Raw genomic sequence first — 57,671 nt, forward strand, 5'->3', positions numbered from 1 at the left:
GCGACGCGCACCGTCACATCGCCTTCGGGCAACTGCTGCTCGTCGATTTTCTGCAGGCTGGCGCGATAACCGCTGTCGTCTTTGTCGATCAGAATGCCGTTGAACATGATTGCCTCTCAGGGAATGAATTCAGGGTCTCGTGGCATTCAAATAGCACATCGCAACATTTTGCCCCACTCGACCTTCCGCCAATCGCTGAAACCGCCGGATGATTCCGGATCGGCCGGCTATGCTCTTTCGACGGCTTCCACTTATCCCCGAGAAGCCCTTGTCGATGGAGCTGACAATGTCCCGCGCCCGCCCTTTTCTTGCCTGGCTGATGCTCTGTCTGTTGGCATTCAATACCGCTTGGGCGGCGCCAGCGGCCAAGACGGCAGACGCCACTGCCGTTGAGCCAACATGGCCGCAAGTCATCACCAGCGGCAAGTCAAAACTCACCGTGTATCAGCCACAGCTCGACAGCTGGGACGGCTACACCTTGCAGGCCCGCGCCGCCGTAGAAGCAACCGATGCTGCCGGCAAGTCGACTTATGGCATCGTCCAGTTCAGCGCTCACACGCTGGTCGACAAGGCCACTCGCTGGGTCATGCTCGACCAGTACAAAATCATCAAAGCCGATTTCCCCGCAGACGCCAGCCAGGCAGAGATGTGGATCACGACACTGCAAAACGATGCGGCCAAGCGCAAGAAAACCATTTCACTCGATCAATTGGAGGCCGCCGTTGGCGTACTGACCGCCGAACAGAAAGCCGACACCGCGCCCCTGGAAAACACGCCACCGACCATCCTCAGCTCGGACGTGCCGGCCTTGCTTGTCTATATCGACGGTGAGGCTGCGTATCGCCAGGTCGACGGCACCGGATTGCAACGGGTGATCAACACCCGCCCTCTGCTGCTCAAGGACGCCCAGGGCAAACATTATCTGCATGTGTTCGATGGCTGGATGGTTGCCGATCAATTGTCGGGGCCCTACGCCCTGCTCTCATCGCCTCCAGCGGATCTGGAGAAAGCCAAGAAAGCGGCGATCGAGAGCCGGCAGGTGGATCTGCTCACCGGGCAAAGCGATCCGAAGGACAAAGTACCGAGCCTGGCCAAACCGCCACAGGCAAAGATCTTCATCGCCACGACACCGACCGAACTGATCGTCACCGACGGTGCACCACAGTGGCAGCCGATCCAGGGCACGCAATTGCTGTATGTCAGCAACACCACCGGGCACATTTTCAAGGAAATCGGCGATCAGAACAGTTATGTGCTGATCTCCGGCCGCTGGTTCCGCGCCGGCGACATGAACGGCCCGTGGACATTTACCCCGGCGGACAAACTGCCAGCAGACTTCGCCAACATCCCCGACGACAGTCCGAAAGAAAACGTAAAAGCCTCGGTCGCCGGGACGCCACAGGCCAAGGAAGCAGCCATTGCCGCCACCATTCCGCAGACGTCAGCGATCAAGAAAAGCGCAGTGAAAATGACGGCGCCACAATTTGACGGGGAACCTCAACTCAAAGCCATCAGCGGGACCCCGCTTCAATATGTGATCAACAGCGCCACGCCGATCATCCGGGTCGACAACAACAGTTGGTACGCCGTGGAGAACGGCATCTGGTTCGTCGCCACGGCAGTGACCGGGCCATGGACCGTCGCCAGCTCAGTGCCAGCGGTGATTTATTCGATTCCGCCGAACTCGCCGATGCACTACCTCACTTACGTCAAAGTCTATGAATCCAGTGGTGACACGGTCGTCGTCGGTTACACCCCGGGCTATCAGGGATCGACGCTGGATCCGGCGACCGGCGTTGTGGTCTACGGCACCGGCTATCCGTACACACCATGGGTCGGTAGCGTCTGGTACGGACCTCCGGTGACTTACGGCTTTGGTGTCGCCATCCGCTACACGCCGTGGACTGGCTGGACCTTCGGCTTCGGGTTCGGCTGGAGCTGGGGCGGCAGCACTGCCGCCATGGGCTGGGGCTGGGGCGCCTATCCATGGTGGGGCAATTACGGATGGGGTTACGCGTGGGGACCGCACCTGTATCCCGCGCCATTGGCCTGGGGCGGCGCAGCCTACGGTTATCACGGTGGCGCCGTGGCCTGGGGCCCGGGCGGCTGGGCCGGTACTACCGGCAACATTTACCGGCAATGGGGTGATCGGGCGACCGTCAGCCGCTATGGCGCAGGCTACAACGCCTGGACCGGCAACCGCTGGGCTGGCCAGGTTGGTTCCTCCTACAACTCACGGACCGGGATTGCGACCGCCGGCCAGCGTGGGGCGGTACACAATGTCTACACCGGCAACTATGCAGCCGGCCGCAGCGGTGAAGTGGTCGGACCGAACGGAGGTGCAATCGCCGGGGGCCGGGTGACGGCAGGCAACGCTCGCAATGGCACTCAGGTAACGGCCAATCGTGGCGCCGTTTACAACCCGAACACCGGCAATACCACGCAATACGGCGGAATTCACGGACGCAACAGCGGCGCCGCACGGGTTGGCGACAATGTTTACGCCGGGCATGACGGCAACGTCTACAAGAAAACCGATGACGGCTGGCAGTCGATGGTCAAGGGGGGCGCAACTCGCGCACCGGCCAACAACAATGCTCAGTTACAGAACCTCAATCGCGACTCCGCGGCGCGTAACGTTGGCAATCAGCGTCTGAACAACTTCCACAACTCTTCGCAGTTCATGAACCATTCATTCGGCGGAGGGGGCGGTGGACTTCATCGACGCTGACCTGAATCCCGCGAGGCTACAAATCTCGGCTGGCCCTGCACCCGGTTTTGCTGGTAAAAAAACCGGCTTCAGCTTCCCTGCCCTGCTTTGTCCTTCGGAGTCTTTTCCATGAACCAATGGCCAGATACCCGCATTCTTGACCTGCTCGGCATCGAACTGCCGATCATCCAGGGCCCGATGGCCGGCGCCACCAACTCGTCGATGGTCATTGCCGTGTGCAACGCGGGCGGTTTGGGATCAATGCCGGCAGCGATGTTGAGCATCGAGCAATTGCGCGAAGAACTGAAAGCCATCCGCCAGGGCACTGACAAACCTTTCAACGTCAACTTCTTCTGCCACCAGCCACCGGCCGCCGATGAACAGCGGGCGCGGGACTGGAAGAATCTGCTGGAGCCCTACTACCGCGAACTGGGTGCCGACTTCGATGCGCCGACGCCGGTATCCAACCGAGCGCCGTTTGATGGGGCGGCTTGCGAAGTGCTGGAAGAGTTTCGCCCTGAGGTGGTGAGTTTCCACTTCGGCCTGCCGGAAAAGTCCCTGCTGAACCGGGTCAAGGCCACCGGTGCGAAAATCCTGTCTTCGGCCACCAACGTCGATGAAGCCATCTGGCTGGAACAGAACGGTTGCGATGCAATCATCGCCATGGGCTACGAAGCCGGAGGCCATCGGGGCATGTTCCTCAGCGATGACCTGAGCAGCCAGGTCGGAACCTTTGCCCTCGTTCCGCAAATCGTCGACGCGGTCAAAGTGCCGGTGATTGCTGCCGGTGCGATCGCCGATGCGCGAGGCGTTGCAGCGGCGTTCATGCTCGGTGCATCTGCTGCTCAGGTCGGAACGGCTTATCTGTTTACACCAGAGGCCAAAGTCAGTGCCTCTCATCACAAGGCGCTGCGCACGGCGAAAGACAGTGAGACCGCTATCACCAACCTGTTCACCGGACGTCCGGCACGGGGAATTCTGAATCGAGTGATGCGTGAAGTGGGACCGATGTCGGACAAAGCGCCGGCGTTTCCCTTGGCCGGCGGTGCCCTGATGCCATTGCGCGCCAAGGATGAGGCCGACTTCAGCAATCTCTGGGCCGGTCAGGCGTTTACGTTGGGCAAGGAGTTGAGCAGTGCCGAACTGACTCGCCAACTCGCCGAAGGAGCGCTCGCGAAACTGGCTCGGTAAAAAAGCACGGCAGACTGAGGGATTTCATGCCCTCACCTGCCTGCCTGAAACCAGCACTTTCCGTTTAGAGGCATTTCGCTATATATTCATCTATATAGCGATTCACCCCCTCGCATCGGCGCAGTCTACCCCTCCAACAATAACTGCCCACTGCACTTGCCAACAACGGAGCTGTTACATGACCATTCGTGCCTCACGTTTTGCCCCTGCCCTGCTCGCGGTATTCGCCATCGGCGCCGCTCAGGCCGACGAAGTGCAAGTCGCCGTCGCGGCCAACTTCACTGCACCGATCCAGGCGATCGCCGCCGATTTCGAAAAAGACACCGGGCACAAACTGGTCGCGGCCTATGGCGCCACCGGACAGTTCTACACCCAGATCAAGAACGGCGCGCCGTTCGAAGTGTTCCTCTCGGCTGACGACACCACCCCTGAGAAACTGGAAAAAGAAGGCGACACCGTCAAGGGCTCGCGCTTCACCTACGCCATCGGCACGCTGGCGCTATGGTCGGCCAAAGAAGGTTACGTCGACGCCAAAGGCGACGTTCTGAAGAAAAACGAATACCAACACCTTTCCATCGCCAACCCGAAAGCTGCGCCTTACGGCCTGGCTGCCACCCAGGTGCTGGAAAAGCTGAAATTGACTGATGCAACCAAAGCCAAAATCGTCGAAGGCCAGAACATCACTCAGGCTTATCAGTTCGTGTCCACCGGCAACGCTGAACTGGGCTTCGTTGCCCTGTCGCAGATCTACAAGGACGGCAAGGTCAGCAGCGGCTCGGCGTGGATCGTTCCGGCGAGCATGCACGACCCGATCAAACAGGACGCCGTCATCCTGAACAAAGGCAAGGACAACGCCGCTGCCAAGGCGCTGGTTGAATACCTCAAAGGCCCAAAAGCCGCTGCGGTGATCAAGTCCTACGGTTATCAGCTGTAAATGTCGCTGACGAGTGCCGATTTCGCGGCGATCTGGCTGACCCTGAAACTGGCGTCCCTGACCACCGCGATCCTGCTGGTCATCGGCACTCCGATTGCCCTGTGGTTGTCGCGCAGCCAATCCTGGTTGCGTGGCCCCATCGGGGCAATTGTCGCCCTGCCTCTGGTACTGCCGCCGACCGTCATCGGTTTTTATCTGTTGCTCGCGCTCGGACCCAATGGCTTTCTTGGGCATTTCACCCAGTGGCTGGGGCTCGGCACACTGACGTTCAGTTTCACCGGACTGGTCATCGGTTCGGTGCTCTATTCCATGCCCTTTGTGGTGCAGCCGTTGCAAAACGCCTTCTCCGCCATCGGCACTCGCCCCCTGGAAGTGGCGGCCACCTTGCGCGCCAATCCATGGGACACTTTTTTCAGCGTCATCCTGCCGCTCGCACGTCCCGGTTTCATTACGGCGGCGATCCTGGGTTTCGCCCATACCGTCGGCGAATTCGGCGTTGTACTGATGATCGGCGGCAATATTCCCGACAAGACCCGGGTGGTCTCGGTACAAATCTACGACCACGTCGAAGCCATGGAATACTCACAAGCACATTGGCTCGCCGGTGCGATGCTGGTGTTTTCGTTTCTGGTGTTGCTGGCGCTCTATTCCAGCCGCAAGTCGCGCGCAGGCTGGAGTTGATCGATGATTGAAGCACGCTTGAAACTCGCTTACTCCGGCTTCGGCCTGGATGTCGACCTGCACTTGCCCGGTCGTGGCGTGACCGCATTGTTCGGACAATCGGGCTCAGGCAAGACCACCTGCCTGCGTTGCATTGCCGGACTGGAACGGGCTCCGTACGCCTTTGTGCAAATCAACGACGAAATCTGGCAGGACAGCGAGAAAGGCATTTTCGTACCGCCGCACAAACGTGCGCTCGGCTATGTGTTTCAGGAGGCGAGCCTGTTTCCGCACCTCTCGGTGCTGGCCAACCTGCAATTCGGCCTCAAACGGATTGCCAGGAGTCAACGCCGGGTCGACATGGCACAGGCCACCGAACTGCTGGGAATCGGCCATTTGCTGGAGCGTCATCCGCAGCATTTATCCGGCGGCGAACGTCAGCGTGTCGGCATCGCTCGGGCGCTCTTGACCAGTCCGAAACTGTTGCTGTTGGACGAGCCGCTCGCGGCCCTCGACAGTCAGCGCAAAAGCGAAATCCTGCCTTACCTGCAACGGCTGCACGACGAACTCGATATCCCGGTTCTGTATGTCAGTCACGCCCAGGACGAAGTCGCGCGCCTGGCCGATCACCTGGTGCTGCTCGACAACGGCAAAGCGCTGGCCAGCGGTCCGATCGGCGAAACACTCGCTCGCCTGGATCTGCCACTGGCAATGGGCGATGACGCCGGAGTGGTGATCGAGGGGCAGGTTATCTCCTACGATCACAACTACCAATTGCTCTGCCTGCAATTGCCCGACACGTTACTGAGCATTCGCGTGACCCACTCCCCCATGGAAGTCGGTCAGACGCTGCGCTGCAAAGTGCAGGCTCGCGATATCAGCCTGACCCTGCAAAACACTGAGCACAGCAGCATCCTCAATCGCCTGCCGGTCACGGTGGCCAGCGAAATGCCTGCCGACAATGCCGCTCATGTGCTGATCCGCCTTGATGCGGGCGGCACGCCTCTGCTGGCAAGAATCACCCGGTATTCGCGGGATCAGTTGGGCGTGCATGCGGGTCAACAATTGTGGGCGCAGATCAAGGCTGTCGCGGTTCTGGCTTGAATCGGTCGGCACGACTGTCATGGCATGCGGTCAATCGCTGTAACAGCCTGATTGCCGCCAAGGATTCCCGCCATGCCCGATACCGCGCTGACCGATGTGTTGCCTTCGGACCTGCATTACGTCGATGACACCCAGCCCGGGCTCACCCGCAAAAAGCTGCGCGGCAAGTTCTGCTACTTCGACACAGCTGGTCAGCGCATCAGTGATCCTGACGAAATCAAACGCATCAACGCGCTGGCCGTGCCTCCGGCTTACACCGATGTCTGGATCTGCGCAGACCCTCGCGGCCACCTGCAAGCCACCGGTCGCGATGCTCGCGGGCGCAAACAGTACCGTTATCACCCGCGCTGGCGCGAGGTCCGTGATGCCGACAAATACTCGCGACTGCGCGAGTTCGGCATCGCGCTGCCGAAGTTGCGCAAACAACTGGAAACACTGTTGGCGGCGCCAGGGTTCAGTCGCGACAAAGTCATGGCCACGGTGATCACTTTGCTCGATGCCACGCTGATCCGCGTCGGCAATACCCAATACGCGCGGGACAACCGGTCGTACGGACTGACCACCCTGCGCAGCCGACATGTCGAGGTCAACGGCAGCGCGATCCTGTTCCAGTTTCGCGGCAAAAGCGGTGTCGAACATCAGATCACGGTGAAGGACCGACGCCTGGCGCGGATCATCAAGCGCTGCCTGGAAATCCCGGGGCAGAATCTGTTCCAGTATCTGGATGAACATGGCGAGCGGCACACCGTCAGCTCTTCAGACGTCAACACCTACCTGCAAACCCTGACCGGTGCGGACTTCACCGCCAAGGACTACCGAACCTGGGCCGGCAGCGCCCTCGCCCTGGCAGTGTTGCGGGAGTTGCAATGGGAATCGGAAACCGAAGCCAGGCGGCATGTGGTGGAGATGGTCAAGGGTGTGGCGCGGCAACTGGGGAACACGCCGGCGGTGTGCCGTAAATGTTATATCCACCCGGCCGTGGTGGAGCATTTCATGCTGGGCGCGCTGGCCGAGCTACCACGACCTCGGGTGCGCAAGGGGCTGCGCGCCGAGGAGGTTGCACTGGCCATGTTCCTGGAACGGATGACCACCCTGACCTGAGCGTCTGCAACCGACGAACTGACCTGCCTATTTTTTGCACGATTTGTCAGGGCTTCTATAGTTGATCTGACACGAATCAACTGCGGTGACGCCATGGAAGACATATTCGTCGTGAAGCGTTGCAACAAGATCATCATTCACGGTCGCCGCGCCGGAGAAAGTCTCCATGAACCTGCCGAAGCCACCGGTTGGTACCGCATCAGTGACACGCGTACCGGCGGCTTCATCGGGGATGGCTACGATCTGGAAGAGGACGCCCGGCGAGAATGCCTGCGGCTTAACGCCGCCAGCTCGCGGGTGACGGTCAGCGAGTCTTCGGGCTGATAGCTGTCATTTACGGGTCTATACTCAAACCAGCTGAAGGAGCAGCGCCCCAACGGCAGAGAGCTCGCGCTTCGCGGGCTTTTTGCTGCCTCAGAGCGGTTTCCTGAACGGAGGTGTTCCATGTCCGAAAGAGAGTCCATCACCACTCTCCTCACCTTGCTCGATGCCCGGGAGGCACGCCTCGCCGCGGCCTGCAAAGAGATCGCCGACTGGGTCGATCATCAAGGCGGGCACCCGACCGCCCTGCGCATTCGCGATCGTTTGAACGACATCGAAAAAGATGCTCCGCTGATTCGCAGCACCCTGTCGTCGCTCAAACCTGTCGACCGGCCGCTGCCACGCTTCAGGTGATCCGCTGATTGGCGCAATGCTGCAAAAAAGAACGTCCTTGGTGGTGAGAGGTCAAACCCTCTACACGTCACCAAGGAGGCGTCTCATGGTCATTCACTTCAAAGTCGACGGGCATCTGGCCTGTGGTCACAAGGGTAACAACCTCAGTGCCAGCCCCGAGCTCAATCGCGTCAAATGCCGCAGCTGCCGCAATACAGATGCTTATAAAAACGCACGCAAAGACCAGCGAAATGCAGCCCGTCGGCTCGCTCGCCATGCAAAAGCCACGCACCATGCATCCGGTTGGCGCTCGGAGTGGATCGAGCGTCTGACAGCGATGACTGGTCTCCAGCGCTTGCCAAGGGGCTTTACCGGGCAGGCCTTCGTCTAGACCGGTAACACAATGGGCCGTCTGTTCGGCCCATTCCTGTTGATGTGTTTATTACTGTGTAGCTCTGCCGATGCTATGGTGAGTCCTGTCGGTTCCAGTTTCGGTAACTCAGAGTGCAAGCATCCATTGATCCTGAAGAAAGCGTCGGGGCCTCCCCCTCACCTCGCCGCAATCCGTCGCAAAAACGCAGCCGTGAACGGCAGGAACGAATTCTCGGTGTGGCTACCCGGCTGATTGCCAGCAAGGGCAGCGATCAACTGAAGATGAGCGAAATCGCTGCACTCTGCGAGATATCCATTGGCTCTCTCTACCAGTATTTTCCTGACAAGAGTTCGATCATCCTCAGCCTCGCGCAGCGTTACAACGCCGAAAGCCGTCGCTGCATTCAGGTTGCTCTGGAGGCGGTCCACGATGCGCAATCGCTGGAAGTCGCTTATTCGGAACTGCTGGATCTGTACTACCAGATCATCACGGCAGAACCGGTCATGCGCGATATCTGGTCAGGTATGCAGGCTGACAAACAGCTGCTGGATCTGGAACTGCAGGAAAGTCGCATCGCGGCGCAAATGTTGACCCACGCGGTGCTGCGCGCCTTCCCTGATGCCAATGAACAACAAGTGAGCGATGGGGCTTTTCTGGTCTGGCAACTGGGTGAATCGACGATGCGCCTGGCCATTTCCTGCTCTGAGGCAGAAGGTAAGCGACTGGTCGAAACCTTCAAGCGCATGTCGCTTCGGGAAATACTGCATCCGGCCCTCGCCGACTCTCTCAATTCTTCGATCTAAATCCGTGACGTTCAACAAATGACCTGTCGTCGGCTGAGAGCAGGCGTTTCTTGACGGCATAACGTGAGCATCTATCGTATTTTTTGTGAGAGATGCTCACGTTAACAGAGAGATGATCATGACAAGCTCAGAAGCCCAACCCTTTCTGATACTCGGCGCTACCGGAAAAACCGGAAGCCGCATCAGCAAACGACTGATCGAAGAAGGACATCCGGTTCGACCAGGGTCGCGCAATGCACCCATCCCGTTCGATTGGGAGAATCCTTCAACCTGGAGCGCTGCTCTCACGGGTGTGCGCGCAGTCTATATCTCCTATCAGCCCGATCTCGCCATGCCCGGCGCCTTGGAAACCCTGCAGGCGTTCGTTTCGCTCGCCGTCAAGCACCACATCAAACACTTGGTACTGCTTTCAGGACGCGGAGAAATTGAAGCGCAAGAAGCTGAACGGATTGTGCAGAACAGCGGCATCGACTGGACAATTCTGCGAGCCAGTTGGTTTTTCCAGAACTTCAGCGAGGCACATTTCCTCGATCCGATCATCGAAGGTCAGCTCGTGCTTCCAGTCGGCAATGTCGCTGAGCCGTTTGTCGATGCGGAAGATATTGCCGAAGTCGCCGTGCAGGCACTCACCAAACCGGGTCATGCTGGAAAACTCTATGAACTGACCGGGCCACAAGCACTGACCTTCACTGAGGCAATACGGGAAATCAGCTCGGCAACAGGGCGCGATATCCAGTTCATACAAGTGCCGGCGGAGAGTTACCGCAAAGAACTTGAAAATGCGCAACTACCTGCGCCGTGGGTCGACCTGGTGCTTTATCTCTTCACCACTGTACTGGACGGGCGCAATACCGCTGTTGCCAATGGTGTGACGCAAGCGTTGGGACGGCCGGCGGCAGACTTCAGTGCTTATGCCAGACGTACGGCTTCGACTGGGGTCTGGAATGCTCGACCGTGAATGAAGGGCGGATGTTTTTGTGGCACAAAAAAAGGCTTGCATGAAGAACTTCATACAAGCCTTTATATTCGATGTGACAGAAGCCGGGTCAGAACCAGCGACTCTCAAGAGAGCTCAATCGGTTCGTATGCCACACCGTCCAGTGATTGACATCCAGGTCGAAACCTCATCCCGATACGGAGGCATTCCAGCAAATCAGAGGTTACAGCTGTACTGATACTCAAAGGGGAAAAATACCGTATCGACCACTAATGAAAACGGTGCGTCTATGAGTAAAAACGGAATCAACTTTCCTTTGGATGCACCCACCGCCCACCAATCAAACCGCACTCCGATATAGGGGCATCGATGCTCGTCGTAATCCATCCGCATGGCGGTTGCTGCACAACCACTCAGACTGGCGATCAACACCAGTAAAACTGCTTTGCGAAACACGTAACGTCCTTATTACATCATCGATGGAGACTGAATGCTCCTGCCCCACCTCTCAGTTGACCGCGATAGCGACGAGGTTGAACAGCACGATCCGAATGGCAGGGAAAAGGTCATGACAACAAGATCAATCAGGGTTGAGATCAAAATTGCGACCCAGAAACAAACAAGGGTTTGCATCAGCTTTCGCCCGCAAACCCTTGATTCAAGATGGTGCCCGAAGCCGGAATCGAACCGGCACGCCCTTACGAGCGGGGGATTTTAAGTCCCATGCGTCTACCAGTTTCGCCATTCGGGCGGTAGCGCGATACTGCGTTGCCCTGATGTCGGTTCACAATCCTGACAGATTGCTGCCCGTACAGCAGAGGGGGAAATATATACATCACTCCCCCGTGAAGCAAGTTGGCAAAGGCCGTTTTAAAGACTAAATCTTTCAGCACGATGCAATAAAAAAAGCTCCGTAAATCATGGATCTACGGAGCTTATTTATAGTGGAGGCCGAGGTCGGAATCGAACCGGCGTAGGTGGATTTGCAATCCACTGCATAACCATTTTGCTACTCGGCCTCAAAAACATTTGCTGTCAGTAGCGCAACAACAAACGCTGTAAAACTTGGAGCGGGAAACGAGACTCGAACTCGCGACCCCGACCTTGGCAAGGTCGTGCTCTACCAACTGAGCTATTCCCGCTTGGTGTGGCGCATTCTATAGAAATCAGAAGCGCCGTCAACCCCTTGATTCAAAAAAGTTTTATTTCTTTTCAACATCGGTCTTCAGATGCGGCCAGGCAGCCCGAAGGTATTGAACCATCGACCACAAGGTCAGGCCTGCAGAAACCATCAGCAACGTGTAACCGATGAAAACCCAGAAGCTGAAAACCTTGGGGTTGGCCAGAAGAATCACCAGTGCAAGCATTTGCGCAGCGGTTTTCCATTTGCCCAGGTTCGATACAGCCACATGAGCCCGCGCACCAAGTTCGGCCATCCACTCACGCAACGCCGAAACGACGATCTCGCGACCGATGATGACGGCCGCCGGCAACGTGAGCCACAGGTTGCCGTGTTCCTGCACCAGCAACACCAGTGCAACAGCAACCATCAGTTTGTCAGCGACAGGATCCAGAAACGCTCCAAACGGAGTGCTTTGCTCCAGGCGTCGCGCCAGATAACCATCCAGCCAGTCCGTTGCTGCCGCGAAGGCAAAGACCGAACTTGAGGCCAGATAACTCCACTGGTAAGGCAGATAGAACAACAAAATGAAGATCGGGATGAGCAGGACACGGAGAACGGTAATCAGATTAGGGATATTCATCGGCACAACTGGCTACGAGGTGAATGGGCATTCTACTCACTATGCAGGTTTGCATAAATCGACTCTGCTAGCTTTTTGCTGATCCCCGGCGCTTTGGCGATCTCTTCGATGCTTGCACGAGACAGCTCCTGCAATCCACCAAAATGTTTCAACAAGTCCCTGCGCCGAGTCGGCCCCACGCCCGCCACGCCTTCCAGCGTCGACGTACGACGGGTTTTGCCACGGCGCGCACGGTGTCCAGTGATCGCAAAGCGGTGAGCTTCGTCACGAATCTGCTGAATCAGGTGCAACGCCGGAGAGTCGCCACGCAACGTGAATTCGTGCGCGGCATCATTCAGATACAAAGTCTCGAACCCAGCCTTGCGCGTCGCACCTTTCGCAACGCCCAGCAGGATCAGATCCGGCACGGCCAGTTCGTTGAGCACATCTCGCGCCATCGACAACTGCCCTTTGCCGCCGTCCACCAACAGAATGTCCGGCAACTTGCCCTCACCGTCCTTCAGCTTGCTGAAGCGCCGGGTCAACGCCTGGTGCATGGCGGCATAATCATCACCCGCCGTCACGCCTTCGATGTTGTATCGGCGGTAATCCGATTTGATCGGCCCTTCTGGCCCGAATACCACACAGGACGCAACGGTTGCCTCGCCGCTGGAATGACTGATGTCGTAGCACTCCAGGCGCTGCGGCGGCTCGTCCAGTTTCAGTACCTCGGCCAATGCCTCGAAACGGGCCGCAACGTGCTGACGGTTGGCCAGCCTCGCACCCAGCGCCTGTTCGGCATTGGTCACGGCCAGTTGTTGCCAGCGCGCCCTTGTACCGCGAACCCGATGACTGATGGACAGTTCGCGACCGCGCAGCTCCTGGATCGCTTCGATCAACGTGGGGAAGTCTTCATGGACGACATTGACGATCAGTTCACTGGGCAAATCCCGCTCGGGACTGCTGATGAAATACTGGCCAAGAAACGCAGCCATGACTTCGGCAACGTCTTCCTCAATCCCGACCTGCGGGAAAAAGTTCTTGCTGCCCAGAACCCGCCCTCCCCGCACGCTGATCAAATGCACGCAGGCGCCACCGGGGTTGACGAAGGCTGCGATCACATCGATATCGCCAGTCCCGCCTTCCATGCTCTGCTGATCCTGAACCCGACGCAGCAATGCAATCTGGTCGCGCAGCTCCGCAGCGCGCTCGAACTCGAGATTGATTGCAGCCTCTTCCATCGCCGTGGACAGTTCATTTGTCAGTGCATGACTGCGCCCCTCGAGGAACATCACCGAGTGCCGCACGTCTTCGGCGTACACCTCGGGCTCGACCAGCCCGACACAGGGAGCCTTGCAGCGCTTGATCTGGTACTGCAGGCAAGGACGCGTCCGGTTCTTGTAGTAGCTGTCTTCGCACTGACGCACGAAGAAAGCCTTTTGCAGAAGGCTGAGGCTTTCGCGGATTGCCCCGGCACTCGGGTAAGGCCCGAAGTACTTGCCCTTGGCCTTCTTGGCACCGCGATGAATGCTCAGGCGAGGGAATTGTCCGTCAGACAGAAACACATACGGATAAGACTTGTCGTCGCGCAACAGGATGTTGTACGGCGGCCGCCACTCCTTGATCAGCGTCTGCTCAAGCAGCAGGGCTTCGGTTTCGTTAGCGGTAATGGTCGTTTCGACCTGGGCGATTCGCCCGACCAGCGCGGCGGTTTTGGGTGCCAGTCCGGTTTTTCGAAAGTAACTGGCCAGGCGCTTCTTCAGATTCTTGGCCTTGCCGACGTACAACAGACGCGCATCGCTGTCGAACATGCGGTAAACGCCGGGGCGCCCGCTGACAGTCGACAGGAAGGCGCCGGAATCGAATGTTTCAGTCATGGTCAGAGGCTGGCATCAACCATGCCGTGACGAACTGCCAGAAGCGTCAGCTCGACATCACTGCTGATCGAAAGCTTCTCGAAAATGCGGTAACGGTAGGTGTTTACGGTTTTTGGCGACAGGCACAATTTGTCGGAAATGATCTGCACCTTCTGGCACCCGACAATCATCAAGGCAATCTGGATTTCGCGCTCCGACAAGGCATCGAACGGAGAATCGTTGGTTGGCTGGAAGGACTTGATCGCCAGTTGCTGGGCAATCTGCGGACTGATGTAGCGCTGACCGGCAAAGACCAGGCGGATGGCCTGTACCATTTCCGGCAATCCAGCACCCTTGGTCAGGTAACCCGCGGCTCCCGCCTGCAGCAATCGGGTAGGAAACGGATCTTCTTCGCACACGGTGACTGCAACCACCTTGATGTCCGGATGGCTGCGCAACAGTTTGCGCGTGGCTTCCAGGCCGCCGATGCCAGGCATCTTGACGTCCATCAGCACCACGTCTGGCTTCAGCTCACGGGCCTTGATAAGGGATTCTTCCCCGGACTCGGCCTGGCCAACCACTTGCAGGCCATCGATATCGGCCAGCATCCGTGTAATGCCCGTACGAACGAGATCATGGTCATCGACCACTAGCACCCTAATCAAGCAGACACCTCGCGATATGGTCTTATTGGGATGCCGGACACCTTAGCAAAAAGTGCCAGACAGACCTAGCGGCAAGCAGCATATAAAAAGTTTCAATTCATCATTCAGGGCTTGCCGGCCGTGCGTTTCAGAGCACACGTGTACTGAATTCGAGATGCATCCTCAGGAAACACTCGTCCTCGCCCTGCACAACCATTCCCTTTCTGCGATACAGGTTTTGCGCCGGATTGTTCTTGAACACTGTCAGACGCAATGCCGGGCGACGTTCAAGGTGCGCAATTGCAACAATCTGATCGATCGCCCAGGAACCTGCACCTTGTCCCTGAAATCCCCCGCAGACCTGTAACTCGCGAATGTACAACGCGCGGGCATCACGACTGAGGCTGAAATAACCTACTGGCCTGCCTTCGCATTCGATCATCCAGTTTTCGCGCCCGGCCCAGGCGATATCGAAAGCTTCGTCCTGCCACAGCAGATCGTAGCTGATGTAATAGCGGAGCATGTTCTGGCAAGTGATTTCTCGCGTAAACGACAGGTCATCGGTCGTCGCCGGTCGCAAATGAAACCTTGTTTGCACATCCACCACCTTCATGCCTTGCCCTCCCCTGATGCCAACCTCGACGCGACTCAACCTTGAACCGCTGAAAACGGCAGAGTGTGTCATAGCTTGCCGAAGGCTCAACCGATAGAGGACGTCTTGTACCTTCAATAGCATTTTCTGATTGCTGACGCGCATCAGGCTCTAGTAAGCTCGGCGCATTCATCGGAGACACATCATGTTCAACGCCCTTGCACAGCTTCTTGCCACCAGCGCCCAGCGCTCGGTTGCGGCTGCGCGCGTGAACAACATTTGCGCTCCAGCCAGCTTTTATTTTGGGTATTGGTTTAGCCACTGGCGCGCCTGATACCCACACGGCGCCCATATAGACGGGTCGCCTACCAGAGAATTCTCAACCCCCGGTCGGCCTCCCGACCGGGGGTTTTGTTTTTTCAGGCCCTGAACTTTCAGCGACACACCAGACATTTGAGGAATCACGACATGAACTACGCCACTTATTACCGCTACGACAGTTTTACCGCCTGGCGATTTAGCAGCCTCCGCTCGGGACAGCCTGCCGCCTCCGATCGGTCACCCACAGGTGGCAAGCCAACACATGTAGCCAATACGGCCAACTGTCGAACACCCCAATAGGGCCGAGTCGGCGGGAAAGACCCGCGACCAGCCCAGGAAGACCGAATATGAACTCGTCCGTTTCTGCTCTGCCACTGTCCACCCTGAACCCGGCCAACGAAGTATTGACCCTGCGTCTGCCCAGTTCGCTGCAACTCAAGCAGCAATTGCCCCTGAGCAATGCCTTGAACCAGCAGGTTGCCAATCACCGCCAGGCCATCCGCGCCATTCTCAACGGCGAAGACCACCGTTTGCTGGTCGTTGTCGGCCCTTGCTCCATTCACGATCCCGAATCAGCGCTCGAATACGCCGAAAAACTTGCCCGACTGGCCAACGACGTCAGTCAGGAAATGCTGCTCGTGATGCGTGCCTACGTCGAAAAACCCCGCACCACCGTCGGCTGGAAGGGTCTCGCTTACGATCCCCATCTGGACGGCAGCGACGACATGGCCGCCGGCCTGACGTTGTCACGCGAACTGATGCTGGAAATGATCCGCCTCGGCCTGCCTGTTGCCACCGAACTTCTGCAACCCATGGCTGCTGGCTACTTCGACGACCTGCTCAGTTGGGTTGCCATCGGTGCGCGGACAACCGAATCACAGATTCATCGCGAGATGGCCAGCGGACTCAGCATGCCGGTCGGCTTCAAGAACGGCACCGATGGCGGCGTATCCATTGCCGTCGACGCAATGCGCTCAGCGGCTCATCCACATCGCCATTTCGGCGTAGACAGCCAGGGTCATCCGGCAATCATCCCGACTTCGGGCAACCCGGACACGCACCTGGTCCTGCGCGGCGGCCATCAAGGGCCGAACTACGACCGCGCCAGCGTGTCCCGAATCCATACCGAGCTGAACCGCCTGAAAATCCCGAGCCGGATCATGGTCGATTGCAGTCACGCCAACAGCGGCAAGGACCCTCTGCGTCAGCCGGAAGTATTCAACGATGTGCTGGAACAACGCCTGCAAGGCGACCGCTCACTGGTCGGCATGATGATCGAGTCGCACCTGTTCGAAGGATGCCAGCCTCTGAGCGAGTCGTTGCGTTACGGCGTTTCCGTGACCGATGGCTGCCTGGGCTTCAGTGCCACGGAACACCTGCTGCTCAATGCAGCCGACCGCCTTCGGACACAACCTCTGCCTTGATTGCAAAAGCAGCCTTCCGTAGCAGATACGCGCGGAAGGCTGTTTGATCATTCCTGTACGTGCAACAAGACACCCTCGGAAACCTGGCTGACATCGTCCAGTCGCTCGACGGAATAAGACACACGCACGACCGTATTGATGTGTTCACGCCAGAATCGATGGGGAACGATAAAGACGATCGGCTCAACTTCCATCCCGCTGCCGATTTCCCGATCATCACGATGAAAGAAGAACTCTCCATCGCACTTGAGATAAACCAGCTCTCCAACCTCCAGCTGCGCATTGCCGATCACCACACTGACACCGTCAATCGTGTCCTTTACGTCGAGCACGCTGCCTTCCGCCTCCAACACTTGTGGCGCGGCCAGTTCGCCCCGCACCAGCGGAGCAATGTTGACTCGCGTAACCCCTGACTCACGAATCGCACCACTTTTCTGTTCTATGCAGTACTGAACCACCACCTCTCCACCCAGGTGCGGGGCGATGAATTGTGGGTTGACACCGAATACCAGCGACTCTCCAACAGCAAAGGATTCGACGATCAGACAGTCCCGAAAGGAAGCGTGCTGTACGGGACCTTGCCAGATCAACGCCACCCGGTCTCCCGCTGTCATTCCGGCGTAAGGCTGCAGGGTGACCGTGGTTCCATCGATGACACGCGCAGGCTCAAGACTCCCTCCGACAGCATCATCAATGATGGCCGGCAGCAGACTGTAACGAACATCTCCGACATCCAGTCGTTCTCGAGCGGAGGTCACCGGCATCGGCCTTGAAGCGCTGGTCAATGTCCAGAAGACCTCCAGTGAACCGCCGTCCAATGCCGCGATGTGAGGGTTTCTGACGACAAATACAATTTCCTTTCCCAACTGGGCTTCGCTGATGAATCGAACGCCTTCGTTTCGGTACGGCATGCCCTCGATATCAAGACCGTGCCAGCTCAATACCACCCTGTCGCCGCAAGCCATATCGGGATAAGGCGCAATCCGCACGACGACCTTGTTCCGCGAGGGATCAAGAACCGCATCCTCCACAGCGTCGAGGGTGACTGCGGGCAGTGAGTCAACCGGCTCATGACTGCAAGACTGCCCGGATGACTCGATCATTGTTGCGACCAAAGCGTTGCCTTGCGTTGCTTCCTGCGCGTTCTGCGTATTCATTCGTAGCTCCATTCCCTGGAAATACCCTGCAGCTGGCTTGCTGCGTCGAAGAGCCTCTATTCAAGCCGCTTCATCAACAATTTAATGTCGTCCGTTCGCTGTGCAGAACGCGGGCAAGTGCATCACATGAAGTAGGCAACGGCAGGAAAAACACATGGGGCAACGCAGGAGATGTCCAAATATTCCGATCCGGATTTCATACATCAGGGAAGTTTCCTTCAGGCGCTGATCCAGTTTCGGGCGGTGAACCGGGACTCTTCATGCATCGTGAGCTCCACGACTGTTTTAGAGTGGCACCGTGCAAATATCGATGAACTTCTGCGATCAAGGATGAAAAATGCAACGAAATACCACAACTCTTTATCCCATCCTGCTGGTGCACGGTCTGTTCGGATTCGAGCGGATCGGCCCTTTTGAGCTGTTCCACGACGTCAAACAGGCGCTGAAGGCCGTCGGCGTGCAGGTGTTCGTGCCGCACCTGTCAGCCATTCATGACAATGAAGTACGAGGCAAACAACTGCTCGGGCAGATTGATTCTGTGCTCAGAGGCACAGGTGCGAGCAAAGTCAACCTGATCGGTCATAGTCAGGGCGCATTGGCGGCTCGCTATGCCGCAGCGGTTGCCCCGCAAAGGGTTGCTTCCGTGACTTCGGTCAGTGGACCGAACCACGGCTCGGAGCTCGCGGATTTCTTGCGCAAGGCACTGATTCCCGGAAGGTTGCCAGAGAGCGTCGCGCAGAATGTGGCCACGCTGTTTTCCGACCTTCTATGCCTGCTCGGTGGAACCACAGTCCTGCCGAAAAATGCGCTGGCCGCATTGAATGCACTGACGACCGTAGGGGTCGGGGATTTCAATGACAAATATCCGCAAGCCCTGCCAGAGAGCTGGGGCGCGCAGGGAGCCGAACGGGTCAATGGCGTCCGCTACTATTCCTGGAGCGGCGTTGTGCCGGAAATGAATCTGCAAACATTCGATCCCGTTCATCGCATTTGCCGGGCGCTGTCGCAGTACTTCATCACCGAGCCCGGCCAGAACGACGGGATTGTCGGCCGCTTCAGCTCTCATCTGGGCACCGTGATCCGTTCCGACTACCCATTTGATCACTTGCGCAGCTTGCGTCGGGCCTCCGGTGAGCCTGCCGGCTCAGCCGATTCAATCCAGTTGTACGTCGAGCACGCCTTGCGCCTGCAGGCAGCTAATCTCTGAGAGCCGGCCTCAGACAGCCGAACGGAACTTTGCCGAGAAATCGGCCACTGAATCCGGTAGGCTCCACCCTTTACTGATTTGATTGGAGATTTTTCCCATGGCTAAAGCCACCGCCCGCCACATCCTGGTTTCCAGCGAAGACAAGTGCAACGAACTCAAGGCCCAGATCGAAGCCGGCGCCGATTTCGCTGAAGTCGCCAAAGCCAACTCCACCTGCCCGTCCAGCCGTCAGGGCGGTGATCTGGGCTCGTTCGGCCCGGGCCAGATGGTCAAGGAATTCGATACCGTGGTTTTCAGCGCCCCGATCAATGTCGTCCAGGGCCCGGTCAAGACCCAGTTCGGTTATCACCTGCTGGAAGTCACCAGCCGTCAGGACTGATCCTTCGTCCGCTGAGCTGTGTAACGGCCCGCCAGATGGCGGGCCGTTGTGTTTTGGTTACACCACGCGACTGGCGAACAGCGCTGCGCTCGCGTACAAATTGCGCTTATCGATTACCCGGCTCTAAGGCTGACAATGCGACTGGCTTTCTCCACTTTGATGTTCACTGCCGTGGCTCTGCTGATGAGCGCCGCCGGTGTGAGCGCTGCACCGCAGCATGCTTTGACCGTTTACGGCGAACCGGCAAAGTATCCGGCCAATTTCAGTCACTTCGACTACACCAATCCGCAGGCCCCCAAGGGCGGAACGATGCGCCGCTCGGCGATCGAAATCGGTCACTTCGACCATGTCCTGCCCTACATCGACAAAGGCATCGGCGTCACCCAGATCGATGGCCTGCTGTATTCCCCGCTGGCCCAGCGTTCGATGGACGAGCCCTACACCGTCTACGGACTGGTGGCACAAAAGATGGAGCGTTCCGAGGACGGTTTGTCCCTACGCTTCTTCATCAACCCCAAGGCACGCTTCGCCGACGGCAAACCGATCACAGCCGAAGACGTGCGCTACACCTACGACTTGCTGATGACCCAGGGCAGCCTGCGCTATCGCACCCAGTTCGCCGACGTCAAAGGCGTCGAAGTCGAGGCGCCGCTCACCGTGCGCTTCGATTTCAAAAGCAATGAAAACCGCACCTTGCCGCTGGATATCGCAACCCTGCCGGTGTTTCCCGAGCATTGGTGGAAGACCCGGGATTTCGCTGGCGGTGGCGGCTATGAACCTCCGCTGGGCAGCGGCCCGTACCGAGTCGGAAAAGTCGACTCCGGACGCAGTATCACCTTCGAGCGCAATGGCGACTGGTGGGGCAAGGACTTGCCGGTCAGCCGCGGGCTCTACAATTTCGATCACTTCAGCATCGAGTACTTCGGCGACACCGATGTCGCCCGCCAGGTGTTGCGCGGCGGCGCCTACGACTACAACCGCGAATTTTCCGCTACCGGCTACTCGATCGGCTACGACAGCCCGGCCCTGAGCGACGGGCGCCTGCAGAAGGCTCACCTGGCAACCGAGGCGCCGCAATCGGCCCAGGGCTTCGTGTTCAACCTGCAAAAGCCGATGTTCCAGGACCGCCGCGTACGTCAGGCCCTGGCCATGCTCTGGGACTTCGAATGGAGCAACCGGCAGATGATGCGCAACATGTACATCCGCCAGCAGAGTTACTTTTCCAACAGCGCCCTCGCGGCCAGTGAACTGCCAGACGCCGCCGAACTGAAGATCCTTGAACCACTGCGCGGACAAATCCCCGACGAGGTATTCACGAAGGTCTTCGAGGCACCGAAAACCGACGGCAGCGGCCTGATCCGTGACAAGCAGCTTCAGGCACTGGAGCTGCTGGAACAGGCTGGCTGGAAACCCGACGGCGACCAATTGGTCAACGCGCAGGGCGAGCCGCTGAGCTTCACCTTCCTGGTCAGCCAGAACGGCATGGACCGACTGCTGTTGCCCTACAAGCGCACGCTGAAACAGATCGGCATCAACCTCGACATCCGCCGCATCGACTCCTCGCAATACGTCAACCGACTGATGAGCCGCGACTACGACATGATTGTCACGGGCTACCCGGTCACCACATCGCCCGGTGGTGAGCTGCTCAACTACTTCGGGTCCGCCTCGGCCAACGATCCTGGCGCCAACAACTATATGGTGCTGAAAAACCCGGCAGTCGACACCTTGATCAACGGTCTGATCCGCGCCTCGACCCAGCCAGATATGCTGCATTACGCCCACGCGCTGGACCGGGTGCTGCAATGGAACTACTACTGGATCCCCAATTATTACCCGCCCGGCACCTCGACCGTCTGGTGGAACCGCTTCGGCATCCCGACCGTGCAGGCGAGCAATGACGAAGCGATCGAGAGCTGGTGGGAAATCAGCAGCACGCCGCTGACCAACCAGCAGATGACGGCCGAGAAGATCAGCCGTGGCAGACCCGGAGGGCCGCACTGATGTGGGCTTACATACTGCGGCGCCTGCTGCTGATCATTCCGACGCTGGTGATCATTCTGCTGGTCAACTTCGTGATCATCCAGGCCGCCCCTGGCGGTCCGGTGGAACAGGCCATCGCTCATTTGCAAGGCATCGGTGGCGCCAATGTCGGCGGTGGTGCAAGCGAAACCATGAGCAGCACCTCCCGCGCCAGCCGGGGCCTTGATCCGCAGCTGATCAAGGACATCGAAAAACAGTACGGCTTCGACAAACCGGCCCATGAACGCCTGTGGCTGATGCTCAAGAACTATGCGCAGCTGGATTTCGGCAAGAGCTTCTTCCGGGGCGCCACGGTCACCGACCTGATCCTGCAGAAAATGCCGGTGACCATTTCCCTCGGGCTGTGGGCGACGCTGATCACCTATCTGGTGTCGATCCCGCTGGGCATTCGCAAAGCCGTGCACCACGGCAGTCATTTCGATATCTGGAGCAGTACGGCGATCATCATCGGTTACGCGATGCCGGCGTTTCTGTTCGCGATGTTTCTGATCGTTGTGTTTGCCGGCGGTACGTCGCTGAACTGGTTTCCGGTGCGCGGGCTTGTTTCGGACAACTTCGAGTCGCTGTCGACGCTGGGCAAGGTTGCCGACTACTTCTGGCACCTTGTTCTGCCGGTCACTGCACTGGTGATTGGTGGCTTCGCGACCCTGACCATCCTCACCAAGAACTCGTTCCTCAATGAAATCACCCGTCAGTACGTGGTCACCGCCCGCGCCAAAGGCCTGAGCGAACGCCGGGTGCTGTATGGCCATGTGTTTCGCAACGCGATGTTGCTGGTGGTGTCGGGCATCCCCCAGGCGTTCATCAGTGTGTTCTTCGCCGGCTCGTTGCTGATCGAGGTGATTTTCTCCCTCGACGGCCTTGGGCGCATGAGCTACGAAGCGGCCGTATCCCGCGACTATCCGGTGGTGTTTGGTTCGCTGTTCATCTTCACCCTGTTCGGCCTCCTGATAAAACTGATCGGCGACCTGTGCTACACGCTGGTCGATCCGCGCATCGACTTCGCCGCGAGGAATGCCTGATGTTCAAGCTCTCGCCTCTGGGCCGTCGCCGTTTCGAACGCTTCAAGAAAAACCGTCGGGGCTGGTGGTCGCTGTGGTTGTTCATTGGTCTGTTCGTGATCAGCCTCGGTGGCGAACTGATCGCCAACGACAAACCGCTGGTCGTCAGCTATCAGGGCCAGTGGTATTTCCCGGTGTTCAAGCGCCACACCGAACAGGAATTTGGCGGCCAGTTGCCGTTCCAGGCCGATTACCGCAGCGACTACGTCCAGAACCTGATTCGCAAGGACGGTGGCTGGTTGCTGTTTCCGCCGATCCCGTTCAGTGATGACACACCGAACTACGACCTCAACAAACCGGCGCCGAGCCCACCGACTTCGGTCAACTGGCTGGGCACCGACGATCAGGCGCGGGACGTGCTGGCACGGGTGATTTTCGGCGCGCGAGTGTCGATCCTGTTCGCGCTGATGCTGACCTTTGTCAGCGCCCTGATCGGCATCACGGCCGGCGCCCTGCAAGGCTATTACGGTGGCTGGATCGACTTGCTCGGTCAGCGTCTGCTCGAAGTCTGGTCGGGGCTGCCGGTGCTGTACCTGCTGATCATTCTGTCGGGGTTTGTCGAGCCGAACTTCTGGTGGCTGCTGGGGATCATGGCACTGTTTTCATGGCTGGCGCTGGTGGATGTGGTGCGGGCCGAATTCCTGCGCGGGCGCAACCTCGAATACGTCAAGGCTGCGCGGGCGCTGGGCCTGACCGACCGCAAGGTGATCTTCCGGCACATCCTGCCCAATGCGATGAATGCCACGTTGAGCTACCTGCCGTTCATTCTGACCGGGGCCATTTCCACCCTGACCGCGCTGGATTTCCTGGGTTTCGGCATGCCCGCCGGCAGTGCATCGCTGGGCGAGTTGATCGGCCAGGGCAAACAGAACCTGCAAGCACCGTGGCTGGGATTGACGGCGTTTTTCACCCTCGCGTTGATTCTGTCCTTGTTGGTATTCATCGGCGAAGCGTTGCGCGATGCCTTTGACCCGCGCTCATGAACGGATCCTTGAAATGACTGACAACCTGATCGAAATCCGTGACCTCAGCGTCGCCTTCAATGGCCAGACCGTGGTGCGCAATCTGTGCCTGGACATCCGCCCCGGCGAGTGTCTGGCACTGGTCGGCGAGTCGGGGTCGGGCAAATCGGTGACAGCCCACTCGATCCTGCAACTGCTCCCGGACAGCGAAGCCCAGACCACCGGCAGCATTCGCTATCGCGGCCAGGAGCTGGTGGGAGCTGATCCCAAGACCTTGCGCGACTTGCGGGGCAACCGCATCGCGATGATCTTCCAGGAGCCGATGACCTCGCTCAACCCGCTGCACACCATCGAAAAGCAGATTGGCGAAACCCTGCTGCTGCACCGAGGCCTGGGCGGTAAAGAGGCGCAGAAACGCATTCTCGAACTACTCGAACTGGTGGGCATCCAGAAACCGAAAGAACGGTTGAAGGCTTACCCCCACCAATTGTCCGGCGGCCAGCGACAACGCGTCATGATCGCCATGGCCCTGGCCTGCGAACCGGAACTGTTGATCGCCGACGAGCCGACCACGGCCCTGGACGTCACCGTGCAGCGCAAGATCCTGGTGCTGCTCAAATCCCTGCAGCAACGACTTGGCATGTCACTGCTGCTGATCAGCCACGATCTCAATCTGGTGCGCAGCATCGCCCAGCGGGTGTGCGTGATGAAGGCCGGGGAAATCGTCGAGCAGGCACCGTGCGAAACCCTGTTTACAGAGCCGAAACACCCCTATAGCTGCGTGTTGCTCAATGCTGAACCTGAGGGTGAAGCGCTTCCCCGGGATGAACGGGAAAACGTGCTGGAAGTTGAAGATCTGCGGGTCGACTTCGCGGTCGGCGGCGGGCTGTTCCAGCGCAAGCAATACCTGCGTGCCGTTGACGGTATCAGCCTGAACATCCAGCGTGGCAAAACGTTGGGCATCGTCGGTGAATCCGGCTCGGGCAAGTCAACGCTGGGTCAGGCAATCCTGCGCTTACTCGATTCCGAAGGCAGCATCCGCTTTCAGGGCCAGTCCCTCGATGACCTGAACCAGAAGCAAATGCGCCCGTGGCGCCGGCAGATGCAGGTGGTGTTTCAAGACCCCTTCGGCAGCCTCAGCCCGCGCATGTCGGTGGCACAGATCATCAGCGAAGGGCTGGAGGTACACTGCCAGTCCACCGCCGACGAGTGCGACGCCCAGGTGATCCGTGTGCTCAAGGAAGTCGGCCTCGACCCCGACAGCCGTCATCGCTACCCCCACGAATTTTCCGGTGGCCAGCGTCAGCGCATCGCCATTGCCCGGGCACTGGTGCTCAAACCGGCGCTGATCCTGCTCGACGAACCGACCTCCGCACTGGATCGCACCGTGCAGAAACAGGTGGTCGCCCTGCTCCGCCAGCTTCAGGAAAAACATGGCCTGACGTACCTGTTCATCAGCCACGACCTGGCGGTGGTCAGGGCACTGGCCCACGACATGATCGTGATCAAGGACGGCAAAGTGGTCGAACGCGGCGCCAGTCACGACGTGTTCGACTCGCCGCAGCATCCCTATACCAAAGAGCTGTTGGCGGCGGCGCATCCGGGATAGGCATAATCGCGCCACCTGACTTCCGCCAATGGACGCCGCCATGAACACCACTGAAAGCCTCAAGGATTACCAACGGGTTCGCACACTGGCGATCCGTTCGTTGTTCGAGATCATCGAGCAATCCAGTGAGGGCACGGTGATTGTCGACCGCGACGCCAACATCGTCTGGATGAACGAGCGCTATGCCCGGCGCTTCGGGCTCGACTCTGCGGCCGGCGCCATCGGCAAACCCTGTGAAAGCGTGATCCCCGGCAGTTTGCTGCGCGAAGTGGTGCGCACCGGGCGACCGATTCTGCTGGACATGCAGGACACGCCGAAAGAGCCGCTGGTGGTGATGCGCCTGCCGATCCATGACGACGCCGGATCGGTGATCGGCGCCATCGGCTTCGCCCTGTTCGATGAACTGCGCAGCCTGTCGCCGATGCTCAAGCGCTACCTGAGCATGCAGGAAGAACTGGCCTCGACCCGTTCGCTGCTGCGCGCCCGCCAGACCAAATACAACTTCGCCCACTTCATCGGCACCAGCGCGGCCAGCCTGGAAGTCAAACGCCGTGCCCGCCGCAGCGCGAGTGCGGAGTCACCGGTTCTGCTGCTGGGCGAGACCGGCAGCGGCAAGGAATTGCTGGCCCAGGCGATCCACGGCGCTTCGCCCCGGGCGCACAAGGCGTTCGTAAGCATCAACAGTGCGGCGATTCCCGAAGCGCTGCTCGAAGCCGAATTCTTCGGCACCGCGCCCGGCGCCTTCACCGGTGCAGACCGCAAGGGCCGCACCGGCAAATTGCAGATTGCTCAGGGCGGGACGCTGTTTCTCGACGAAATCGGCGACATGCCGCTGCCACTGCAAAGCAAGTTGTTGCGGGTGCTTCAGGAAAAAGAATTCGAACCCGTAGGTTCCAACGACGTGATCCAGAGCGATGTGCGGGTGATTGCCGCGACGTCGACGGATCTGGAGGCGGCGATCAAGCGCGGTGAGTTCCGCGCCGACTTGTACTACCGGCTCAATGTACTGCCGATTCAGGTGCCGCCGCTGCGTGAGCGTCTGGACGATCTGCCGGCACTCAGTGAGGCGATTCTTGAAGAGCTGCGCAGCCAGCATGAACTCAATCGCGAAGCCCTGGAGCTGCTGGGGCAGCACGCCTGGCCGGGGAACATTCGCGAGTTGCGCAACGTGCTGGAACGAGCGGCGTTGCTCAGTGATGACTTGATGCTGACAGCGAGCGACATTCGCACTGCGATTGGTACGTTTACGCCGGTCGAGCGGGCATCGACGTCAGTGTCAGAGCCAACAGGCAACGAGACCTTCAGCCAGGCTCGGGAGCGTTTTGACCGGCAGTTGATTCAATCGACCCTCGCGCAATGCGGGGGCAAGGTGATTGAGGCGGCTGAGCGTTTGGGGCTTGGGCGTTCGACGCTGTACAAGAAGATGATTGCGCTGGGGATTGCTGAGTCTCAATAGAGAGACACAAATCTCCATAAAGGGACGAGATCGAAAACTTCGCGAGCAGGCTCACTCCCACAGGGAAAAACGTCCAACTGTGAGAGCGGGCTTGCCCGCGAAGTCGCCCGCCCAGACATAAAAGTCTCAAAACAGAGACAAAACCTTCAAAATCGATAACCGAAATCAAATTAAATCCATATATTTCAGTAACTTAACCAACTGGCACAGTTCTCGCTAAAGCCCCTTCCCACACCCGTTTCACCCACAAAAATAACAATCGAAGGAGCACACCATGAGTGTGATCATCGCCTTGGCAGCCCTCGCGCTGCTGATGCTCGCGGCCTACCGTGGCTACAGCGTTATCCTTTTTGCCCCGATCGCCGCCCTCGGCGCCGTCCTGCTCACCGACCCGTCCGCCGTCGCCCCAGCCTTCACCGGGGTGTTCATGGAGAAAATGGTCGGCTTCATCAAACTCTACTTTCCCGTATTCCTGCTCGGCGCCGTGTTCGGCAAGCTGATCGAGCTGTCGGGTTTCTCCCGTTCGATTGTCGCGGCAGCCATTCGCTTGCTCGGCACCCGTCAGGCGATGCTGGTGATCGTGCTGGTCTGCGCCCTGCTCACCTACGGCGGCGTATCGCTGTTCGTGGTGGTGTTTGCGGTCTATCCGTTCGCAGCGGAAATGTTCCGCCAGAGCAACATTCCCAAGCGCCTGATCCCGGCGACCATCGCCCTCGGCGCGTTCTCGTTCACCATGGACGCCCTGCCCGGCACACCACAGATCCAGAACATCATTCCCAGCACCTTCTTCAACACCACCGCGTGGGCGGCGCCCTGGTTGGGCCTGATCGGCACGATTTTCGTGTTCTGCGCCGGCATGCTGTTCTTGCAGCGTCAACGCAACAAGGCTCAGCGCGCCGGCGAAGGCTATGGCACCGAACTGCGCAATGAACCGGAAACTGCCGAAGATCTGAAGCTGCCGAACCCGTGGCTGGCGCTGTCGCCACTGCTCGCGGTGGGTATCATGAACCTGCTGTTCACCCAGTGGATTCCGCAGTGGTACGGCAAGACCCACAGCCTCGCGCTGCCGGGCATGGCCGCGCCGGTAACCACCGAGATCGCCAAACTCACGGCGATCTGGGCGGTGCAGGCAGCCTTGCTGGTGGGCATCCTGATGGTGCTGGCGTTCGGTTTTCAGGCGATTCGCAGCAAGCTTGCCGAAGGCAGCAAAAGCGCGGTCAGCGGTGCACTGCTGGCGGCGATGAACACGGCGTCTGAATACGGTTTCGGCGCGGTCATCGCCTCGTTGCCGGGTTTTCTGGTGCTGGCCGACTGGCTCAAGAGCATTCCCAATCCGCTGGTCAACGAAGCGATCACCGTGACCCTGCTGGCCGGTATCACCGGTTCCGCCTCGGGTGGCATGAGCATCGCCCTGGCAGCGATGTCCGAACAGTTCATCAACGCCGCCCACGCCGCCAACATTCCGCTCGAAGTGCTGCACCGCGTGGCCGCCATGGCCAGCGGTGGCATGGACACCCTGCCGCACAATGGCGCGGTAATCACGTTGCTGGCGGTCACCGGCCTGACCCACCGTGAAGCCTACAAAGACATTTTCTGTATTACGCTGATCAAGACCCTGGCGGTTTTTGTGGTAATCGGCACTTTCTACGCCACTGGCATTGTGTGAGGTATTCATGACGACTCTTTCTGGCAAGACCGCACTGGTCACCGGCTCCACCAGCGGCATCGGACTGGGCATTGCGCTGACGCTGGCCAAGGCCGGCGCCAACCTGATCCTCAACGGCTTTGGCGATGCTTCGAAGGTGATTGCCGAAGTCGAGCAGTTCGGCGGCAAGGTCGGCCATCACCCGGCAGACGTCAGCAGCCCTGAACAGATCGCCGACATGATCGCCTACGCCGAGCGCGAGTTCGGTGGCGTGGACATTCTGGTCAACAACGCCGGCATCCAGCACGTCGCGGCGGTTGAAGAGTTTCCGGTGGAGCGTTGGGACTCGATCATCGCCATCAACCTGTCGTCGGTGTTTCACAGTACCCGCCTGAGCCTGCCGGGCATGCGCGCCAAGGGCTGGGGACGGATCGTCAACATTGCCTCGGTACACGGTCTGGTGGGCTCCACCGGTAAGGCCGCGTATGTAGCGGCCAAACATGGCGTGATCGGCCTGACCAAAGTGGTCGGCCTGGAAACCGCCGCCAGCAATGTCACCTGCAACGCCATCTGCCCGGGCTGGGTGCTGACACCGCTGGTGCAGAAGCAGATCGACGATCGCGCGGCGAAGGGTGTCGACCCGCAGCAGGCGCAGCACGACCTGCTCGCCGAGAAACAGCCGTCGCTGGAGTTCGTCACGCCTGCGCATCTGGGTGAACTGGTGCTGTTTCTGTGCAGCGAGGCCGGCAGTCAGGTGCGTGGTGCGGCGTGGAATATCGATGGCGGGTGGCTCGCGCAGTAAGCGTTCAACTGATCGCTCCCACATTGCAGTGGGAGCTTTCTGACAAACAATAAGAGGCAAACCATGTCCGACATCCTCTGGCAGCCTGATGCCAAACGCATTGCCCGGTCCCGCATGGACGGCTTCCGGCGCTTTATCAATCAGCGCCATCATCTGCACCTCGACGACTACCCTGCCTTGCACCGATGGTCCATCGACCAGCGCGAAGCCTTCTGGCAAGCAATCGTGGACTTCTTCGGTATCTGTTTTCACACCCAGCCCGATGCCGTTTTGCGTGAGGGCCTGCAGATGCCGGGCGCCGAATGGTTTCCCGGCGCCACCCTGAACTTCGCCGAACACCTGCTGAGTCGGCGCGACGATGCCGTCGCCGTGATTGCCATCGCGGAAAACGGCCAGCGTGAATTGTTGACCTGGGCCGAACTGGCCCAGCAAGTCGCCGGGTTCCAGGCCAGCCTGCAAGCGGCCGGTGTCGTGCTCGGCGACCGGGTCGCGGCGTGCATGCCCAACACCTGGCAAACCCTGGTGGCCATGCTCGCGACGACCAGCCTCGGCGCAATCTGGTCATGTTCCTCACCGGACTTTGGCACCCACGGCGTAATCGACCGCTTTGGCCAGATCGAGCCGAAAGTGCTGATCACCTGCGCCGGCTACCGTTACGCCGGCAAAGAGATCGACCAGACCGTCAAGATCAACGAAATCCTCGAACAGCTGCCGACCTTGCAGCAGTTGATCATCGTGCCGTACGCACGCCCTCACGCCCATGCCACGGATTACCGGACGCCCGCCAACGTCACGTTGTGGGACGACTTCTATGAACCGGGCGATGAACCGCAGTTCGTCCCGGTGCCATTCGCCCATCCGCTGTATGTGCTGTATTCCAGCGGCACTACCGGCGTGCCGAAGTGCATCGTCCACAGCACGGGCGGCGTACTGCTGCAACACGCCAAGGAGCACGGGTTGCATGTCGATCTGGGGCCCGGCGACCGGTTGTTCTACTACACCACCTGCGGCTGGATGATGTGGAACTGGCTGGTGTCCGCACTGGCGGTCGGCAGCGCAGTGGTGCTGTATGACGGCTCACCGTTTTATCCGGACAACCAGCGATTGCTGGAGCTGCTTGATGACGAACAAGTCAGCGTGTTCGGCACCAGCCCGAAATTCCTTGCGACCCTGGAAAGCAGTGGCATCAAGCCGCAAGAAAGTCATGACCTGAGTCACCTGAAAACCTTGCTCTGTACCGGTTCCGCGTTGTCGCCGCAGAGTTACGACTTCGTCTATCGCGACTTCAAACCCGACGTTTGCCTGTCCTCGATGTCCGGTGGTACGGACATCGTGTCCTGCTTCGTCAACGGCAACCCGCTGTCAGCGGTACGCCGGGGCGAGATCATGGGCAAGAGCCTGGCCATGGCGGTCGAAGTGTGGAACGACGCCGGGCAACCGGTGATCGGCGAAAAAGGCGAGCTGGTGTGTACCCGGCCATTCCCGGCGATGCCGATTGGATTGTGGAATGACCCGGACGGCGAGAAGTTGCGCAAATCCTACTTCAGCCAGTTCCCCGGCGTCTGGGCCCAGGGTGACTACGCCGAACAGTTGCCTCACGGCGGGATGCTGATCCACGGTCGCTCCGATGCAGTGCTCAATCCCGGCGGTGTGCGCATCGGCACAGCGGAAATCTACCGTCAGGTGGAAAAAGTCCCCGAGGTGCTGGACAGCGTCGCCATCGGCCAACAGTGGCAGGACGACGTGCGCGTGGTGCTGTTCGTGCGTCTCAAGGAGGGTGTAACGCTGGATGAGGCGCTGCAACAGCAGATCCGTCAGGTGATCCGCGCCAACACCACACCGCGCCATGTACCGGCGAAGATCGTCGCGGTCACGGACATTCCACGCACCATCAGCGGCAAAGTGGTGGAACTGGCCGTGCGTAACGTGGTGCACGGTGAACCGGTGAAAAACACCGATGCGCTGGCCAATCCTGAAGCGCTTGAGCAGTTCCGCAATCGGCTCGAGCTTCAGGACTGAACCGGCTCAATCCATCAGTCCCCACTCGCCGGTCGATGGCGGTGGGGACGGCACGGTATCAGCGTGCAGCTTCAGACGCAGGCGCAGGTTGTTCACCGAATCTGCGTTTTTCAGGGCCTCGTCTTCATCGATCACCCCTTCCGCCACCAGTGCAAACAACGCACCGTCAAACGTCTGCATACCCAGTTCCGCCGATTTTTCCATGATGGTTTTCAGCTCACCAAAGTCATTGCGCCGGATCAGATCGGCAATCGTCGGCGTACCGAGCATCACTTCTGCTGCCGCTCGCCGCTGCCCGTCCCGTGTTCGCACCAGACGCTGGGATACAAACACCTTCAGGTGATTGCCCAAGGCATGCAGCAATTGCGCGCGGCGCTCTTCGGGGAAGAAATTGATGATCCGGTCCAGCGCCTGATTGGCGTTGTTGGCATGCAACGTCGACAACACCAGATGCCCGGTTTCGGCGAATGCCAGCGCATGTTCCATGGTCTCGCGGTCGCGGATCTCGCCGATCAGCACCACGTCCGGTGCCTGACGCAGGGTGTTTTTCAGCGCCGCGTGAAAACTGCGGGTATCGACCCCGACTTCTCGCTGGTTGATGATCGATTTCTTGTGTCGATGGATGTATTCCACCGGGTCTTCAATGGTGATGATGTGCCCGCTGCTGTGGCGATTGCGATGATCGATCAGCGCTGCCAGCGAGGTGGACTTGCCCGAGTCGGTGGCGCCGACAAACAGGATAAGCCCCTGCTTGAGCATCACCGTTTCGAGCAGTACCGGCGGCAGCTTCAGGTCTTCGAATCGCGGGATGTCGAGTTTGACGTTGCGGATCACGATCGACACATCGTTGCGCTGTTTGAAGATGTTGACCCGGAAACGACCGATCCCGGTTCGGGAAATCGCCAGGTTCATTTCCAGATCCCGGTCGAACTCCCGGCGCTGCTCGGCGTCCATCAGGGAGGCGGCGACAGTCGCCACTTCGCCGGGCTTGAACGGCTGTTCGTTCAACGGTGTCAGCACGCCATCGAACCGCGCACTGGGTGGCGCCCCCGTGGACAGGAACAGATCTGAACCGTGGCGGTTGGCCAGTTGTTTGAGCAGTGCGTCGATTTCCATGGCAAAAAGCACCTGCGAAGCTTTCAATGAACTTAAGACCGTGCGTCGTGACGCGACGGGCCTTACAGCGTCTACCGCACTAGGATAGTAGACGCCGCCTCACCGACCGACGCTCAGGACCCTTTGATGAACGCTGTACCGCACACCGATGACGCCCAGGCATTGATTGCCCGCACCGACTGGAGCCGCAGCCCGCTCGGCAGCGCCGACAATTGGCCGCAGAGCCTGCGGACAGCGGTGGACATCGTGATTCATTCACCGATGCCGATGCTGTTGTTGTGGGGCCCGCAGCTTACCCAGATCTATAACAACGGCTTTGCGCTGCTGGCCGGCAGCAAGCATCCACACGCTTTCGGACAGCCGGCGCACCAGATATGGCCGGAACTTCGAGACTTTACCGACCCGATTTACAGCGCCGTCCTACAAGGCCAGGTGCGAACCTACAGCGAACGGCGCTTTACCCTGCAACGGGACGGCCAGGATTCCGACTTCTGGCTGGACCTGACCTACAGCCCGATTCGTGACGAAAGCGCGCAAGTGGCCGGCATTCTGGTCACCGCCATCGAAACCAACGAACGCCGACGCATTGCCCTGGAACTGCAGCAACGTTCCGAAGACAGCCTCAAGGCCCAGCGCGAAAGCGAAGAGCGCCTACAACTGGCGCTGGCGGCCACCGATGCGGTCGGCACCTGGGACTGGGACATTGGTGAAGATCGCTTCATCGCCGATGCGCATTTTGCTCAATTGCATGGCGTCGACCCGGCGCGGGCCAGTCAGTTGCCCATCAGTGAATACCTGCACGGCGTGCACCCGGAAGACCGCGCGCTGATCGCCCGCAGCATCAAGCACTGCATCACCCATGGCACCGAATACGCCGAGGAATATCGTCTGTTGCAGACCAATGGCGAGGTGCGCTGGGTATTTGCCCGCGGACGTTGCTACAAGGATCACCACGGACGGCCGATGCGTTTTCTCGGCGCGGCGCTGGACCTGACCGAGCGCAAACACACCGAACAGGCACTGCGGCAAAGCCAGACCGAGCTGCAACTGATCATCAACGCAATGCCGATCCTGATCAGCTACGTCGACCGCGAAGAACGCTTTCGCCTGAACAATGCTGCGTACCTGGACTGGTACGGGCTGACGCCGCAAGAGCTGTACGGACGCACGATCCGCGAAGTGATCGGCGAAGAATCCTACTTTCTGCGTGCCCCCTACATCGCCGAAGCACTGGCAGGCCGCCCTTGCTCGTTCAGTCTTTACACACCCCATCGCGATGGCAGTCAGCGCCACGCCCTGATGAACTACCTGCCACGCCATGGCCCGGATGGCGCGGTGAACGGTTTCTACATCTTCGTGATCGACGAGACGGAACGTAAAAAGACCGAAGAAGCCTTGCGCAACCTCAATGAAACCCTTGAGGAGCGCGTGAGTGCGCGCACCGAGCAACTGGCCCAGGCCAACCAGCGTTTGCAGAACGAAATGTTCGAACGCGAACGCGCCGAAGACGCCCTGCGCCACGCACAGAAAATGGAAGCGGTCGGCCAGCTCACCGGCGGCATCGCCCATGACTTCAACAACATGCTGACCGGAATCATCGGCAGCCTCGACCTGATGCAGCGCTATATCGCCAGTGGCCGTACTGATGAAATCGGTCGATTCACCGATGCCGCGGTGTCCTCGGCCAATCGCGCCGCGGCGTTGACCCACCGCTTGCTGGCGTTTTCGCGGCGCCAGTCGCTGGATCGCAAGACCTTGAACGTCAACGAGCTGATCCACTCCCTGGAAGACCTGATCCGCCGCACCAAGGGCGATCCGATCGAACTGACTCTGCGCCTGGCCGACAGTGTCTGGCCCGTCAGCACCGATGTCAGCCAATTGGAAAACGCCCTGCTCAACCTGGTGATCAACGCCCGCGATGCCATGCCGGACGGTGGCGAACTGCTGATCGAGACTGCCAACGTCTACCTCGACGGCAACGACATCACCACCCTCGAACCGGTCAAGGCCGGCGATTACCTGATGCTCGCGGTGAGCGACAATGGCACCGGCATGACGCCGTCGGTGCGCTCGAAGGCGTTCGACCCGTTCTTCACCACCAAACCGATCGGCCAGGGCACGGGGCTCGGGTTGTCGATGATTTACGGCTTTGCCCAGCAAACCGGCGGGCACGTCAGCCTCGACAGCCTCCCAGGCCAGGGTACCTGCGTGCGCCTGTACTTGCCGCGCTTGTACGCGCTGGAACCGGAGCGGCCGGTGATCGAAACGACGACCGAGGCCCCCGCCGCCGCCACCGGCGAAACCGTGGTGGTGGTCGAGGACGATCCGGCGGTGCGCATGCTGGTCATGGACCTGCTCAAGGAGTTGGGTTATCGCGCCCATGAGGCCGAAGACGCCAAGAGTGCCTTGCCGCTGCTGGAATCCGACCTGCGTGTTGATCTGCTGGTGACCGATGTCGGACTGCCGGGCATGAACGGCCGACAACTGGCGGAGATCGCCCGCCAGCATCGTCCGGGGCTCAAAGTGCTGTTCATGACCGGATACGCGCAGAAAGCTGCCGAGCGTCAGGGTTTTCTGGAGGACGGCATGGACATGGTGGCCAAGCCGTTTTCCATTGAGCTTCTGGCGGGCAAGATCCGCACGATGATCAGCCAAAACCCGTGACTTGAGGCATAATCCGCGCCCCGCCGTCACCCCGCTACAGGTATTGCACGATGAAAGCCCAAGCCCGCCACATTCTGGTGAAAACCGCCGAAGAGGCTGAAAAACTCAAACAACGCATCGCCAACGGTGAAGCGTTCGATGTACTGGCGAAGAAATTCTCGACCTGCCCGTCCGGCAAGCGCGGCGGCGATCTGGGTGAAGTGCGGCCGGGGCAGATGGTCGGCGTGATCGACGCAGTGATCTTCAAGAAGCCGCTGCGCACGGTGCACGGGCCGATCAAGAGCAAGTTCGGCTATCACCTGGTGCAGGTGTTTTTCCGCGATTGATCCGGTGCCCTGAAGGCGCGGCTGTCGGCAGCGCCTTCAGAGATCGGATTCATTCTTTGGGGATCAGTGCGCCAGGCACCTGAATCACCCGACTGGCCAACCGGTGCCCAGCCTCCGCCGCCTGCGCGGGGCTTGCGCCCGACAAGCGACTGGCCAGATACGCCGCACTGAACGAATCCCCCGCCGCCGTGGTGTCCACCACCCTCTCGACCCTCTGCGCCGGCACTTCGAACGCTTCCCCGTCACAACGAATCAGGCACGCCTCGGCGCCACGCTTGAGCACTACCTCCGGCGTACCGATCTGCGCGTACGCTTCAAACACCGCGTCACAGTCCTCGAAATGGAACAGCGCCTGCTCGTCGTCCACCGTCAGCAACGCCAGATCAACATGGGGCAGCACGCTGCGATACGCCGCCCGCGCCTCTTCTACCGAGGCCCACAGCCGTGGCCGGTAATTGTTGTCGAAGACGATCCGTGCATCGCGCTGGCGGGCTTCGATCAAGGTCTGAATCAGCTTTTCCCTCCCCTGTGCGCCGAGCACCGCCAGCGTGATACCGCTGAAATACAGCACGTCGTAGTCCGGCAACGCCGCGAGAATCGGCGCGGCGGCCGGGGCCGTGAAACAGTCGCGTACAGCGGCCTCGTTGCGCCAGTACAGAAAACGCCGTTCGCCGGCGGCATCAGTCTGGATGCAATACAGACCCGGCAAACGACCGGGCAAGCGCTGGACCAGATCCAGACCAATGTTTTCAGCGGCCCAACTGCGGCACATGGCGTCACTGAAGCTGTCGTCACCCAGCGCCGTGACGTAATCGACCTGCGCCTTGTCGCCCATGGCTCGGGACAAATACACAGCGGTGTTCAGCGTATCGCCACCGAAGCTCTGTTGCAGGCTGCCATCGGCACGTTGTTGAAGCTCGATCATGCATTCGCCGATCAGGGCGATGCGCGGGGTGTTCGGACCCAAGGGACTGAGCGTGTTCATCAGAAACAGGTTTCCATGGTTTCGATCACCGACAACTGCTCATCAACCAACAGGCCCACGCGCCATTTGTCGAAGGTCAGGCATGGGTGGGAAGTGCCGAAGGAAATGATGTCGCCGACGCGCAATTCCACGCCCGGCGCCACGGTCATGAACGCGTGCTGGTCCATCACCGCCGTCACCTTGCAGGCGCCGACATCGTCGCCCACCGCCGGCAGCACACCGGCCTTGTAACGCAGCAATGGCACCGGCATCCCGGCATCAAACGCCACGTCACGCTTGCCCAGGGCAATCACCGCAAACCCCGGCTCCGGCATCGACTGCACGTGGGCCCAGACTTCCAGCGCCGGGCGCAGGCCTTCATGCAGGTCGCTGCGACGGTCGAGCACGCAGCACTGCGCCTCTTTATAAATGCCATGGTCGTGAGCCACGTAACTGCCGGGACGCAACACGCTGAGGAAACGCCCGCCTGCGTTCTGCGCTTCGAACGACTCGGCGATCAGGTCGTACCACGCCGAACCCGATGCGGTGATGATCGGCTTGGCGATGGCGAACGCGCCGCTGTCCTGCAACTGCACCGCGAGGCGCACCAGCGAAGCCGCGAACTCTCGGATTCCGCTGACGGCGTGATCGCCGTGGATCACGCCTTCGTAACCCTCGATACCGGTCAGGGCCAGCGCCGGTTGCGCGCCGATGGCCTTGGCCAGTTCGATGACTTCCTGTTCGCTGCGGCAACCACAACGGCCGCCGACCACGCCGTACTCGATCATCACGTTCAGGCGCACGCCACGGGACGCGAAGTAAGCGCCCAGATCGGCGACGTTGTCCGGGTGATCGACCATGCAATAGAAGTCGAAGGTCGAATCGGCCGCCAACAGATCGGCGATCAACGCCATGTTCGGCGTACCGACCAGTTGGTTGGCCATCAACACCCGGCGCACGCCGTGGGCGTATGCGGCGCGGGTCTGGGTGGCGCTGGCCAGCGTAATACCCCAGGCGCCGGCGTCGAGCTGACGACGAAACAGCGCCGGGGTCATGCTGGTCTTGCCATGGGGCGCGAGTTCGGCGCCGCTGTCGCTGACGAATTTCTGCATCCAGTGGATGTTGTGCTCCAGCGCTTCGCGGTGCAGCACCAGCGCCGGCAGGCTGATGTCACGCACCAGTTGCGCGCCGAGGGCGGCATCGCCTTTTTCCACGGCAGCAGTGTTGTTGGCAGTCGTCATGGTCGAACTCCTCACAGTCGCGCCCGCTGCCGGGCGCGGTTATTCGTTGATTCGCCGGGCGAGGCTGTTGGCGCTCTCGATCAAGACCCGGCGATAGTCGTTGTAGTTGGTCTTGGCATCGGCGCGCGGTGCGACGATGCACAGGGTGCAGATGGCCACGCCTTGAGGGTCTTTGACCGGGGCGGCGAAGCAGTGGGTAAAGGTGTCGGCGACACTGTCGAACGAGAAGAAACCGTCGATGCTGGCCTGGCGGATTTCCTTGAGAAATGTCTCCATCGGCAGGCGTTCGCCACCGGGCAGGATGAAGTCGTCGGGGTCGATCAGGTCGCTGATCTGCTGGTCACTCAAGTGCGCCAGCAGCAAGCGCCCGGACGCCGTCCACGGGATCGGCGCGTTTTCGCCGATATCGGAAGAAATGCGGAAATGCCGCTCGCCCTCCTTCATCAGCGCCACCGTGTATTTGCGCCCGTTGAGCAGGCACATCTGCGCAGTTTCCCGGGTCTGGCTGACGATCTCCTGCAACGCGTGATCGGCCTCGCGACTGAGGTCGAAATGCCGCAGATGCGCCTGGCCGAGGAAGTACAGCTGACGACCGAGATAGACATGACCGTCCTTGCCCACCGGTTCGAGAATCCGCCGTTCGAGCAACGAGGCCACCAGTTCGTAGACCGTGGATTTCGGGCTGCCGATGCCATTGGCGATGTCATTCGGGCGCAGTGGCTGGCCGATTTCCTTGAGGAAATCGAGGATATCGAACGCCCGGTCCAGACCGCGTGCCCGGCGCTTGATGGTGTCTTCGGTCATTTCAGTGGTTCCCATTCAAAGTGCCGGGAGTTTATCGCGAAAAATCGTTCCCACGCTCTGCGCGGGAACGGTCAACACTCAAGCCTTTTTCTTGTACGCAATGCAGTCGATCTCGACCTTGCAGTCGACCATCATGCTCGCCTGCACACAGGCCCGGGCCGGTGCGTGTTCGGGCTTGAAGTATTCGCCGAAAACCTTGTTGAAACTGCTGAAATCCCGCGGATCGTCCAGCCATACGCCGGCACGTACCACATCTTCCAGGCCATAACCGGCTTCTTCGAGAATCGCGATCAGGTTCTTCATGGTCTGGTGAGTCTGCTCGACGATGCCGCCCACGATGATCTCGCCATCCACCGCCGGCACCTGACCGGAAACGTGCAGCCAGCCATCGGCCTCGACTGCGCGGGCAAATGGACGTGGCTGGCCGCCAGCGGCGGTGCTGCCAGTGCCGTAACGAGTAATGCTCATGGATGTGTCTCCTGATTGAAAAAGTGAAAAGTCAGAACCGCGTGCTTTTGAGAAACTCAGCCAGCCGCGGCGATTGCGGACGCTCGAACAGCTCCTTGGGAGGCCCCTGCTCTTCGATGCGCCCCTGGTTCATGAACACGATCTTGTCCGAGACCTCGAACGCAAAACGCATTTCGTGGGTCACCAGCAACATGGTCATGCCGTCCTCGGCCAGGCCCTTGATCACGTTCAGCACTTCGCCGACCAGTTCCGGGTCGAGGGCCGAGGTGACTTCGTCGAACAGCATCAGGCTCGGGTTCATCGCAATCGCCCGGGCAATCGCCACGCGCTGCTGCTGACCGCCGGACAACTGGCCGGGAAAGTGATTGCGCCGCTCCAGCAGGCCGACCCGCTCCAGCCATTTCTCGGCCAGGACCACGGCTTCGTCCTTGTGCATCTTTTTGACTTTGAGCAAGCCGAGGGTGACGTTCTGCAGCGCAGTGAGGTGCGGGAACAGGTTGAACTGCTGGAACGCCATGCCGGTCATCGCCCGATGGCGCGCGATGACTTTTTCCGGGTGGCGCACGCGTTTGCCATTGAGTTCGTCATAACCGATGGATTCGCCGTCGAGCAGGATCTGCCCGCCCTGGAACTCCTCCAGCATGTTCACGCAACGCAGCAGCGTGGTCTTGCCCGAGCCGCTGGAGCCGATCAGCGTCACCACGTTGCCGCGCTGCATGCTCAGGTCGACACCCTTGAGCACTTCGACCGCGCCGTATTGCTTGTGCAGGCCACGGATGTCCAGCAGCGGCTGGCCGTTCTGGACGTTGGAAACTTGAGCTTGAGTCATGGCAAGGCCACCCGCTTTTCAATGTGCCGGCCGAGTAATTCGATGCCGTAGTTGATGACGAAGAACAGAAAACCGGCGAACAGATAAAACTCCAGGGTCATGAACGTCCGGGCAATGATCTGCTGGGTGCTGAGCAACAGCTCCGCCACGCCGATCACCGACAGCAAGGTCGACGCCTTGACGATTTCCGTGGACGAGTTGACCCAGGTCGGCAGGATCTGCCGCAGCGCCTGGGGCAACAGCACGTAGCCGAGGGACTGATAGAACGTCAGGCCGATGGCCTTGCCCGCTTCCATCTGCCCGCGTGGCAATGCCTGCAACGCACCGCGCACGATCTCGGCCACGTGGGAGCCGCAAAACAGCGTCAGACCCAAGGCACCCGCCTGAAACGCGCTGATCTGCCAACCGAGCGCCGGCGCCATGTAGAAGCAGGCCAGTACCAGCACAAACACCGGTGTGCCGCGAATCAGGTCGACATAAAAGCGGAACGGCGCGCGCATCCAGAACTTGCCGTAGGTCAGCACCAGACCGGCGAATACGCCGATGACCGTGCCGAACAGAATCGCCAGCGCCGACACCTGCACGCTGGTCAGAAAGCCTTGCCACAAGGCTTCGCGGGCAATCCACAACTCATGCAACCAACTGGGGGATTCGTACATCGCAGCCTCCTATCGGCGGATCGCCAGACGCTGCTCGAGGTAACGCAGCAGCATGGCAATGAGGTAACAGGCCGCGACATACAACGCCGTGGTCACCAGCCAGGTTTCGATCACCCGGTAGCTCTCGACGTTGATCTTGCGCGCGTAGTAGGTCAGCTCCGGCACCGCAATCGCGGCGGCCAGCGAGGTGTCCTTGAACAGCGAAATGAAGTTGTTCGACAGCGCCGGCAGCACGTTGCGCAACATCACCGGCACGGTGACGTAGGCCTTCACCTGCCACTCGCCCAGGCCGATGGCCAGTCCCGCTTCACGCTGACCCTTGGGGATGCTCAACAAGCCGCCCCGGAACACTTCGGTCAGGTACGCCCCCGCATACAGCGACAGCGTGATGATGAACGACGGGATCTTGTCCAGCCGGATCCCCAGGCTCGGCAACGCAAAGTAGATCAACAGAATCAACACCAGAATCGGCGTGTTACGGATCACCGTCACATACACCGATGCCAGCACCCGCAAGGCGCGATGCTTCGACAGCAAGGCAAACGCCATCAACAGGCCGATCACGCAGCCGATGGCGATCGACACCAGCGCCAGCTCAAGGCCCAGACCGAGCCCCGCCAGCAAGGTGTCGAAATCGCGCCACACGGCGGCAAAATTCAACTGATAGTTCATGGTTGGCAGTACCTTGAGCGGGGCGCATCAGGGCGCCCCACTCTCACGGGATCATTTGAATTCGACAGGGAAACCGATGGCGGGCGATGGCAGATCAACGCCGAACCATTGCTTGAAGGACGCGGCGTAAGTCGGGAACTCAACGCCGGTCATGGCTTCATGCAGGGTGGTGTTGACGAAGTTCAGCCAGTCCTGATCGCCACGTTTGACGGCGCAGGCATAGGTCTGCGGGCTCCAGGCGTAAGTCGGGCTGCGGTAGCGGCCGGGGTTCTGCACCATCAGGTATTTGACCGAAGACTGGTCGGTGGCGGCGGCATCGGCACGGCCCGAGTTCACCGCCTGATACATCAGATCGACGCTGTCGTATTGATCGACCTTGGCCTTGGGCAGCGCCTGATGCACCAGCTCCTCGGCGTACACGTTCTGCAGCACCGCCACGGTCACGCTGTCGCCGGCGGCCTGCAGGTCTTCGATTTCCTTGTACTTGCTGTTGTTCGGCAACAGCAGGCCGACGCCTTCGCGGTAATACGGCAGGGTGAACGCCACTTGCTGCGCGCGGCTGGCGGTGACGGTGATGAACTGGCAGCTCATGTCGACCTTGTCGGTCAGCAGGTTGGGAATCCGCGCATCGGACGACTGCACCACGAACTCGACCTTGCTCGGATCATTGAACAGACCCTTGGCCACCATCCGGGCGATGTCGATATCAAAGCCCTGCAACTTGCCGTCCGCGCCCTGGAAGTGCCACGGCGCGTTGGTGCTGCCGGTCCCCACGATCAGTTTTCCACGAGCCAGGACGCTGTCGAGCTTGCTGTCGGCCGCCTGGGCCATACCCACGACAGCGGACGAAGCCGCAAGAACAAAAACACACGCTTTGAACAAGGAAAGTCGGCGATGCATGGCAAGCACTCCAGAGGATTGTTTATTCCGTTATACCGGAACACGGTTTGTTACTACGGAATGAACAGCAGAAAGTGTGCCACAGGAATCGCCAGGAATCCGCAACGGATTGAAATGCGTTCTGAATCAAAGGGATGCGAAAATCGCTCGGAACGGTGTTACGCGCAGTGACAGGGACGCCGCGCTACCGTTGGCTACACGCGACGGGTACTCGGGCCACATATCGGTGCGCGGCGCACAAAAAATTGCGCTCGGCACCTGTCAACTCTGACAGTTGCGACAGCGACCGCCGCTCCTTTAACGTCGTGACGCCTTGTGCATCGAATAAAGGAGGCTCCGATGACGGCGCCGACTCGATATTCAGCGTTGCCCCCGACGTACCGGAAGGTCTTGAAAGCCAGGCGCCTTGTCGTCCTGTACTTCTTCAACGAGCACTGCGGTGCCTGCGTGTTCTCCGGCCCCGTTTTTCTCGAAGTCGCCAAGCCCTTCCGGCCCTGGATGGATGTCTTCATGGTCGATACCGCACAGTCGTGTCGACATCCTGATGTCACGGGTACGCCGACGGTGTTGTTCTACAAGGAAGGCGTACTGCTCAAAAAACTGAAAGGCATCGGAGCGGATGAATCGCTTCTGCAAGACTTCACCCAGTTCCTCGGCAAAACCAGACACCCCGCTGCGCTGCGCAAATCGGTCCATGACCTGAGCTGGCTTCGCCACACCCTGCGTACCCTCTGCACCATCCCCCGCGCAAAACGATGGAACTTTTCCTGAAAGTGCCACCTAAGAGCCATCAGATATGGCACTTTCGTTCCAATTGATCTGTAACAACTAGCCTCAAGGCCGGATTGGACAAGCTCCCATCCGGCTGCTTTTCTTTATTTCTCAGAAAGAGATAGGTGCTGCTGGCTATCCGGCCACGGCCTTGCTTCGTCCCAGGAGGGGTCAATGTCCTTTAACGTCATGATGGTTTTCGGTACTCGCCCGGAGGCCATCAAAATGGCCCCGCTGGCTCGGGTTCTGCGTCAGTGGCCCGACATCAAACTCAACATCTGCTCGACCGGCCAGCATCGGGAGATGCTCAAACAGGTACTCGACGCGTTCGAACTGACGGTCGATGAAGACCTGCAAGTGATGACCCAGGGCCAGACGCTCAACGGTCTGTCGCAACATCTGCTTGCACAACTCGACCAGGCCTACGAACGGGTCAAACCGGACATCGTGCTGGTACACGGCGACACCACCACCAGCTTCATCGCTGCCCTCGCCGCGTTCAATCGCCAGCTGCCCATCGGCCACGTCGAAGCTGGTTTGCGCACCGGCAACCTGCGCGCTCCCTGGCCTGAAGAAGCCAACCGACGTCTGACCGGCGTGATCGCCGACCTGCACTTCCCGCCGACCGGCAAAGCCGAAGCGAATCTGCTGCGTGAAGGCGTGCCGCAGGACAACATCGAAATCACCGGCAATACCGTCATCGATGCGCTGCTGTGGATGCGCACGAACCAGCAACAGAGCAACTGGCGCCCGGCTGCCGATTCACCTCTGGCGGTGCTCGACGACAGCCGTCGCATGGTGTTGATCACGGGCCATCGCCGGGAAAACCTTGGCGACGGTTTCCAGAACATCTGCCAGGCCCTGGCCGATCTCGCCCTGCGTTACCCGGACGTGCAATTCGTCTACCCGGTTCACCTCAATCCGCAGGTGCAGAGCGCGGTGTACGGCATGCTCGCCGACAAACCCAACATCTATCTGGTCGCCCCTCAGGATTACCCGAACTTCGTCTGGCTGATGGGCCGTGCGCACTTCATCCTGACCGACTCCGGCGGCGTCCAGGAGGAAGCACCGGCCATCGGCAAGCCGCTGCTGGTATTGCGTGACGTCACCGAACGCCCCTCCGTGCTTGAGGGCGGCACCGTGCTGCTGGTGGGCACCGACACCGCAAAGATCGTCAAGGAAGCCAGCCAGTTGCTCGATGACGAAGCGACCTACAAACGCATGAGCCGCGTCCACAGCCCATACGGTGACGGTCACGCCAGCGAACGTATCGCCAAACGCCTCCACGCCTGGCTGAGCACACGCTCGACGGCGGGTAACGGGGTATGAGCCTGGGCTGGGTCGATTTTTTTGCGTATGTGCTGTTTGGTCTGAAGTATGTGGCGATCCTCCTCGCCCTGCTGATGTTCATCCTCGGCCTCGATGACCTGTTCATCGATCTGGTGTACTGGAGCCGCAAGTTAATTCGGCGCTGGCGGATCTACGAGAAATTCAAGCGCGCTGACGAGGAACGCCTGTATTCGATTCCCGAGAAGCCGCTGGCGATCATGGTGCCGGCGTGGAACGAAGTCGGCGTGGTCGGCGAGATGGCGCGGCTGGCTGCCTCGACCATCGATTATGAGAACTATCAGATTTTCGTCGGCACCTACCCCAACGACGCCGAAACCCAGGCCGACGTCGATGCGGTCTGCCAGCACTACCCCAACGTGCACAAAGTGGTCTGCGCCCGACCGGGCCCCACCAGCAAGGCCGACTGCCTGAACAACATCATCGATGCGATCCTGCGTTTCGAGAGCGAAGCGAAGATCCAGTTCGCCGGCTTCATCCTGCACGATGCCGAAGACGTGATTTCGCCGATGGAGTTGCGCCTCTACAACTACCTGCTGCCGAACAAGGACCTGATCCAGATTCCGGTCTACCCCTACGCACCGGAATGGAAAGGCTTCACCGCCGGGCACTACGTCGATGAGTTCGCCGAGAACCACGGCAAGGACGTCATCGTCCGCGAAGCCCTCACCGGCCAGGTGCCCAGCGCCGGCGTCGGCACCTGCTTCAGCCGTAAGGCCATCAGCGCGCTGCTGGAGGACGGCGACGGTATTGCTTTCGATGTGCAGAGTCTCACCGAGGACTACGACATCGGTTTCCGCCTGAAGCAGAAAGGCATGAAATGCATCTTCGCCCGCTATTCGGTCAGCGATCCGAAACTGGCGCTGGAGCAACCGTGGGTGTTCGGGATGAATCGCGAATTTTCCCAGGTGATCTGCGTACGCGAGCACTTTCCCCGCGACTTGCAACACGCGATCCGGCAGAAATCACGCTGGATTGTCGGCATCGTGTTTCAGGGCACCAAGAACCTCGGCTGGAGCCGCAAAGGCCTGCTCAATTATTTCCTGTGGCGTGACCGTCGCGGACTGATCGCCTACCTGCTGAGCTTTCTGGTCAACCTGCTGTTCCTGGTGCTGCTGGCGATGTGGGCCATCACGGTGATTGCCCCAGAGTCATGGCGCTATCCCTCGATCCTCGCCGACAGCTCGTTGCTGTCGGTGCTGCTGTGGCTCAACGGTTTGATGCTGTTCAACCGCCTGTTCCAGCGTGGCTGGTTTGTCACTCGCTACTACGGGCTGGTCGAAGGTCTGTTGTCGGCGCCGCGCATGATGTGGAGCAACTTCGTCAACTTCTTCGCCAACCTGCGCGCCCTGCGCCAGGTGATGGAGATGGGCGACTCACGGCGTGTGGCCTGGGACAAAACGACCCACGAATTCCCGGCACTGACCAAGGCACAACGCACCCCACTCGGCCATCGACTGGTGGAAAAAGGCCTGCTGACCGAAGAACAACTGGAAGCGGCGATCACCAGTCCGGTACGTCGTCGACTGGGTCGCGAACTGCTGCTGCGTGAGTACATCGACAGCACTCAGCTGGTTCAAACACTTGCCGAACAGCTTGACCTGGAGTGGGCGCCACTCAACCCGTTCAAGCTCGACAAGCGCCTGATCGATGCCGTGCCACGCCGGGTCGCATCGCACTACGGCGTGCTGCCGGTGGCCGAAGAAGGCGACACCCTGATTCTGGCCTCCGAAGGCCCGGTCAGCCAGGTCTCGCTCGGCGCGATCAGCCGTCAATTGAAACGCCCGGTGCGTAGCCGTCTGGCACCCCAGGGCCGCGTTACGCTGGGGATTCGTTACTGGTACGCCAGCCCCCGCCAGAATGAGGAAGTGCGTCATATGCTCGAAGTACTTGAGCGCCATCAGGACGATGAAGCCTTGCTGGAGCGGGTCAGCCGCCATCAGGTGCTGCTGGGCAATCTGCTGCAGGTTCGCGGTATGGTGCCGCCAACCTTGTTCAATCAGGCGTTGATCGATTTCGATGCGGAAAACATGTCACTCGGGGAGCATCTGATTTCCCGCGGCATGATCACCCAGGAAGTCCTGGAACAAGCCCTCGCCGATCAGGCCAGCGAACAGCAAGCCGCCTACCGCATTGTTCGGGAGGTCGCATGAAGCCTGGGCATCGTCACACCCTGCTGATGGGCAGTCTGCTGCTGGGCCTGAGCACCGCGTATCCGCTACAGGCCGCGCCGCTTAGCGACTTCGAACAATTTCGCAGCTATCCCTACATGGACCGAAGTTATCGCGAGGCGAAAAAGGGCAACTGGAAAGAAGTCGAACGACTGATGCGCCACTTGCTGGAAAAGGTCCCGAAAAACGACGAGGCCCGAGCGCTGCTGGTTGAGTCGCTGGCCAAACAACGCCGCTACAAGGACGCCATGCAGGCGCTGCCGGACAACAGCGACGCCCTCCTCGACCTGCGCCTGACCTGGATCGAACAGGATCCACCCACCAGCACTCAGGTTGAACGCTGGATGGCCACCAGCAGCCTGAATGATCGCGTGCGTCTGTGGCAGGCCTACAGTCTGAGTCTCGCCAAGTTCGGCGGCGCGGCCAAGGCTCACGACTGGCTGGCACAGCTGTCGCCCAAGGGCGATGACAATATCCTGCGTCTGGCACGGGCCAACTGGTCGGAGCAATTGCGCGACTGGAGCGGCACCATCGATCAGCTCGCACCGCTCGCCGCCCGTAAACAGCTGGGTGCCGAAGGCTGGCAACGTCTGGCCAATGCTTATGTACAGCGCCTCGACGAAAAACCGCTGCAACAACTGCTGCAACAGGCACCGACTCCGGAGGCCGCACGCAAGGTCCGCCTCGCAATGGTCGACCGCGCCATTGCCATGGGTCACGAACAACAGGCGCAACGCTGGATTCAGTCGTTGCCGGACTCCGATCTGGCCGATCCCACGCAACGTCAGCGCCTGTGGGAGCTGGCACGCAAGACCGAAGACGTGCCGACCGTGCAGCGCTTGAGCAACGATCTGCAACGGCCGTGCCTGGAAACCGCTGAATGGTTGTCACGCCAGGACCCGGAAGCAGCGCTCAAGCAATTTCGTGGTTGCACGCCTGACGACGACCCGCAAACCTGGCTGATACTCGCCCAACGCCTGCAAGCCACCGACCTGCTGCAGACCACCCGACTGCCGCAGCCGTGGGACAGTCGCCGTCAGGAGCAGTTGCTGGGTGTCTGGCAGGAACAGGGGCGCAATGACAAGGTCGACGCCTGGCTGGCGGGTCAGACGCAGACCGCCGATGTGGTCAAGCGTCGGGCGGAATTGTCGCAACGCATGGGCCGAATGACCGAAGCACAAACCCTGTGGGAGCTGCATTACCGGCAGACCGGCAATCTGGCTTCGCTGAATCAGGCCACTTATCTGGCGGTGAACAGCGGCGATCGTGAGCATGCGCAGCAGTTGCTTGAAACGGCGTATGACCGCCATCAAGGGCGCTTGCCGGCCACTGCACTGCAACGTCTGGCCGGACTTTATGCGGCTTCGAAAACCACGACACCGGAACAGCAACGGCGAATGGCTTCATTGCTCACCCATGTGGATGGCGCCACCCGTGGTCAATTACTCGCGCAACTCGCGGAAAACGGTCAGTGCGACGCGGTTCAGCAAGCCATCGGCAGCCATCCAAAGGCTGCCGGCGATTACCGGGCACTGGGGCGTTGCGCGATGCCGGATCGGCCGGGCGAGGCTGTCGTCTATTACCAGCAAGCGGAAAAACTCGGCGACCGCGGCAGTCGTCTGCCGTTGGCGTACGCCCTGGAAGCCGCTGGTGATTCGGCCGGCGCACTGGCCATCTGGCGCAGCCTCCCGGCAGCGGAACTGAGCGACAACGCGCGCCTCACCGCGAGCCGCAGCGCGCTGAATGCCGGTGACAGCCAGACAGCCGAACGCTACTGGCAGCAAAGCACCACCCGCGGCGCCAACGAATGGGCCCTCGGCGCGGCAATCGCCGACGCTCGTGGCGATCATGTCCAGGCACTTGAACGTCAGCGTAAAGCCTTGCAACAAGCACCGGACGCCGGGCATTTCTACGCGGCGTCGGTCACTGCGCAAAAGGCCGGCGACCTGCCACAAAGTACCGCATGGCTGGCCGAAGCGGTACGCCGCGACCCGAACAACCCACGTTACCGCGCCGACTACGGCATGCGTCTGGCCGGTGCCGAAACCCGCGAGGAGCGCGCCACCGCAATCCCCTATCTGCAACAGGCCACCCGTGATTTCCCCGAGGACTATCGACTGGGTGAAACCCTGGCCTGGCGTTATGACGAAGCGGAAGACAGCGCCTCTGCCCGCAAGGAACTGCGTCGGGTGATTGATCTGGAACAGAACCCGGTGGCTGCCGACGACGAGGATGGCAGCATGGAAGCGCGGCGTTACCGTCAGCGCCGCGCCCATGAAACCCTCTCCCGCCGCGACAGCCGGACGATTGCCAGCACCTGGTCACCGGCCGGGGTATCGACGAATGACTTCGTGCGACCGGACGAGAGCAAAGGTTCGCGCCGCCGCGCCGACTCGCAAAACGTGCAACTGGCGATGTGGGACCACGCCCTCGGCGACGAACCGAGCCGCGCCGGCAGCACGCTGTCGGTGTACGGTCGGGTGCTGCTCGGTGGCCAGGGTCGCTCCAGTTACGCTGAATCCCTCGCTGCCGGTGTCGGCCTGCGCTACAAGCCGTGGGGCACGCAGAACATCAACTTCTACGGTGAGATCTACAAACAGAGCCAGTTCAACGATGACGACAACCACAGCCTGAGCCTCGGCCAGATGCTGGTGCCGGAAAAGTTGCTGGATCAGGTCAACGATCACCGCCAGGACGGCCACACCACCACCGACTATCTGCTGCGCGCGACTGCCTCGTTCCTCGATCAGGGCAAGTACCGCAACGACTGGCGCGTCGATGAAAACGATTGGGATGAGCGTTTCCTCTACCTCGACGCCGCCTGGTGGACCAAGGCCGGCGATCATCAATGGCTGTCGCGGTTCCAGCAGGGGCATGCCTGGAAGCTGCCAAACAGCGGTGCTCAGACAATCATGCCTTACGGCTTCCTCGAATTTGCCAGCCAGGACCCGAGCAACGATTGGCGCCAGGATCTGCGTACTGGCGTGGGTCTGCGCTGGCAGTGGTGGTACGACGAAGATCGCTACAACGCCTACCGGTCGAAACTGACGGTACGCACCGAATATCAACAGTCCCTGGGCGGCAATCTGTATGAAGGCGGCAACGGTGTGCTGCTGGGCGTGGAGTGGAATTTCTGATGGCTCGATGGATGTTGTTTTTCTGCCTGTTGATGGGCGCCACGCTCGCCCGGGCCGATGAGCGGGTGTTCTATCAGCCGCTGAATGTCGACGCCGGCCTGACGCAGGCGCAATGGCAGAAAGTCTGGCAGGACACCGCCAGACAAGGCACGCGAACGGTGATCGTGCAGTGGACCGCGTATGGCGACTCGGATTTCGGTGGTGCCAATGGCTGGCTCGCCAACAGCCTGAAACTTGCCGAACAACAAGGTCTGCAACTGGTGCTCGGGCTGTCGATGGACCCGGCGTATTACAAGCGCATCGACGAACTGGACAGCGCCGGTCTCGGTGCCTACTGGCAGGCGCAACTGGGTCAATCGCTGGCGCAACAACAGAAGTTGCGCCAGGAATGGAAACTGCCGGTCAGCGGTTGGTATCTGCCACTGGAGCTGGATGACTTGCACTTTCTGGCGGCTGATCGACGGGCAACGCTCCAGCGTCAGCTGAAGGATTTCGCGGCAAAACTGGATGCACCGCTGCATGTCAGCGCCTTCAGTGCCGGCAAGCTTGCTCCGACAGTCAACGCCCAATGGCTGGGGGATCTTACAGCGGCCGGTGCGCAAGTCTGGTGGCAGGACGGCGCAGGCACCGGGCGCCTGCCAGTGCTGGTGCGCAACGGTTATGCCAGTGCACTGCCCTGCTCCGTGGCAATCGTGCGTGAAGCGTTCCGCCAGGTCAGTCGCGAAGGCGAGTCGTTCCGCGCGGAGCCGGCAACCCCTGATGCCACCTCTACCGGCTGTCATCAGAGTGCAGTGTTTTCCCTGCGCTATCGACCGTGGGGACAGGTGATTCTCGACAACCAGCGCAAGCATCCGGGCAGCAATGTACAAAACCATTGAAGACGAAGTCCTGAAGCGAACCGCGCCCGCCGAGCTGTGGGACGAGTTCATCCAGCATGAGTTCGAGAGGCTGCACTCGTTCTGCCTGCTGATCTATCTGGCCAGCATGGGCATCTGGCTGGCCTTCGACCTGATCGTCAGTTTCCTCGGCGATCAGGGTTTCACCTGGCGTTCGATGATCTTCATCGCCGCGTTTGCGGTGCTCGCCGTGGTGCTGATGTTCACGCGCAAGGCCCGCCACTTTGACTGGCTGAACCTGACCTTTGTGTTCGTCATTACTCTGGGCATCAGGCTCGTGATTGATGGCCTGCCGCCGACATTCCATGGAATCTGGCTGGTGCTCGCTGCGGCCACCACGCTGTACAGTGCCTCAGTGTTGCCACTCAGTCGCTGGTCGTTCTTCGGTGCGCAGGTCATCACCTGGCTGATACTCAACCCGTTCATGGGCACCGGTATCGGCCTGCTGGAACTCAAAGGGGTGATGACCATCTGCTACAGCGTGTTTCTCTGTGCGCTGACGATCTACACGTTCCTCAAACTGCGCGAGACCAAGCTCTACAACTACATCATGTCCAAGCTGTTGCTGGATCAGGCCTACAACGACACCCTGACTGAAATCCCCAACCGCCGCTCGTTCATGACCCGCGCCGAAAAGAGCCTGCAAGCGGTGCCCCGCGAGCAGGACCATTTCCTGGCGATGATCGACATCGACAACTTCAAGAAAGTGAATGATGTGTACGGCCACGACATCGGCGATGAAGTGCTCAAGCGGATCGCGACAGACATCAAAGCGGTGATGGCGCCGTTCGAGTACGCGCGACTGGGTGGCGAGGAGTTTGCGATTTATCTGGCCGGCGTACGCCGCGACGACGTCGAGGCATTGGCCGGTGAGCTGTGCCGGGTGGTGCGTGAGCAAACCACCCGGTACCCGGTGACCATCAGCATCGGCGTGGCCCGGGTCGAAGATGGTGACACCCTCAACCAAGCCCTGATCAAGGCTGATGAAGCGTTGTATGAGTCAAAGCACACCGGAAAAGACCGGTACACCTTTCATCAGTGAGGCCATCAGGCCTCACGCACCAGCAACACCCGCGTCACCCGCCGCTCCTCGACCGCCATCACGGTCATGCCCCAACCGTCGTGTACCAGGCGATCACCTTTCATCGGCAACCGATCCAGCAGGCTCATCACCAACCCGGCAAGCGTCTGGTAATCCTCGGTCGGCTCGGCGGTGAAGCCGGTGCGCTGACGAATCCGCGTCAGATTCAACGCGCCGTTCACCACAAACCCGCCCTGCTCTTCGACCACGTCCGGGCCAGCGATTTCGCTGGCGTCCGGCAACTCGCCGGCGATCGATTCGAGAATATCGGTCATGGTCAGCACGCCGACAAAATCACCGAATTCGTTTACTACAAACGCGATATGGGTCGATGCTGCACGCATCTGCTCCAATGCATTGAGGATCGAATAGCTGTCGAGCAGGTTCAGCGTCTTGCGCGCCAGGTGTTCGAGGTTTGGCTCGTTGCCGGCCAGATACTCCTTCAGCAGTTCCTTCTTGTGAACGAAGCCCAAGGGTTCATCCACCGCACCGTTGCGAATCAGCGGCAGGCGCGAGTAGGAGGAATGCATCAATCGCGTGCGAATTGCCCCCGCGTCATCCGCGAGGTCAATGTGATCGACATCGGCGCGCACGGTCATCAGGGTGCGGATCGGCCGTTCAGCCAGTTGCAGCACGCCGCTGATCATCACTCGCTCACGTCGGTCGAACAGCTCCGCGCTTGGCGCCTCGCCATTGTCCAGCAAGTCGGAGATCTCCTCACCCACCTCTTCAACCGCCAGTTTGCGACCGCCCAACAAACGCATCACCGCGTGGGCCGTACGCTCACGCATCGGGCGCAAACCCTGCATCGAGCGCTTGCGACGAGCACGGGCGATCTGGTTGAACACCTCGATCAGGATCGAGAAACCAATCGCGGCGTACAGATAACCTTTCGGGATGTGGAAGCCCAGGCCTTCGGCGGTCAGGGCGAAACCGATCATCATCAGGAAGCCCAGACACAGCATGATCACCGTCGGGTGAGCGTTGACGAAGCGGGTCAGCGGCTTGCTGGCAACGATCATCACACCAATGGACACGATCACAGCGATCATCATCACCGCCAGTTCATCGACCATGCCCACGGCAGTAATCACCGCATCGAGGGAGAACACCGCATCGAGTACGACAATCTGCGCCACGATCGGCCAGAACAACGCATAAGCCGTGTTGGTCGAACGCTCGCCGATATGGCCTTCCAGCCGTTCGTGCAACTCCATGGTCGCCTTGAACAACAGGAACACACCACCGAACAGCATGATCAGGTCGCGGCCGGAGAAACTCTTGCCGAACACTTCGAACAATGGTGCCGTGAGGGTGACCAGCCAGGAAATACTCGCCAGCAGGCCAAGACGCATGATCAGCGCCAGGCTCAAACCGATGATTCGCGCACGGTCACGCTGATGCGGTGGCAGTTTGTCCGCCAGGATCGCGATGAACACCAGGTTGTCGATACCCAGCACCAGTTCCAGCACGATCAGTGTCAACAAGCCCAGCCATGCCGTGGGATCCGCTAACCATTCCATAATCTGTCTCTATCTCTCTTGAGTGAATTCAGGCTGCCGGACACGGCAAAGTGCGGCGCGAAAGCTCGAAGGCTGCGCCATCAACGATAGTCGGGAGTCGGAAGACTGGATGCTGCGAGTGCGTCAAGACCGCGCCATGGCGCGAAGGGAACGTGGTTCTTTGAGTCGAACTGGGAGGCTCCGAGAGGGTGTTCATGCATATCCTGAATGAAAAAAGGCCTTGAAGCGTACAGGCTCAGATGACTTTTCCTACAGCTGGAAATCATTTCAAAATCTGTACGCCTTCGCCGTCGCTTCAGGATTCCGGGTAGATCGAGGCCAGCACCCGTTCGGCATTCGCACCGCAGCTCATGCCTTCGGGCTTGGATTGAATGCTGTCGATCACCTCCAGCAGCCGCGCCTTGCTCTGGGCCAGATGCTGTTGCATGACTTCGATCTGCTCGACCTTGCGCGTCAGGCCTTCCACCAGTTCATCGTGCTTGAACTCTCCGGTTCCGGCAGCCGGCAGCAACTGCTTGAGTTCTTCAAGGGAAAACCCGGCCTGCTGGGCGCAGCGAATGATATTGAGGGTCTGCAGCACTTGCGGCGGGTAACGCCGATAGCCATTGCCCAGCCTTTCCACTTTGGGAATCAGGCCCTGGGCTTCGTAGAAACGAATGCTCGAAGCGCTCAGCCCGCTCTGTTGCGCCAATTCACCAATTTTCATTCCGACCTCGAATTGCCTGCTTGACATTAAAGTTAACTTTAAGCTTAGCCTCTCTCCATCACTGATGAGGAGTCAAGCAATGTCGCCCTTCCAGATTTTGAATCTGCCCAACGGCCAGACCGTCGGCAACCGTATCGCCAAAGCCGCCATGGAAGAAAATCTCGCGGATCGTGACCAGGCACCGTCCCGTGAATTGTTCCGCTTGTATCAGGCCTGGGCCGACGGCGGTGCCGGGCTGCTGCTGACCGGTAACGTGATGATCGACCGCCGCGCCATGACCGGCCCCGGCGGCGTGGTGCTCGAAGACGAACGGCATCTGGACCGTTTCCGCCAATGGGCCGAAATCGCCCGCAGTGGCGGCGCACAGGTCTGGGTGCAGCTCAACCATCCCGGCCGTCAGACCTTCGCCAATATGGGCCAGCAAGCACTGGCGCCGTCAGCGGTGGCCCTGGACATGGGTTCGTTCTCGAAACTGTTCGCCGAGCCCAAACCGATGACCGAGGACGACATCGAGGATGTGATTCAACGTTTTGCCAAGAGCGCCGCGCTTGCCGAGAAGGCCGGGTTCACCGGCATACAGATCCACGCCGCCCACGGTTATCTGCTCAGCCAGTTTCTTTCGCCGCTGACCAATCGTCGTACCGATCGCTGGGGTGGTTCGCTGGAAAACCGTGCACGCCTGCTGCTGTCGGTGATCGAGGCTGTGCGTCAGGCGGTGTCGCCACAGTTTTGCGTAGCAGTGAAGCTCAATTCGGCGGACTTCCAGCGCGGCGGTTTCGACACGGACGACGCCCGTCAGGTGATCGAATGGCTCAACGAACAGCCGATTGACCTGCTGGAACTGTCCGGTGGTAGCTACGAAGCGCCGGCGATGCAAGGCGAAGCCCGCGACGGGCGCACCCTGGCCCGTGAGGCATTCTTTCTGGAGATGGCCAGCGAACTGGCCAGCGTGGCGCGCATGCCGGTGATGGTCACCGGCGGTATCCGTCGCCTGCCCGTGGTCGAGCAGGTGCTCGACAGCGGCCTCGCAATGGCCGGCATCGCCACGGCGATGGCCATTGAGCCGAGCCTGGTCAAACACTGGCGCGAAGGCCGCCACAGTCAGCCGCAACTACCGCCGATCCGCTGGAAACGCAAACCGCTGGCCGCGCTGGCGAACATGGCGGTCGTGCGCTTCCAGATGGTGCGCCTGAGCCGGGGTCGCCAGCCACATCCCGAAGTGTCAGCACTCTGGGCGCTGATCCGCGACCGCTTGTACCTCAGTCGCCGCACCCGGCAGTACCGCCAGGCGATGGATATACACCGCATTGCGTGATGGCCGTTGATGGCTGACACACTGTGTGTCAGCCATCAAACGAGTAGCGCTGGATAATTGCTGTGTAATTTTTTACCCGGTGGCTTGCTCCGCCCTGCTGCTTCGAGACCAAGCCATCATAAATCTTCAATATTTCGTCAAGCCGGCTGTACTCGACCATATTCTTTTCGTCTTGACTGGTCGCGATCAGTGTTTTGATCGCTGTCATCTCAAAGCTGTCTGACATCGCATTAACGGAGCGCAGCAAGTTCGAAAAACATATTGGGGTCGCCATTGCAACCGCCAAAAGTGTGAGCAGTGCACTGTACTCCCTATCCTCCAAAACCTTTAGATCATCGGGCTTGAGGCTGACTTTAATCAAGCGATAGACATTCAGGAATCGCAGCGCGCGTCGAGGCGATGCCCCCATGAACCGCGCCAGTTTTTGCAGCGCTTGCGTCTCGCCGTAGGTGAGACGCATAAGTTCAGGCGTAACACCTTCAACGTTGACGAGCTTGACCGTGAGATCGTCAACCGGTGCGGGGAGAGGGCCATCCACCAAGTCGGCACCTTTTATTCTTTCCAACTGACTCTGCAAAAACTGCTCACTTGATGCACTGTCCATTGGCCGCATCCAATAGGGTATCTGGAAGATTTTCTCCAGATAATCAGACACCGAGGCTGTCTGGGATTGCCCTTCATTTCCCGTCATCAGATTCGGGTAATGCTCAAGCAATGCCTTGCGCACCCAACGCACATCCACCGCAACCATCACCACAAACAACGGAAACGTCAGCAGCAAATGCACGGCCTGCAATACTTCGACGACCTTATCCGGTGGGCAACGATCCAGATCGTCGATGTACAGTGCAATACGTTTGAATGATCGAACGTCAGCAGGTGGTTGTGTTGCTGCGGCGCGCAACCTCTCAATGTCACCGTCCTCCAGCAGCCCGCTGTTGGCTTCCAGAAAAGCCTCCATCTTCGCCACGAATGCCTCTCGCTCTGCCTCGACAGACTCACGAAGACTGCCCGCTTCGGCCACATTGAAGGCCAGCTCTTCGAAGTCCTTGCGTACTGTGGCAATCAATCCAAGGTGTTGCGCATAGTCACCGTCAGTCGCACGAGCACGAACAAATTTCTTCAAGCGCCCGGCACCAGTCCCCTGAGAAAAATCGTGTGTCGCATGCGCCAATTGTTCGCTGGTGACTTGCACCAAAGCCTTGGCTTCATCGACGGATGCATTCATCCTGGCCAGCTCTTGGCTTGCCACCTCAACTATCTCTAACTCCTTGTCAAGGCGACGGTCGATGACCTCATCCAGTACCCTCTTTCCCGACTCCAGCTTTTTCAATGCGTCGCGAACCTTGCCCCAGACGAAACGCAGGCGCGCAGTGACAGCCGTCACTGCGACACTCAACAGAATCAAATCTTCATGCAGGTTACCCAGCGCAGGAACATGGTTTTTTAGCGAAGTCAGTCCTGTTGCGATCCATGGCAATGCAAACACGAACCCGACGAAGGCGCCCACGCTCCACCAACTCAGCAATTGAGACTTGTAACCGCTGGCGAGTAATTTTGCCTTTTCGGTTTCGTTACGCAGGGCATTGGATACTTCTTGAAAGTCTTTTACGTTCACGGCCAATGTGTCGATCCCAAGTACCCTGGCGGCGTTCTTCATATCGGCTTTTGCAGTTTCAATTTTCTCATCTGTACTCTCGCCACTCAGTATTTTGCTCAAAGTTGCAAGGTAGACCGAGGGCGAAGAAACAGTTTTTGCGTGAGCATCCTCCAGTTCTTTACGAGCCTTGAGCAGTTGCTCGGCTGCAGCACGCTGGTCACGGCGGCGACGAACCAGCTCCTTGGCAGCATCCAGCGTCAACATCCGGGAAGTTGATAAATGCTCGAGCAAAGGATCGCGCACTTCAGGATTGTACTTCGTGTACCAGCGATCCAGCTCAATGAACAAATGGCTGACCAGACTCGCCCAAAGATTGGTTTCTGCGTAGTGCCACGCATTGAATCGAATCTGCACGACATCCGTATGGAATGCCTTGGAACCGGCTTCGGGAGCTTGAGGGCTCGGCTCTCCCTTGATCAGACGCTCGATGTGCTGATAGATGAGCCGCATGAAAAACGACTTGCCACTACCCCAATTGCCAAACAGTCCGACTGCCAGAGGCGGTGTGAAATCCTTGGCGACGGCCAGGCGTGCAAAGGCCTTTGCCTCATCGTTTGCCCCAAGACGATCATCCAGATCAGATGCCCACGGATCGTCGTTCTGAGCGATCGCAATGGAGGTCGTCGCCGTGGGTTTGGGTCCGTCTCCCTCACCCGGTTTCACGACTGGCATCACCTCCGGTGAATCCAGAGGGACCTGAAGTGGATCCGGTCGGTGACTCTCAAATGGTTCGTTGGTTTTACTTGCCCCTCTCTCAGACTCTTTATGCACCTTTTGCTTGGCTTCTTGAGGACGAACTATGCTTTCAGGTCGGACGCCGTGCCTCGCATATTGCCCCGCCAAATAGTCCATTTCGCTCTTGAAACGCGGGTGTCCTGCCGAATTCTCGTCAGGCCTCTTCGAGTTCTCTTCACGCTTTGCTGCGTCTTCGTTCGACCTCGTCGAATTCTTGCTCTGGTCATCCATTTTCGACCTCCGCCCGTACCTGCTACCTGAAAACACCTTCTAGAAATGTATAAGTCCCGCTCGTGCTCT

Annotated in this window: 51 protein-coding genes and 3 tRNA genes (1 of these 54 running past the window's edge); 32 read left to right on the forward strand and 22 right to left on the reverse strand. The window is 59.6% G+C overall.

The window, feature by feature from the left end; all coding sequences use genetic code 11:
- Window positions 1–107, reverse strand: the start of a protein-coding gene (gene acuI / locus AC1RME_RS06895) for an acrylyl-CoA reductase (NADPH) (RefSeq protein WP_096821545.1). Its footprint begins 877 nt before the window's first position; only the first 107 of its 984 coding nucleotides appear in the window; the start codon lies at window positions 105–107; the stop codon falls past the left edge of the window.
- Between the two features lie 179 nt (window positions 108–286).
- Between acuI and AC1RME_RS06900 the strand changes: the two genes are divergently transcribed.
- The 11 genes from AC1RME_RS06900 to AC1RME_RS06950 all read left to right on the forward strand — a co-directional run bounded on the left by AC1RME_RS06900 (window position 287) and on the right by AC1RME_RS06950 (window position 10,488).
- Window positions 287–2,731 carry an autotransporter gene (locus tag AC1RME_RS06900; RefSeq protein WP_493090821.1) on the forward strand — a complete coding sequence of 815 codons (2,445 nt, stop codon included), beginning with the start codon at window positions 287–289 and terminating at the stop codon, window positions 2,729–2,731.
- Between the two features lie 108 nt (window positions 2,732–2,839).
- On the forward strand, window positions 2,840–3,901 hold the full coding sequence (locus AC1RME_RS06905) for an NAD(P)H-dependent flavin oxidoreductase (RefSeq protein ID WP_096821547.1): 1,062 nt from the start codon (window positions 2,840–2,842) through the stop codon (window positions 3,899–3,901).
- 178 nt (window positions 3,902–4,079) lie between these two features.
- Window positions 4,080–4,835 (forward strand): molybdate ABC transporter substrate-binding protein, encoded by a 756-nt coding sequence (gene modA, locus AC1RME_RS06910; protein ID WP_096821549.1) that lies wholly within the window; start codon window positions 4,080–4,082, stop codon window positions 4,833–4,835.
- A complete protein-coding gene (modB, locus tag AC1RME_RS06915) occupies window positions 4,836–5,516 on the forward strand; it encodes a molybdate ABC transporter permease subunit (RefSeq protein ID WP_096821551.1) in 681 nt (226 codons plus the stop codon).
- 3 nt (window positions 5,517–5,519) lie between these two features.
- The gene (modC, locus tag AC1RME_RS06920) at window positions 5,520–6,599 is read left to right on the forward strand and encodes a molybdenum ABC transporter ATP-binding protein (RefSeq protein WP_096821552.1); all 1,080 of its coding nucleotides are present in this window, start codon (window positions 5,520–5,522) and stop codon (window positions 6,597–6,599) included.
- A 72-nt stretch (window positions 6,600–6,671) separates the two neighbouring features.
- Window positions 6,672–7,700: a DNA topoisomerase IB gene (locus AC1RME_RS06925; protein WP_096821555.1), complete on the forward strand. Its 1,029-nt coding sequence runs from the start codon at window positions 6,672–6,674 to the stop codon at window positions 7,698–7,700.
- Window positions 7,701–7,793: 93 nt separating this feature from the next.
- Complete coding sequence (locus AC1RME_RS06930; protein WP_096821557.1) at window positions 7,794–8,024, forward strand: hypothetical protein; 231 nt, start codon at window positions 7,794–7,796, stop codon at window positions 8,022–8,024.
- 120 nt (window positions 8,025–8,144) lie between these two features.
- A complete protein-coding gene (locus AC1RME_RS06935) occupies window positions 8,145–8,375 on the forward strand; it encodes a hypothetical protein (RefSeq protein WP_085730787.1) in 231 nt (76 codons plus the stop codon).
- A gap of 85 nt (window positions 8,376–8,460) precedes the next feature.
- Window positions 8,461–8,745 carry a hypothetical protein gene (locus tag AC1RME_RS06940; RefSeq protein WP_096821558.1) on the forward strand — a complete coding sequence of 95 codons (285 nt, stop codon included), beginning with the start codon at window positions 8,461–8,463 and terminating at the stop codon, window positions 8,743–8,745.
- A gap of 113 nt (window positions 8,746–8,858) precedes the next feature.
- A complete protein-coding gene (locus tag AC1RME_RS06945; RefSeq protein ID WP_096821560.1) occupies window positions 8,859–9,530 on the forward strand; it encodes a TetR/AcrR family transcriptional regulator in 672 nt (223 codons plus the stop codon).
- Between the two features lie 118 nt (window positions 9,531–9,648).
- Window positions 9,649–10,488, forward strand: coding sequence for an NAD(P)H-binding protein (locus tag AC1RME_RS06950; RefSeq protein ID WP_096821562.1), 840 nt, complete (start codon window positions 9,649–9,651; stop codon window positions 10,486–10,488).
- Between the two features lie 195 nt (window positions 10,489–10,683).
- Here AC1RME_RS06950 and AC1RME_RS06955 read toward each other — a convergent pair whose 3' ends face one another.
- The 8 genes from AC1RME_RS06955 to AC1RME_RS06990 all read right to left on the reverse strand — a co-directional run bounded on the left by AC1RME_RS06955 (window position 10,684) and on the right by AC1RME_RS06990 (window position 15,322).
- Window positions 10,684–10,923, reverse strand: a complete 240-nt coding sequence (locus AC1RME_RS06955; RefSeq protein ID WP_096821563.1) for a YceK/YidQ family lipoprotein — start codon at window positions 10,921–10,923, stop codon at window positions 10,684–10,686.
- 208 nt (window positions 10,924–11,131) lie between these two features.
- Window positions 11,132–11,218 (reverse strand) — tRNA-Leu (locus AC1RME_RS06960).
- A gap of 194 nt (window positions 11,219–11,412) precedes the next feature.
- Window positions 11,413–11,486, reverse strand: a tRNA-Cys gene (locus tag AC1RME_RS06965).
- A gap of 47 nt (window positions 11,487–11,533) precedes the next feature.
- Window positions 11,534–11,609: transfer RNA gene (locus AC1RME_RS06970), tRNA-Gly, on the reverse strand.
- A 60-nt stretch (window positions 11,610–11,669) separates the two neighbouring features.
- Window positions 11,670–12,230 carry a CDP-diacylglycerol--glycerol-3-phosphate 3-phosphatidyltransferase gene (gene pgsA, locus AC1RME_RS06975; RefSeq protein WP_085730785.1) on the reverse strand — a complete coding sequence of 187 codons (561 nt, stop codon included), beginning with the start codon at window positions 12,228–12,230 and terminating at the stop codon, window positions 11,670–11,672.
- Between the two features lie 32 nt (window positions 12,231–12,262).
- Window positions 12,263–14,086, reverse strand: coding sequence for an excinuclease ABC subunit UvrC (gene uvrC, locus AC1RME_RS06980; RefSeq protein WP_096821565.1), 1,824 nt, complete (start codon window positions 14,084–14,086; stop codon window positions 12,263–12,265).
- Between the two features lie 2 nt (window positions 14,087–14,088).
- Entirely contained in the window at window positions 14,089–14,730 is a 642-nt protein-coding gene (gene gacA, locus AC1RME_RS06985; RefSeq protein ID WP_032829778.1) for a response regulator transcription factor GacA, read from the reverse strand.
- A gap of 127 nt (window positions 14,731–14,857) precedes the next feature.
- Window positions 14,858–15,322: a GNAT family N-acetyltransferase gene (locus AC1RME_RS06990; RefSeq protein WP_096821612.1), complete on the reverse strand. Its 465-nt coding sequence runs from the start codon at window positions 15,320–15,322 to the stop codon at window positions 14,858–14,860.
- Window positions 15,323–15,506: 184 nt separating this feature from the next.
- Here AC1RME_RS06990 and AC1RME_RS06995 point away from each other — a divergent pair, with 184 nt between their 5' ends.
- Together AC1RME_RS06995 and AC1RME_RS07000 are read left to right on the forward strand one after the other, a co-directional pair.
- Entirely contained in the window at window positions 15,507–15,635 is a 129-nt protein-coding gene (locus AC1RME_RS06995) for a hypothetical protein (RefSeq protein ID WP_255261935.1), read from the forward strand.
- A 334-nt stretch (window positions 15,636–15,969) separates the two neighbouring features.
- Entirely contained in the window at window positions 15,970–17,046 is a 1,077-nt protein-coding gene (locus AC1RME_RS07000) for a 3-deoxy-7-phosphoheptulonate synthase (protein ID WP_096821566.1), read from the forward strand.
- A gap of 47 nt (window positions 17,047–17,093) precedes the next feature.
- Here the strand turns inward: AC1RME_RS07000 and AC1RME_RS07005 are convergent, their stop codons facing one another.
- Window positions 17,094–18,203: a hypothetical protein gene (locus AC1RME_RS07005; RefSeq protein WP_255261936.1), complete on the reverse strand. Its 1,110-nt coding sequence runs from the start codon at window positions 18,201–18,203 to the stop codon at window positions 17,094–17,096.
- A gap of 337 nt (window positions 18,204–18,540) precedes the next feature.
- On the opposite strand from AC1RME_RS07005, the gene AC1RME_RS07010 reads away from it, so the two are divergent.
- From AC1RME_RS07010 to AC1RME_RS07055, 10 genes are all read left to right on the forward strand, one after another.
- Window positions 18,541–19,410: an esterase/lipase family protein gene (locus AC1RME_RS07010; protein WP_096821567.1), complete on the forward strand. Its 870-nt coding sequence runs from the start codon at window positions 18,541–18,543 to the stop codon at window positions 19,408–19,410.
- Between the two features lie 97 nt (window positions 19,411–19,507).
- Entirely contained in the window at window positions 19,508–19,789 is a 282-nt protein-coding gene (locus tag AC1RME_RS07015) for a peptidylprolyl isomerase (protein WP_041478733.1), read from the forward strand.
- A gap of 135 nt (window positions 19,790–19,924) precedes the next feature.
- Window positions 19,925–21,793 carry an extracellular solute-binding protein gene (locus AC1RME_RS07020; RefSeq protein ID WP_096821568.1) on the forward strand — a complete coding sequence of 623 codons (1,869 nt, stop codon included), beginning with the start codon at window positions 19,925–19,927 and terminating at the stop codon, window positions 21,791–21,793.
- Window positions 21,793–22,854 carry a microcin C ABC transporter permease YejB gene (locus tag AC1RME_RS07025; RefSeq protein ID WP_096821570.1) on the forward strand — a complete coding sequence of 354 codons (1,062 nt, stop codon included), beginning with the start codon at window positions 21,793–21,795 and terminating at the stop codon, window positions 22,852–22,854. The genes AC1RME_RS07020 and AC1RME_RS07025 overlap by 1 nt, the downstream gene beginning before the upstream one ends.
- Window positions 22,854–23,876: an ABC transporter permease gene (locus AC1RME_RS07030; protein WP_096821572.1), complete on the forward strand. Its 1,023-nt coding sequence runs from the start codon at window positions 22,854–22,856 to the stop codon at window positions 23,874–23,876. The genes AC1RME_RS07025 and AC1RME_RS07030 overlap by 1 nt, the downstream gene beginning before the upstream one ends.
- Window positions 23,877–23,889: 13 nt before the next feature.
- Window positions 23,890–25,464 (forward strand): ABC transporter ATP-binding protein, encoded by a 1,575-nt coding sequence (locus AC1RME_RS07035; protein WP_102622255.1) that lies wholly within the window; start codon window positions 23,890–23,892, stop codon window positions 25,462–25,464.
- A gap of 40 nt (window positions 25,465–25,504) precedes the next feature.
- Window positions 25,505–26,920, forward strand: a complete 1,416-nt coding sequence (locus AC1RME_RS07040) for a sigma-54 interaction domain-containing protein (RefSeq protein WP_096821575.1) — start codon at window positions 25,505–25,507, stop codon at window positions 26,918–26,920.
- Between the two features lie 274 nt (window positions 26,921–27,194).
- The gene (locus AC1RME_RS07045) at window positions 27,195–28,586 is read left to right on the forward strand and encodes a GntP family permease (protein WP_096821577.1); all 1,392 of its coding nucleotides are present in this window, start codon (window positions 27,195–27,197) and stop codon (window positions 28,584–28,586) included.
- 7 nt (window positions 28,587–28,593) lie between these two features.
- Entirely contained in the window at window positions 28,594–29,367 is a 774-nt protein-coding gene (gene hbdH / locus AC1RME_RS07050) for a 3-hydroxybutyrate dehydrogenase (protein WP_114883410.1), read from the forward strand.
- 63 nt (window positions 29,368–29,430) lie between these two features.
- Window positions 29,431–31,386: an acetoacetate--CoA ligase gene (locus tag AC1RME_RS07055; RefSeq protein WP_493090829.1), complete on the forward strand. Its 1,956-nt coding sequence runs from the start codon at window positions 29,431–29,433 to the stop codon at window positions 31,384–31,386.
- 6 nt (window positions 31,387–31,392) lie between these two features.
- On the opposite strand, the gene AC1RME_RS07060 is transcribed toward AC1RME_RS07055, so the two are convergent.
- Window positions 31,393–32,502, reverse strand: a complete 1,110-nt coding sequence (locus AC1RME_RS07060) for a PilT/PilU family type 4a pilus ATPase (RefSeq protein ID WP_493090831.1) — start codon at window positions 32,500–32,502, stop codon at window positions 31,393–31,395.
- Between the two features lie 126 nt (window positions 32,503–32,628).
- Between AC1RME_RS07060 and AC1RME_RS07065 the strand changes: the two genes are divergently transcribed.
- Together AC1RME_RS07065 and AC1RME_RS07070 are read left to right on the forward strand one after the other, a co-directional pair.
- The gene (locus AC1RME_RS07065) at window positions 32,629–35,166 is read left to right on the forward strand and encodes a PAS domain-containing hybrid sensor histidine kinase/response regulator (RefSeq protein WP_493090833.1); all 2,538 of its coding nucleotides are present in this window, start codon (window positions 32,629–32,631) and stop codon (window positions 35,164–35,166) included.
- 50 nt (window positions 35,167–35,216) lie between these two features.
- Complete coding sequence (locus tag AC1RME_RS07070; RefSeq protein WP_096821583.1) at window positions 35,217–35,492, forward strand: peptidylprolyl isomerase; 276 nt, start codon at window positions 35,217–35,219, stop codon at window positions 35,490–35,492.
- Between the two features lie 49 nt (window positions 35,493–35,541).
- On the opposite strand, the gene AC1RME_RS07075 is transcribed toward AC1RME_RS07070, so the two are convergent.
- The 8 genes from AC1RME_RS07075 to AC1RME_RS07110 form a co-directional block, all read right to left on the reverse strand.
- The gene (locus AC1RME_RS07075) at window positions 35,542–36,477 is read right to left on the reverse strand and encodes a sugar kinase (protein ID WP_493090835.1); all 936 of its coding nucleotides are present in this window, start codon (window positions 36,475–36,477) and stop codon (window positions 35,542–35,544) included.
- On the reverse strand, window positions 36,477–37,697 hold the full coding sequence (locus AC1RME_RS07080) for an amino acid deaminase (RefSeq protein WP_096821586.1): 1,221 nt from the start codon (window positions 37,695–37,697) through the stop codon (window positions 36,477–36,479). Before AC1RME_RS07080 ends, AC1RME_RS07075 begins: the two co-directional genes overlap by 1 nt.
- Window positions 37,698–37,736: 39 nt before the next feature.
- Window positions 37,737–38,501 (reverse strand): IclR family transcriptional regulator, encoded by a 765-nt coding sequence (locus AC1RME_RS07085; protein ID WP_096821588.1) that lies wholly within the window; start codon window positions 38,499–38,501, stop codon window positions 37,737–37,739.
- Window positions 38,502–38,579: 78 nt separating this feature from the next.
- Entirely contained in the window at window positions 38,580–38,969 is a 390-nt protein-coding gene (locus AC1RME_RS07090; protein ID WP_007912330.1) for a RidA family protein, read from the reverse strand.
- A gap of 31 nt (window positions 38,970–39,000) precedes the next feature.
- Entirely contained in the window at window positions 39,001–39,798 is a 798-nt protein-coding gene (locus AC1RME_RS07095; protein ID WP_007960239.1) for an amino acid ABC transporter ATP-binding protein, read from the reverse strand.
- Window positions 39,795–40,457: an amino acid ABC transporter permease gene (locus AC1RME_RS07100; RefSeq protein WP_007960241.1), complete on the reverse strand. Its 663-nt coding sequence runs from the start codon at window positions 40,455–40,457 to the stop codon at window positions 39,795–39,797. Before AC1RME_RS07100 ends, AC1RME_RS07095 begins: the two co-directional genes overlap by 4 nt.
- A gap of 9 nt (window positions 40,458–40,466) precedes the next feature.
- Entirely contained in the window at window positions 40,467–41,129 is a 663-nt protein-coding gene (locus tag AC1RME_RS07105) for an amino acid ABC transporter permease (protein WP_059405928.1), read from the reverse strand.
- A gap of 51 nt (window positions 41,130–41,180) precedes the next feature.
- Window positions 41,181–42,029, reverse strand: coding sequence for a transporter substrate-binding protein (locus AC1RME_RS07110; RefSeq protein ID WP_096821589.1), 849 nt, complete (start codon window positions 42,027–42,029; stop codon window positions 41,181–41,183).
- A gap of 339 nt (window positions 42,030–42,368) precedes the next feature.
- Between AC1RME_RS07110 and AC1RME_RS07115 the strand changes: the two genes are divergently transcribed.
- From AC1RME_RS07115 to AC1RME_RS07140, 6 genes are all read left to right on the forward strand, one after another.
- Window positions 42,369–42,800, forward strand: a complete 432-nt coding sequence (locus AC1RME_RS07115) for a thioredoxin family protein (RefSeq protein WP_096821591.1) — start codon at window positions 42,369–42,371, stop codon at window positions 42,798–42,800.
- Between the two features lie 174 nt (window positions 42,801–42,974).
- The gene (gene wecB, locus AC1RME_RS07120) at window positions 42,975–44,129 is read left to right on the forward strand and encodes a non-hydrolyzing UDP-N-acetylglucosamine 2-epimerase (protein WP_096821592.1); all 1,155 of its coding nucleotides are present in this window, start codon (window positions 42,975–42,977) and stop codon (window positions 44,127–44,129) included.
- Entirely contained in the window at window positions 44,126–46,300 is a 2,175-nt protein-coding gene (gene nfrB / locus AC1RME_RS07125; protein WP_096821593.1) for a cyclic di-3',5'-guanylate-activated glycosyltransferase NfrB, read from the forward strand. Before wecB ends, nfrB begins: the two co-directional genes overlap by 4 nt.
- Entirely contained in the window at window positions 46,297–49,455 is a 3,159-nt protein-coding gene (locus AC1RME_RS07130) for an NfrA family protein (RefSeq protein WP_493090838.1), read from the forward strand. The genes nfrB and AC1RME_RS07130 overlap by 4 nt, the downstream gene beginning before the upstream one ends.
- Window positions 49,455–50,333, forward strand: coding sequence for a DUF4434 family protein (locus AC1RME_RS07135; RefSeq protein WP_096821595.1), 879 nt, complete (start codon window positions 49,455–49,457; stop codon window positions 50,331–50,333). The genes AC1RME_RS07130 and AC1RME_RS07135 overlap by 1 nt, the downstream gene beginning before the upstream one ends.
- Complete coding sequence (locus tag AC1RME_RS07140; protein WP_096821596.1) at window positions 50,317–51,393, forward strand: GGDEF domain-containing protein; 1,077 nt, start codon at window positions 50,317–50,319, stop codon at window positions 51,391–51,393. Before AC1RME_RS07135 ends, AC1RME_RS07140 begins: the two co-directional genes overlap by 17 nt.
- A 5-nt stretch (window positions 51,394–51,398) precedes the next feature.
- On the opposite strand, the gene AC1RME_RS07145 is transcribed toward AC1RME_RS07140, so the two are convergent.
- Both AC1RME_RS07145 and AC1RME_RS07150 read right to left on the reverse strand, forming a co-directional pair.
- Window positions 51,399–52,955, reverse strand: a complete 1,557-nt coding sequence (locus AC1RME_RS07145) for a TerC family protein (RefSeq protein WP_096821597.1) — start codon at window positions 52,953–52,955, stop codon at window positions 51,399–51,401.
- Between the two features lie 295 nt (window positions 52,956–53,250).
- On the reverse strand, window positions 53,251–53,661 hold the full coding sequence (locus AC1RME_RS07150) for a MerR family transcriptional regulator (RefSeq protein WP_096821598.1): 411 nt from the start codon (window positions 53,659–53,661) through the stop codon (window positions 53,251–53,253).
- Between the two features lie 79 nt (window positions 53,662–53,740).
- Between AC1RME_RS07150 and AC1RME_RS07155 the strand changes: the two genes are divergently transcribed.
- A complete protein-coding gene (locus AC1RME_RS07155; protein WP_096821599.1) occupies window positions 53,741–54,976 on the forward strand; it encodes an NADH:flavin oxidoreductase/NADH oxidase family protein in 1,236 nt (411 codons plus the stop codon).
- A 28-nt stretch (window positions 54,977–55,004) separates the two neighbouring features.
- Here AC1RME_RS07155 and AC1RME_RS07160 read toward each other — a convergent pair whose 3' ends face one another.
- Window positions 55,005–57,602, reverse strand: coding sequence for a P-loop NTPase fold protein (locus tag AC1RME_RS07160; RefSeq protein ID WP_096821600.1), 2,598 nt, complete (start codon window positions 57,600–57,602; stop codon window positions 55,005–55,007).
- Window positions 57,603–57,671: the final 69 nt, after the last annotated feature.

This window comes from Pseudomonas sp. GW822-FHT03F08, assembly GCF_058801265.1.

Excerpts from the sequence above, each read along its gene's own strand:
- AC1RME_RS06900 (WP_493090821.1), top strand. The coding sequence starts at position 287 with ATGTCCCGCGCCCGCCCTTTTCTTGCCTGGCTGATGCTCTGTCTGTTG.
- AC1RME_RS06905 (WP_096821547.1), top strand. The coding sequence starts at position 2,840 with ATGAACCAATGGCCAGATACCCGCATTCTTGACCTGCTCGGCATCGAA.
- modA (WP_096821549.1), top strand. The coding sequence starts at position 4,080 with ATGACCATTCGTGCCTCACGTTTTGCCCCTGCCCTGCTCGCGGTATTC.
- modB (WP_096821551.1), top strand. The coding sequence starts at position 4,836 with ATGTCGCTGACGAGTGCCGATTTCGCGGCGATCTGGCTGACCCTGAAA.
- modC (WP_096821552.1), top strand. The coding sequence starts at position 5,520 with ATGATTGAAGCACGCTTGAAACTCGCTTACTCCGGCTTCGGCCTGGAT.
- AC1RME_RS06925 (WP_096821555.1), top strand. The coding sequence starts at position 6,672 with ATGCCCGATACCGCGCTGACCGATGTGTTGCCTTCGGACCTGCATTAC.
- AC1RME_RS06930 (WP_096821557.1), top strand. The coding sequence starts at position 7,794 with ATGGAAGACATATTCGTCGTGAAGCGTTGCAACAAGATCATCATTCAC.
- AC1RME_RS06935 (WP_085730787.1), top strand. The coding sequence starts at position 8,145 with ATGTCCGAAAGAGAGTCCATCACCACTCTCCTCACCTTGCTCGATGCC.
- AC1RME_RS06940 (WP_096821558.1), top strand. The coding sequence starts at position 8,461 with ATGGTCATTCACTTCAAAGTCGACGGGCATCTGGCCTGTGGTCACAAG.
- AC1RME_RS06950 (WP_096821562.1), top strand. The coding sequence starts at position 9,649 with ATGACAAGCTCAGAAGCCCAACCCTTTCTGATACTCGGCGCTACCGGA.
- pgsA (WP_085730785.1), bottom strand. The coding sequence starts at position 12,230 with ATGAATATCCCTAATCTGATTACCGTTCTCCGTGTCCTGCTCATCCCG.
- uvrC (WP_096821565.1), bottom strand. The coding sequence starts at position 14,086 with ATGACTGAAACATTCGATTCCGGCGCCTTCCTGTCGACTGTCAGCGGG.
- AC1RME_RS06990 (WP_096821612.1), bottom strand. The coding sequence starts at position 15,322 with ATGAAGGTGGTGGATGTGCAAACAAGGTTTCATTTGCGACCGGCGACG.
- AC1RME_RS06995 (WP_255261935.1), top strand. The coding sequence starts at position 15,507 with ATGTTCAACGCCCTTGCACAGCTTCTTGCCACCAGCGCCCAGCGCTCG.
- AC1RME_RS07000 (WP_096821566.1), top strand. The coding sequence starts at position 15,970 with ATGAACTCGTCCGTTTCTGCTCTGCCACTGTCCACCCTGAACCCGGCC.
- AC1RME_RS07005 (WP_255261936.1), bottom strand. The coding sequence starts at position 18,203 with ATGAATACGCAGAACGCGCAGGAAGCAACGCAAGGCAACGCTTTGGTC.
- AC1RME_RS07010 (WP_096821567.1), top strand. The coding sequence starts at position 18,541 with ATGCAACGAAATACCACAACTCTTTATCCCATCCTGCTGGTGCACGGT.
- AC1RME_RS07015 (WP_041478733.1), top strand. The coding sequence starts at position 19,508 with ATGGCTAAAGCCACCGCCCGCCACATCCTGGTTTCCAGCGAAGACAAG.
- AC1RME_RS07020 (WP_096821568.1), top strand. The coding sequence starts at position 19,925 with ATGCGACTGGCTTTCTCCACTTTGATGTTCACTGCCGTGGCTCTGCTG.
- AC1RME_RS07025 (WP_096821570.1), top strand. The coding sequence starts at position 21,793 with ATGTGGGCTTACATACTGCGGCGCCTGCTGCTGATCATTCCGACGCTG.
- AC1RME_RS07030 (WP_096821572.1), top strand. The coding sequence starts at position 22,854 with ATGTTCAAGCTCTCGCCTCTGGGCCGTCGCCGTTTCGAACGCTTCAAG.
- AC1RME_RS07035 (WP_102622255.1), top strand. The coding sequence starts at position 23,890 with ATGACTGACAACCTGATCGAAATCCGTGACCTCAGCGTCGCCTTCAAT.
- AC1RME_RS07040 (WP_096821575.1), top strand. The coding sequence starts at position 25,505 with ATGAACACCACTGAAAGCCTCAAGGATTACCAACGGGTTCGCACACTG.
- AC1RME_RS07045 (WP_096821577.1), top strand. The coding sequence starts at position 27,195 with ATGAGTGTGATCATCGCCTTGGCAGCCCTCGCGCTGCTGATGCTCGCG.
- hbdH (WP_114883410.1), top strand. The coding sequence starts at position 28,594 with ATGACGACTCTTTCTGGCAAGACCGCACTGGTCACCGGCTCCACCAGC.
- AC1RME_RS07055 (WP_493090829.1), top strand. The coding sequence starts at position 29,431 with ATGTCCGACATCCTCTGGCAGCCTGATGCCAAACGCATTGCCCGGTCC.
- AC1RME_RS07060 (WP_493090831.1), bottom strand. The coding sequence starts at position 32,502 with ATGGAAATCGACGCACTGCTCAAACAACTGGCCAACCGCCACGGTTCA.
- AC1RME_RS07065 (WP_493090833.1), top strand. The coding sequence starts at position 32,629 with ATGAACGCTGTACCGCACACCGATGACGCCCAGGCATTGATTGCCCGC.
- AC1RME_RS07070 (WP_096821583.1), top strand. The coding sequence starts at position 35,217 with ATGAAAGCCCAAGCCCGCCACATTCTGGTGAAAACCGCCGAAGAGGCT.
- AC1RME_RS07075 (WP_493090835.1), bottom strand. The coding sequence starts at position 36,477 with ATGAACACGCTCAGTCCCTTGGGTCCGAACACCCCGCGCATCGCCCTG.
- AC1RME_RS07080 (WP_096821586.1), bottom strand. The coding sequence starts at position 37,697 with ATGACGACTGCCAACAACACTGCTGCCGTGGAAAAAGGCGATGCCGCC.
- AC1RME_RS07085 (WP_096821588.1), bottom strand. The coding sequence starts at position 38,501 with ATGACCGAAGACACCATCAAGCGCCGGGCACGCGGTCTGGACCGGGCG.
- AC1RME_RS07090 (WP_007912330.1), bottom strand. The coding sequence starts at position 38,969 with ATGAGCATTACTCGTTACGGCACTGGCAGCACCGCCGCTGGCGGCCAG.
- AC1RME_RS07095 (WP_007960239.1), bottom strand. The coding sequence starts at position 39,798 with ATGACTCAAGCTCAAGTTTCCAACGTCCAGAACGGCCAGCCGCTGCTG.
- AC1RME_RS07100 (WP_007960241.1), bottom strand. The coding sequence starts at position 40,457 with ATGTACGAATCCCCCAGTTGGTTGCATGAGTTGTGGATTGCCCGCGAA.
- AC1RME_RS07105 (WP_059405928.1), bottom strand. The coding sequence starts at position 41,129 with ATGAACTATCAGTTGAATTTTGCCGCCGTGTGGCGCGATTTCGACACC.
- AC1RME_RS07110 (WP_096821589.1), bottom strand. The coding sequence starts at position 42,029 with ATGCATCGCCGACTTTCCTTGTTCAAAGCGTGTGTTTTTGTTCTTGCG.
- AC1RME_RS07115 (WP_096821591.1), top strand. The coding sequence starts at position 42,369 with ATGACGGCGCCGACTCGATATTCAGCGTTGCCCCCGACGTACCGGAAG.
- wecB (WP_096821592.1), top strand. The coding sequence starts at position 42,975 with ATGTCCTTTAACGTCATGATGGTTTTCGGTACTCGCCCGGAGGCCATC.
- nfrB (WP_096821593.1), top strand. The coding sequence starts at position 44,126 with ATGAGCCTGGGCTGGGTCGATTTTTTTGCGTATGTGCTGTTTGGTCTG.
- AC1RME_RS07130 (WP_493090838.1), top strand. The coding sequence starts at position 46,297 with ATGAAGCCTGGGCATCGTCACACCCTGCTGATGGGCAGTCTGCTGCTG.
- AC1RME_RS07135 (WP_096821595.1), top strand. The coding sequence starts at position 49,455 with ATGGCTCGATGGATGTTGTTTTTCTGCCTGTTGATGGGCGCCACGCTC.
- AC1RME_RS07140 (WP_096821596.1), top strand. The coding sequence starts at position 50,317 with ATGTACAAAACCATTGAAGACGAAGTCCTGAAGCGAACCGCGCCCGCC.
- AC1RME_RS07145 (WP_096821597.1), bottom strand. The coding sequence starts at position 52,955 with ATGGAATGGTTAGCGGATCCCACGGCATGGCTGGGCTTGTTGACACTG.
- AC1RME_RS07150 (WP_096821598.1), bottom strand. The coding sequence starts at position 53,661 with ATGAAAATTGGTGAATTGGCGCAACAGAGCGGGCTGAGCGCTTCGAGC.
- AC1RME_RS07155 (WP_096821599.1), top strand. The coding sequence starts at position 53,741 with ATGTCGCCCTTCCAGATTTTGAATCTGCCCAACGGCCAGACCGTCGGC.
- AC1RME_RS07160 (WP_096821600.1), bottom strand. The coding sequence starts at position 57,602 with ATGGATGACCAGAGCAAGAATTCGACGAGGTCGAACGAAGACGCAGCA.